Below are 43589 nucleotides of genomic sequence, written 5' to 3' on the forward strand. Positions count from 1 at the left end.
TCTTTTTGGGAGTGGCCGTCGGGATGCTCACCGGCCACCCGCTCTCGTTGACGGCCGGTGCCGGGGGGTTCGCCTCAGCGCTCGTCCTCGCCTATGGGCTGTTCGTCGCCGCACCGACGACACCGCGGTCTGCGGCACCGAAGCGAACCGACGTCCCACTCGATAGTAGGGTCGCACACACCCGCGACGATACCGGTCGAAACCGCCGTCGTGGAAGCGTCTAAACGCGACGTGTGATACGGCGAGTCAGGGGCGATTCCACTCCCAAAACCAGTACGCCGCGCCGAACAGCATCAACCCGGCACCGAAGGTGGACGTCGCCGGTTCGGGGATGAGGAACAACACCAGGCCGACGAGGATGATGGCCGTCGGTCCAATCTCGTCCGCGTAGTCGACAAGAGAAACCATATGACACCTACGGTCCCATCCGTAAAGTGCATTGTTCCCGTTGTAACACGATGAGGACCGGGTCCGTGATTCTCTTTCCCCACGCACCCGAGGGTAGGTTTCGACTGGGGACACAGCCGGTCGCCCGATAGCGTTCGATAGAGTGTGCGCCGTCGTGCAAACGCGACTATTCGGCCGTCGAACCCGAGCACCGTTTACGGTATCCCACCGACCCAAGATATAAAATATCATTGATAGGACATTTAGGCACGGTTGTTACGCATGAATCTTAAGCCGCTCCGAAAACCAGTTCTGCTCTATACCTGTTTCTTCGGCCTTCTCACTGTGGGTATAACATATCACACAACGCACTCGGGAATGTATATGGTCCTGTTGGTGGGGACCGGCCTTCTGCTCGTTGCGGCCGGCGGGGGTGCCGTCGGACAGATGGGTGTCTCCCAAACCGAACACGCAGGTGAAACGGGTGGGAGAGAAGCGGCGCCTTCGACGCCGGGCCTGAAATCGACCCTGAATACGGATACCTCGCTTCGCGTCAGCCTCCTGTTTTACGGGTTCGGCATATTCCTGTGGAGTCTCATCGTGTTGACCACGCTGCGCGACACGCTCGTCTGAGAGGGATATCGGTCCGCTGTCTGGCGTCGGCTCTTTCGGTCTCCCTTTTTCGCAACGCGAAAACAGACAGCACGGAACAGCGCGTGCGAGACAGTGGATAACGACGCGGACGACGTGTAGTACAGCGCGACACGACAGCTCAAACGAGTCGAGACGGCGTGAGATGCGACCGCACGAGGCGGAACGAGCGAAAACGAACTATCTCGGCGGTACCGCGTCTACTTGCGGTGAGAGCGGTTATCGGGCGGCCGGCGTGAGGTCGTCGCCGACCGCGCTCATCACCTGAAACGCGGCGCTGGCGGCGAGTCCGCGGGCGACTTCGTCGCGGTCCTCGTCAGCGAGTCCGGCGTCGAGGTCGTCGGCGTTCGGTGAGAAACCGGCGCTGACGGGGTGGCCGACGGGTGGGTGGACGGCGACGGTGGCCAACGGGCCACTCGACGCAGTCGAGAGTTCGGACCCGACGGCGAACCCTTCGGGGAGATACGACTCGGTTCGGGAGACGATACCTGCGACCGCTCGCCGGAGCGAGTCCATCTGTTCGACGGTCAGTTCGCGGTCTTGCGACGGCTGACCGGCACCAGGTACGCCGGGAGCGCCCGCATATGGGTTGTTCCCGTTCATCAGTCGTCTGCGCTACGGGAAGGACGTGTAAAAAGGCGTCGTCGGTCGGTGCCGGATACATCAGGCCGAAACTCTGAGGCGGCGGGAAGACGGCGGTCGAAGCAGAGAGACGGCGAACCAGTCGCGGGGCGGCGAGAGACGGGGGCTTACGACGAACGCGGAAGCGAGATTGTCACGGCGGTCCCGCTGTGTTCTCCCGTCTCGATAGTGAGCGACCCACCGGAGGCATCGACGATAGCCCGAACCAACCAGAGACCGACACCGCTCGTGTGGTTCAGTTGCGTTTCGGACCCGGAAGCGAGCGCCTCACGCTCGGCTCCGGGCATTCCGGGACCGTCGTCGAGGATGGCGACACGCGCCGTTTCAGGGAGTTCCTGTACGGTCACGGCGATCGAAGTGACATCGTCGCCCGAGTGAACGGCGGCGTTTTCGAGCAGTTCCATGATGCTCCGCGGGAGCGCCGGGTGCGCCTCTACGACGAGTTCCGCCGGTGAATCGACCGAGACGGACACGTCGTCGTGTTCCATCTCGATGTCTTCGACCGCGTCGGCGACTGCGCACGACAGGTTGATTTGGACGGCGGTTCCCTCCGCCAGTTCGACGGACCTGAGCAGTGCAACCTCGTCGCTCACCTCGACCAATCGGTTCGCACGCGCTCGAATCGCGTCCGTCGGGTTGACGCCTTCTGGGGAGTCTGACCGCGGTTCGACGAGTTCCGCGTAGCCTAAAATCGACGTGCAGGCGTTTCTGATGTCGTGTCGGAGGATGCGGTGGAGGACGCTCGTATGCGTGAGCGTCGATTCGAGTTGCTCGGTCGTGCGGTGCAGTTCCGAGCGACTGCGCCCGACGAGCACGTATACGAGACCCGCCGAGAAGGCGACGAAGAACCACCCTTTGAACGTCTGAAGAAGCAGTCGGTTGGGGAGTTGCGCGACCACCCAGTCGCTCGTAGCGACCCACAGAAAGCCGAATGCGGCGTAGATGAGTGCCACTCGTCCGGGCGAGAGGTCGAATCGTGCATCCCCACTCATGCGGAACTGATTCTCATACCACGTGATGAGTACATCGGTAAGTACGTGGTAGTGTTCAGAAAAGAAACAGTACTGGCGAGTGGCGAACGTGGACGTGGATACGAACGCGAGTCCAGCTCAGAAGATAGATTCGCTCTGGCCGTAGGCGGCGACCGTAATCGCGGTCGTGTAACCCTCGCCTTCGTGTTCGGCCGCGGTGAGCGCTACGTGTTCGTCGTCGAACGACCAGTCTCGGAGACCCTTGCCCGCGTCGAGACCGTCTGCGACCGCCGCGTGGACGGCCGACTCGTCGGTGCCGGTGGCCTCGTAGAACAGGCCGGGACCGGTCCCCGTCGCCCAACCGAGTCCGGCGACGACGGTCTCGCCGGGGGTCGAAGTCGTCTGGCGGGCTTGGACGACGGTCAGTCGGTTCCCGGCGGGACCGAGGTCGGGAGCGACATCGACTTCCTTGACGGTTGCGTCGCCGGGGACGACCGAGGAGACGGCGACGAGATTGTAGTTGTGGATGTTCGCCGCGGCGAGAGCGGCGTCGTACGAAGCCATCTCCGTCGGAGCGGTTCCGACCCCGCGGACGACGCGAATCGTGTTCATGTCCAAACTCTCGCGTCGGTGGAAAAGGGGGTTACGGATGCGCGCCCCCGCGGCGGGAGTAAAGCCCCCGTCGTCTCCATACCGGTTGGTGTTAGCAGGGGGATTTTCGTAGCAGTCCGTGTCGTCGGGGCGAATTCGATACTAGTCGGTGTTGACGAAGCAAACTCAATACCGGCCGGTGTTGATGCCCCGGTATCAATAGTGTGTGACTTCAGTACCGTCGGCTCAATAGTGTGTCGAACAGAATCGTGAGACAGTGCGCGTCGCCGTGGGTGTCACCTCCGAACCGAACACGCGGGAAGGCAAAGCATGGCGTCGGCGCGCGGGTAACTCAGTACTGGTAGTCGGTGAATCCGGTGATTGGTCCGGTTCCGGACTCTTCGACGTTGGTGAGTTTCTCGTGGGCGGCGTCGAAGTCGGCACCGGTGACCTCGGTCCGGCCGTCGCGGATGGCGAACATCCCAGCTTCCGTGGTGAGAGACGCGATATCAGCGCCGGAGTAGTCGTCGAGTTCCTCGGCGAGCGCGTCGAGGTCCACGTCGTCTGCGACGTTCATATCGCTGGTGTGGATGTCGAGGATGCGGCGACGGCCCTCGACGGCGGGCTTGGGAACTTCGATGAGGCGGTCGAAGCGACCGGGGCGGAGAATCGCCTCGTCGAGCATGTCGAAGCGGTTCGTAGCCGCGATGATGCGGATGTCGCCGCGGTCGTCGAAGCCGTCCATCTCGGAGAGTAGTTGCATCATGGTCCGCTGGACCTCGGCGTCGCCGGAGGTCTTCGAATCCGTCCGCTTGGATGCCACAGCGTCGATTTCGTCGATGAAGATGACCACCGGTTCGCGCTCGGCGGCGAGTTTGAACAGGTCGCGGACGAGACGCGCGCCCTCACCGATGAACTTCTGGACGAGTTCCGAGCCGGCCATCTTGATGAACGAGGCGTTCGTCTCGTTGGCGACGGCCTTGGCGAGCATCGTCTTGCCGGTTCCCGGCGGGCCGTAGAGGAGCACGCCCGCGGGTGGGTCGATACCGACCTCCGCGAACATCTCGGGGTTTTCGAGCGGTTGTTCGACCGCTTCGCGGACCTCGCGGACCTGCTCATCGATACCGCCGATGTCGTCGTAGGTGACCGTCGGCGACTCCACGACTTCCATCGCCTGCGCACGCGCGTCTGTCTCATCGTCGAGGACGGTCTGGACGGCGAACGAATCGTTGATGGCGACGCGGTCCCCGGGTTCGATTTCGTCGTAGTTGAGGTTCGGTGCGAACTCGGTCAACACCTCCTGGTTGTTGCCGTGCTGTTTGATGATGACGCCGTCGTCGGTCAACTCCTCGACCGTGGCGATGTAGTACGAGGCGGTTTTGAGTGCCTCGTTGCGGGCTTTCATCTGATCGACCTCGCCGACGAGTTCGGCGTGTCGGTCGTCGGCCGTCTGGAGACGCTGGGTGAGTTCGCGGTTGACCTCGACCATGCGCTCGAAGTGTTGGCGGAGTGCAGAGAGACGCTCTGCATCCGACATCTCGGGGTCCAGATCGAGATGAGGGCGTTCTGGGAGAGATGGACTCCGTGACATCAGTGTTGGGCGCACTTAGGTATGCGCGTAAATGTGCCTTTGGGTCAGGGAACATTGGTACGCCGCTCGAAGCGTGTTTATACGAGGGATGCGGGTTCGGCCGTCGGTGAAAAACCATTCGGCCGCGACGGTTCGGGTCGGAACGTCAGCTCACCGGGAAAAATGCCAGTCGGGAGGAAGTTGCGGAGGTATGGTCTGCAGGTCGCCCCTCGCTCGGCCCGGACACTACCCCTCCGCAGGCTAGCAGTACGGTAGCCAATGACTTGAAACGAATTCGCCGTCGCGGAGAACGTCGGCCGAGACAGGATGTTGTGGTGGGCCGAGACGCTCAGGGAGCCGGCTCTGTTCGTTCGCCCTGATAGCTCCCGTCGTAGGTCTCGGTGTGGTTCGCCTTCGTGAGGACGAGTTGGGCGATTCGAGCACCGCGGTCGAGTTCGATGGGGTGGTGTACCTGCAGGAGTCCTTCCCCTTTCCCCTCGTAGCCGGCGTCCCAGACGGCGGTGTTGAGCATACACGAGTTCCGCATCAGCGACGACCGCGGGTAGATGAAGCCGACGTGTGCTTCGGGGATGTGAACCGTCTCGGCGTACTGGACGACGTAGCCGCCGGGTTCGAGGCTGTAGGTCTCGGTGTCGGAGTCGGCACAGTCGAGTTTGCGTCGCTCGCCCACGGTCTTTCCGTCGCGGCCGAGGCGACCGGGTTCGACCTGTTCGAGCACCGATTCGAGCGTCAGGTCCACGCCGTTCGGTTGGACCTGCTCGTCGGTGACCGGCGAGATGTGCTGTGCGACGAATGAGCCAGCGCGGTACATGGTTGGTCAGCGTCAGGGGAGACCAAAAGCGATGCTAAACACGTCGAAAAAGACGACCCTCGGTGACGGTTGACATTGAAGAACCACAAAGGAGTTTAATGGTCCTTAGACGCTAAAAACCCGGAGACGGCGGTATTCTTCACGTTTGAAGATAGGGAAGTACGCGGGATTTATATCCGAGGACCATCGACATTCGGCTGTTATGGGACAGACGCTCACGGAAAAGATTCTCTCGGACCACCTCGTCGAGGGTGACCTCACCCCCGGAGAGGAGATTGGAATCGAAATCGACCAGGTCCTCATGCAGGACACGACTGGGACCATGGTCTGGCTCCAGTTCGAGGCACTCGACCTCGACGAGGCGCAGACGGAACTCGCCGCCCAGTACTGCGACCACCAGACATACCAGTTCGACTTCAAGAACACGGACGACCACCGCTTCCTCCGTTCCGCGGCCGGGACATACGGTGCCCACTTCTCCCGACCCGGAAACGGTATTTGCCACAACGTCCACAAGGAGAACTTCGCCGCACCCGGCAAGACGCTCCTCGGCTCCGACTCGCACACGCCGACTCCCGGTGGTCTCGGCCAGCTCGCAATCGGTGCCGGTGGTCTCGACATCGCAGTCGCCATGGGTGGCGGCGCGTACTACGTCGAGATGCCGGAAGTCGTCAACGTCCGCCTCGAAGGCGAGCTTCCCGAGTGGACCTCGGCGAAGGACGTTATCCTCGAGATGCTCCGACGCGAGACCGTCAAAGGCGGCGTCGGCAAGGTCTTCGAGTACACCGGTCCCGGTGCTGAATCGCTCACCGTGCCCGAGCGAACCACCATCACCAACATGGGTACCGAACTCGGTGCCACCTCGTCCATCTTCGAGACGGACGAAAAGACCAAAGACTACCTCGAACGCCAGGGTCGCGGCGACGAGTACGTCGAACTGACGGCCGACGACGACGCGGAATACGCCGACGAAATCGTCATCGACCTCTCGGACCTCGAACCGCTCATCGCCTGCCCGTCGATGCCCGACAAGGTCGTTCCCGTCCGCGAAGTCGCCGGCAAGAAGGTCGAGCAGGTCCTCGTCGGCTCCTGTACGAACGGTGGCTACGAGGACATCCTCCCGGCCGCGAAGATGTTCGAAGGCCGCGAAGTCGCAAAGCACCTCGAAATGATCATCGCACCCGGTTCGAAGCAGGCCGGCGAGATTCTGGCCCGCGAAGGCTGGACGGCCGAGATGATGGCCGCCGGTGTCAACGTCTCCGAGGCGACCTGTGGTCCGTGTATCGGTATCGGCCACGTGCCCGCTTCCGACTCTATCTCCCTGCGTACCTTCAACCGCAACTTCGAGGGTCGCTCCGGTATCGAAGACGACAACGTCTACCTTTGCTCGCCGCAGGTCGCCGCCGCCGCGGCGCTCGAAGGCGAAATCATCGACCCGCGAGACCTCGCCGACGAACTCGACGACCTCGAATCGCCCGGCATCGAACTCCCCGACGAGTACGACGGTGCCAAGACGGACCTCATCTACGCGGAAGACGCCATCGACGACGACCTCATCAAGGGCCCGAACATCGGCGAAGTCCCACTGCAGGACCCGCTCGGTGCCGACATCTCCGGTGAGGCGCTCCTGAAGATGGAGGACAACATCACGACCGACCACATCATCCCGGCAACGTCCGACATCCTCAAGTTCCGCTCGAACATCGAGCGCCTCTCGGACTTCACGCTCTCGCGTGTCGACGAGACGTTCGCCCAGCGCGCCAAGGAAGCCGGCTCCGGTGTTCTCGTCGCTGGCGAGAACTACGGACAGGGTTCCTCCCGTGAACACGCCGCGATGTGTCCGATGTACCTCGGTATCGAGACCGTTCTCGCGCAGTCGTTCGCTCGCATCCACAAGGCGAACCTGTTCAACTTCGGTATCGTCCCTCTCGCCATCGACGAGGAGACCTACGAGAAGCTCGAACAGGGCGACGACGTCGAAATCGTAGACGACGTGGCCGCAGGCGTCAAATCCGGTCAAGAAGAATTCACCATCCGCGTGAACGACGACTGGGAAGCGACGACGAACCTACACGCCTCCGAGCGTGAGCGCCGTATCCTCACCGCCGGTGGCAAACTGCCTCTCACGAAACAGCAGGCCGAAGGCGGCGCCGCGCCCGCGGACGACTAAGTCCACAACACCAACGTTCTCACGTTTTTCGGCCGGCGAGCGACCGCGACGCGCTGGACGCGCCACCCAACCTGTCGTGAGCGACGTCCCGACATGTTCTTCGACGCGGCCGAAACCGCCCGACACAAAGCCGCGTGTTTTTGCGTGCCCGTCACGTATCGCCGACAGTGAGGGAGTTCGACGACGTACTCGCTGACGGCGTGGTCGTCCGACAGGCCCAACGCGCCGATTTGCTCGACGTGCTCCGCATCGAGCGGACGTGTTTCTCCGAGCCGTGGCCGTACTCGGCGTTCGAACTGTTCGTCGATGAACCCGCATTTCTCGTCGCCGCCCGCGGGAACGACGTGCTCGGCTACGTCGTCGCCGACGTGATGCCGAACCACGGCAACGATATCGGCCACGTCAAGGACCTCGCGGTCCGCGACGACGCCCGCGGCGAGGGACTGGGACGCCAACTGCTCGTCCAGTCGCTCGCGGCGATGGCCATCGACGGCGCGGCCGTCGTCAAACTAGAAGTACGCGTCTCCAACGATCCGGCGCTACAACTCTACCGAAGCGTCGGCTTCGAGCCTGCACGCCGAATCCCCGGCTACTACGGCGACGATGAAGACGCCTACATCATGGTGTTGGACCTCGGAGAGTGGCAATCGAACTGAAGATTCCTGAGACACCGTGGTGATTCTTATCACACCTGCAGTCGTAGCTCAACTGTGCCATCGTCCGCCGCAGTGCTCTGTGTGAGCGACGACGATTTCGTCGCGGCTCTCGAATCGTCGCTCAAATCACGTTCCGACGAGACGAGCGTCCGCCACGTCCGAAGCGGCGACGACGCGTGCGCCGAACTCGACACCGACGCGTCGGCAATCGACTGTCTCGTCGTCGCCTCGTCGCCGGAGCGCGACGACGCGATGTTCGTCCGCAACCTCCGCGAACGCGGCTTCGACGTGCCGGTCGTCGTTGCGGTCACAGACGAACGCGCCGCCCGCGAGTACCTCGACGCGGGAGCGACCGATTACGCCGTGTGCGACGGCGCAGACGCCGCCGCCCGAACCGCCGGCCGCGTCGAACGGGTGCTTTCCGAACGAGGCGACACACGGGTCACACACCCCGACCGCCGGGATTCGCTTTTCGCGGTCGTGGACCGAACCGACGACGCGATAGTCGCACTCGACGCCGACTGGCGTGTTACCTACGCCAATCCGGCCGCTCGGGACAGCCTCGGTATCTCGACTACCGAAGAATCAACACGGCGTATCTGGGACGTCCCGCAGTCGAGCGCGTTCCGCGAGGAGTTCGAGACGGCGATGGAGACGGGGGAACCGACACGCTTCGAGGCGCGATACGACCCGCTCGAATCGTGGTACGCCGTCGAAGCGTATCCCGAGTCGGCCGGTCTCGTCGCCCGCATCGGGGACATCACGGACCGGAAACGACAGCAAGCGACTGCCGAACGAGACAGCCGAATGATAGAGACCGCCGCCGACGCGCTGTACACGCTCGACGCCGAAGGCCAATTTACCGCCGTCAATCCCGCGTTCGAGCGCCTCACCGGACGGGCGGAAACACAGGTCATCGGCTCGCCAGCAGAACATATCCTCGGACCCGACAGCGCGACCGACAGTAACAATGGGGCGACTGGCGGTGACGATGGCGCGGTCGATGCGACGGCGACGCAACTGGTCGAATTCGAACTGAAGACCGCAGACGGTCCCACGGTGCGGGTCGAGAACCACCGGACGCCAATCGTCGAGGACGGCGACGTAATCGGCTCTGTCGGCGTGCTCCGCGACGTCACTCACCGTCACCGCTCCGAACGATTGCTGTCGACCCTCCACGAGCGGACGCGCGAACTGATGAGCGCACCCGACCGCGATACAGTCCTCGCCGTCGCGGTCGATACCTGTGACGAGATATTCGACGGCGCCAGAACCGAGGTGTTCGCCTTCGACGAGGGCAGGCATGCACTCACTCGCCTTGGTGGCGTGGGAGCGGACGCGGGCGAACCATCGACCGAACGGCCCGACAGTGGCGGCGTCTGGGAAGCGTTCGCCAGCGGTGAGGTTCGCGTTATCGACACGGGCGAGGGTGTGGCTGACGACAGTGTTGACGGCGGTCGAGAACGGAGACGGAGTATCGCCGCGCCGTTCGGCCGCCACGGCGTCCTCGTCACCGGCAGTCAAACGGCCGTTTCCCCGACCGATGTCGATATCGAACTCGTGAGCCTACTTTCGGCGACCGTCGAGGATGTATTGGACCGAATCGCCGCCGAATCGGAGGTTCGCAGCAAGAACGGGACCTCGCAGACCGGAACGAAACGATAGCGAAACTCGACCAAGTCAACACGACCATCCGAAATATCGTCAAGTCGCTCATCGACGCGCCGACCCGCGGCGAGGCGCTCACCGCCGTCTCCGAACATCTCGCCGAGACCGACTCGTACGCCATCGTCTGGCACGCTAAAGCCACCGCCGTCGATACCGACTTCCGGCCGCCACCGGACACTGTCCACGGCGCTGACGCCGCCTACGCCGACAGACTCGGCGAAGTGGCCACGAAACCACCGCTTTTCGACCTCCTCACGGACGCCATCGAAACCGGTGAGATACAGACGGTCGTCGACGTGCTCGACGACCCCGATTGGGTGGACCACCGCGGCGACGCTCTCACCTACGGATTCCGGTCCATCGCGGTCGTTCCCGCGGTCGCAGACGATCGGGTCGAGGCGTTGTTCGTCGTCCACGCCAACGAGCGAGACACCGTCTCGAACGAGGACGGACTCCTGACGGAACTCGGTGAGACCGTGGGCTACGTCATCGCCGCGACGAACCGCGCCGACGCGATGCTCACAGAGCGGAAAACACAGCTCCAGCTTCAACTCGGCGGTGACCGCCTATCGCTGACGCGACTCGCAAAACGGGTCGAACGCGAAGTGGGTCTCACGGGAGTCATCCCGCAGTCCGACGGCTCTGTCATCGCGTTCGTCGTCACCGACGCGGCCCCCGAGGAGGTGGTCGCCGCGGGCGAAGACGTTGCGACCCGAGCCAGACCGCTTTCGACGAACGGGACAGACCACATGTTCGAACTCCGCTTGCCACGGGAGTCACTTTTCGAGACGCTGTACGCCTCGGAAGCGACTCTCCGCGCGCTTCACGCGTCGAAAACCCAGACCACGCTCACGGTCGAAGTCCCCGAGCGGATTCATGTCCGGTCGTTCGTCGATGCGCTCGACGCGAACTACCCCGGGTCGAAACTCTTGTCGCGGCGGACGCACACGGACGGCGTTGCGACGCCGGCGACGTTCGACTCCGAGATACGCGACGCGTGGACGGACCGCCAGCACGAGGCGATTCGAGCGGCCCACCTCGCAGGGTTCTACGAGTGGCCGCGCCGCAGTACCGCGGCGAAGTTGGCCGAAACGTTCGATATCAGCCCGCCGACGTTCCAGTACCACCTCCGCGCCGCCGAACGGAAACTCGTCGAATACGTCTTCGAGTGACACGGGTTACCAGTTGTGTCTCAGTTGAGATTCTAGGTGAGTAGAGTGCACGCAGATACCACTACTAGCTGGATAGCAGCGAGGAATTTATCCGCGACTCACATCGGGATAACTGTCGGCGAGGCACCGACACGAACCGAACACCATGGACGAGACTCGCGTACTACAGGGCAACAACGTTGGATGGAACACCGGAACGAACGAAGAAGTCGTCGCTCGACACGACTGGGAGGGCCGAGAGACCCTCGCCGTGACCGTCGTTTCGGCGACCGCCCAACTGACCGAGATGGGTGTTTCCGAGCTTCCACCACTCTCTGAAGCCATCGACCCGGACTCGCTCAACCAACTGTTCGCCCCGCTGGCCCGGGCACCAGCGGCGAGCGAATCGGGCGAACACGGGCCCGGTGGGTCCGCCCGAGGGTACGTCCAGTTTCGGTACGCAACCTGCGATGTGACCGTCTGGGCCGACGGAACGGTCATGGTCAGAGCCGCCTAACAGCACCGCTACTCAGTATCACCATCACCACAGCGCCACACCATCGGAGGCACGCGCCGTGGCACCCCGTCGGCAGTCCGTAGCCACACCACTGCGGACGCCGCGGCCGTCTGCTTCCTTTTGACGACACTGCGACGGGTTTTGGTACGGCCAGCCACTATCGACCGGTATGGGATACGCCTGTCCGGTCTGCGACGCTCCACAACGCGACGAGACGCATCTCGCAAACCACCTCGCGTTGCAAGCAATCGTCCACGGCGACGACCACGAGACGTGGCTGGACGACCATGCGACCGACTGGAACACGATGAACCCCGAGTCGCTCGGTCCCGTCGTCGCCGAGTTCGCCGAGGAACGCGAGTTCGACGAAGTGTTCGAAGATACGGTTGACCGACGGGGAAGCCACGGGCACCAACACGACCACGGCCACGGGTTTGGCCACGACCACGGGACGCCACAACAGTTCAGCGGCCGCGAAGAGTCGCAACCCCTGTCCGGTGATGCGGCACGCATTTTCGAGGAGGCGAGGTCGCTCACCGAGGAGATGCACGACGACGGTGATGCGGACGCGTCCCGAACCGACGACGAGCACGGAGATGACGACGCCGACGAGAAAGAGTCGTAAGCCCGGCCCCCGAATCGACGGGCGATGGAAACCCACGGGACGATTGCGCCGGCATCGCTCGCCGACGCCGAAGCCGCCTTCGACCGCGCCGGACCGACGGCGCAGGTCGTCGTCAGAGAGACGGCCAAAGCGATGGAGTTCGACCGCGACGAGTACCGAGACCGCGTCACCGGCGACGTCATCGAGACCGTCAGAAACGCGCTTTTTGCCGAGTCGCTGGCGGTTCACGTCGGCTCGCGGGCCGAGTTCGACGACTGGTGTTCGGGCCATCCGGAGTACGAGGTTGTCGAACTCGGCAACCCCGACGTAGAGCGCGTCGCGTGGCACGCGGTTCCGTTCGCCGAGACGGTCGTTGCGACGACCTTCCAAAACGAGCGCGACGCCGCGGTGAGTACCCTCCGCCGCAACGCCTTCGGACGGCTCTACCGCGACGCGATTCTGGGCACAGAAGCGACCGAAAGCGAAGCGAGTGCCGACGACACCGACACCGACACCGACCCTGACGACCCTGGTGGCGAAGGAAGCGAGGGTGGCGACCGATGACCGAAGACGAGCAGGAAAGTGGCGGTCGGCCAGCGGACGGCGACCGGCCGGCCGACGACGGTCGCCGACACGAACCGCTTTCGGACCCCGAGTGGCCGGTGCTCGAATCCGAAATCGAGTACGAGACCGGCTGGTTCACTGGCGGGTACGACCTCGTCGAACAGCCGAACGGAACCACGAAACGCTACTACTGGGCCGAACTGGCCTCCGCCGTCGTCGTCGTCGCCGTCGCCGACGACCACGTGGTTTTCGTGGAGCAGTACCGCCCGACAATCCGTCAGACGCAACTCGAACTGCCCGCGGGAATCGTCGAGAAGGGCGAATCGTTCACCGACGCCGGCCTGCGTGAACTCCGCGAGGAGACCGGTTTCGAAGCGGATTCTGCCGCGGTCATCGGCGACGTGTGGTGTTCCACCGGCGTCCTTCGGCACCGACGCGCCTTCGTCTTCGCGGCGGGTCTCACCCCCGTCGAACGCGACTTGGACGACAACGAGTTCCTCTCGGTTCACTCGGTGCCAATCGAGGACGCAGTCGAAAGGGCGCTCGAATCGCCGACGAACGACGCCACCCTCGAAGGCGTCCTGCTCGCGCGACGGGAGGGACTGCTGTAGCGTGCCGGACGACGAAGTCACGCCCGCGGCGGTCGAGTCACTTCTCGACGGCGACGACCCGCCACTCGTCGTGGACGTGAGCACGGACGCGGAGTTCGCACTCGGCCACATCCCCGGCAGTATCAACGTTCCGCTCGTCGATCTCGTGGCAAGCCTCGGGCGCGTGACGGGAGCGGACCACATCGTCACCGTCTGCCCGCGAGGGGAAGCCAGCGTGCAGGCGGTTCGACTGCTCTCGGCCTACGAGGGGACCGAAGGCGCGCGAATCGAGAGCATGGCTGGCGGTCTCGACGCGTGGGACGGCCCGCTCGAAGAAGGGTTCGACGAGGGTGGAGTCGAGAGGGGAGACGAAGACGGACAGGAAGGCGGAGACGGAGACGAGGGCGAACACACACACGAAGAACGGTCGGACAGCTAACCGTCTTGGAGCAGAGAAAGCGACTGTCGAGTGCAGTCGCTCACGACCGGATAGTTCCAAAAATAACTCGACGTCGGGCTAGCTTAGAGGTCGGTCACGCGACGTTGAACCCCTTTTCGCGGAGGAAGTCCTCCACGCGGCCGCGGTGGTTGCCTTGGAGTTCGATGGAATCGTCTTCCACGGTCCCACCGCAAGCGAACTTCGACTTCAGGTCCGACGATAGGCTGTCCATATCGACGTCCTTTGGGTCGAATCCCTCGATGACTGTAACCTCTTTTCCGTAGCGGCGCTCGTCGATGCGGATGACAATCTCCTGAGACTCTTTAGCGACGTCCTCGCAGACGCAGAGCTCTTCAGGGAGCCCGCACGTCGAGCAGACTTCCGACATTACAGTGTGGACGTACAGGATGGGGATATTAAACAGTGTCGGGAGACGGGATAGCGGTCTGCCCGGTCAGGAGTCCAAGTCGCCCGTGGACGACGTTTCCTCGTCGTCGTTGGTCGTCTCGCTCGGTCCGTTTAGAACGCCCGGGTCGGAGGACGTGTCTCCGTCCGCGTCGGTGCTCGAATCTACGCCGTCTGCCGGGGCAGACGGGCCGTTGCGGTCGGCGTCTTTCGCTCTCGCGTCGTCAGCAGACGGTCCCCTCGCGTCGGTCCCGCGGTCGCCGTCGGCGGGATTGGCACCCTCGCCTCGGTTCCCCGGGTTGGCGGCCGAGTCCGTGGCGTCGGCCTCGTTTTCGTCGGTCCCGACGGTCCGGCCCGAACCAGTCACGTTAGTCTCGTTCTCGTCTGTCTCGTTTCGTGCCGACTCTCGTGGTCCGGGAACCGTCTCCGGGCCGACGTCGTCCGGTCGTCGGCTACCGTCTGCGGCCGACTCGTTTTCTTCGTCCTCGTCGTGGCCGCCAGCTTCGTCCGCTCGCCGTTCGAGTCCGCGTCCGGGTCTGTCACCGGCGATACCGCGGGCGATTTCAGCGACCTCCGGGCCGGAGAGTTCGCTCGCGTTCGTGCGGAGTCTATCGAGTTCGTCGGTATCCACGCCGCGGTCCCGCAACGAATCGGCAGGGACAGACGCGGCGGCGGCGGACGTCCGATTCAAAAGCGACGTCGTGCGTTCGATATCGGCGACCGTGCGAGTCAGTTCGACACGGTACCACCCCTCGGAAATCGTCCCGTTATCGCGGCGCGCTTCGAGTCGAGCCTTGCGCTGTCTGAGGTCGCGCAGGCGCTCGCGGACGGTCGCTACTTGGTCGGCGACGACGGCCGCTTTCGAGTCGTTCGAGTTCGCGTTCGACAGTCGCGTCTCGAAGGTCCGCCGGTCGAGTTCGCCGTTCGTCTCGGACCCCTGTACACCGATGACCGCCGCGAGTTGCTGTCCGGGCGAGACCGTACCGGTCGCGTTGGAGTCGCGTTCGGCGGTTTCGGTGCTCTCGTTCGACGACTGCTGTGCGGGCGGTGATGCCGGAGAGCCGTCAGAAACGGCGGCGTCAGCGGCTGTCTGCGGAACACTACCCGGGGCGGCGAGAGCGAGGGGCGCACCCACCATCGCAATCGAAACGAGTGTTGCGACGAGTGCGACAGTTCGTCGGCTCATTACGTCGTGATGGGACCCCCGTATCAATATAAACGTGCGGCAGTGGCCGCGAATCAACGCCAGTCAACCGCAGTTCGGACAGTGGGCCGAACCCGCTCTCGTCTCCCGATTAACGCGACCCAACCACCGTGAACGGTCGTAATCTTTTTATTCGTCTTTGGAATCGGCGTCGTCTTCGGGCAGGCGAAGGACGTTCTCGCGGCCGAGGCGGAAGCCTTCGATAACGCCGTCGTCGCGCATCCCGCGGACGACTTTACTCGTCTTGGCGTCAGTCCAGTCGAGCGCGCCGGCGACCTCCTGCTGTTTGACGCGCCCGCCACGGGATTCGATGAGCCGAAGGACGCGCTCTTCGTTGCTGAGGAGTTCGGACGGCGGCGACGACTCCGATGTCGAATCCGACCCGGTGGCGGCTCCGTCGGCCGGTTCTTCGGCGTCGGTCGCGGGGCCGTCGGCGTCCGAATCGACGACCGTGGCCGATGCGTCGTCGCCCCCCTCGTTCGTGAGAGCCGATTCGGTGCCCCCGGTCGCCAACTCGTCGCTCGGAGGCGACGAGTCGCCGAGTCCGTTCGACCGTAGATACAGCGCGGCACCGCCGACGATGACGACGAGACCGACGACAGCGGCGGCAAGCGTCGTCGCAGGGAACGGGTCGTCAACGGAGGCCGGTGTCTCTTCGGCGGTCTGCGTCGGTGTTCCGGTCTCTGCCGCGCCTCGTTCGAGAACGACGTTCGGCTCGCCCGAGACGAAGTCGGTCTCGGAACCACGCCAGATAGCCGTGTTCTCGCGCGTCTCGCCAGCCGTCGGCTCGACGGTCACCGTGCCGTAGGCGTCGGGCCACGAGACGATGAGTCGGGTGCTACTGTCGAGGAAAAAGCCCTCGATGGCGTCGCCGACGACGAGGCGGTCGCCGTCGGTCGCGGCGAAGTGCCCCCAGTCGAACGAGTACGTGACGACGCCGTAACTATCGGGAAGCGACCGCGTCTCCGCCGCGACGGAGACGTTCGTGACGGTCATCCCGCGGCTGGTCGCGTTCTCCGCGGCGGCGACCGTCGAGTTGATTCTGTCGGCGAAAGCGGCCGTGTAGTCGTCCGGATTCGCCCGCACGTCGTCCTGTAACGACTGGAACGCGTCGGTGGTGTTCTGGCCGTCGAGTCGGGTCAGATACTGAATTTCCCAGCGAGCGTCGCCGCTCGCATCGACATCAACGACGATACGCGTGCTGTCGGGCTGGACGCCCTGCTGGACGAGTGGTTCGACCCCGGGACCCGCCACCGGGCCTTGTGCCGTGACCGGTGCGACGACCGCGAGCACACAGAGGATGGCACAGACCAGCGCGGGGACGGCGTGTCGTGTCGCCATTGAACCTTCGTGCGAGTGCACACAGAAAAAGTACCGCGGTTCACACAGTGAGTCAGTTCGTCAGCCGTCTGACGACCGGCAGACGCGACCTGACGGCGTCGTTCGCAACGGCGACCGCTTCCTCGGCGTCCGCGCGAGTGACACCGTGGCCGTACCGAGCGCGCTCGTAGATGCGACCGACTTGTCGGGTTCGTTCGTCGATGCCGACCCGAGAGAGCGAGTCGAGGTAGTGTCGAACCGTCTCACCGCGTCGGCGCGGCCGATACGTCCGTTCGAGAGCGAGTTCGAGGCGGTCGTACGCCCGGACCACGTCGGCCGCCGGCGAGTCGGTTCGCCGCTGGTAGACCGTGGTCACGAAGCGGAGTTGCATCGGCAACCGCGTCCGTCGAACGCCGGCGGCGAGACCGACGAGCGCGGCGAAGCCGACGAAGAGCGTCTCGCGCGACGGCAACGACGGCATACCGTCGTCGGACTCGTCGCCGTCGGTCGTGTTTCCGGCGACCGGGGTCACGCCGAGGCGCTCGTCGATGCGGGGCACCTGGCCGTCGTCGGGCGTCGCGTTCGTCTCGGTCTCGTTCGTCTCGGTCTCGTTCGGCGTCGGCGTCTCCGTGTCAGTGTCGTTCGCCGCGGCCGCGGTCTCGTTGGTGTCGATGCCGTCGAGACCTTCGCTTCGGGCGCTCTCGATGGTGGTCGATTCGGCGTCTTGGCGGGCACCGGCGGGAGTCGGGTCGAACCGAACCCAGCCGGTGTCTTCGAAGTAGACTTCGACCCACGCGTGCGAGTCGAGACCGCGGACGACGTACCGGTCGTCGCCGACGCGCTCGCCGGTCGTGTAGCCGGTGACGAAGCGCGCGGGAACGCCTTCGGAACGGAGCAAGACGACCATCGTCGAGGCGTAGTACGTGCAGTAGCCTTCGTCCATCTCGAAGAGGAACGAGTCGGCGATATCGCCCTCGGGACGCGACACCCGCAGGGAGTACTCCTTGTTCGCTTCGAGCCATCGCTCGACGGCGACCGCCTTGTCGTAGGGTGTCTCCGCGTCGCTCGTTATCTCGGCGGCGCGCTCGCGGACCCGCGGCGCGGTGCTATCGGGGAGCGCGAGGTAGCGCTCGCGTATCTCGTCGGGGTAGTCGGTTCCGGTCCGCCGAAGCGACGCCGGCGTGTACTGTGGAACCGCGCTCGTCACGTTGTAGGACTCGTCCGTGGCGATGGTTCGAGCGGGGCGGATGTTCCCCTGTTGGGTGAGAAGCGTGTCGGATGCGACATCGCCGCGAACGGCGACCGGTCGCCACGCCGCGGGCATCGAATCGAGCGGCGTCGCAGGCGTGACAGTCTGACGAACCAGCCGAGACGGACCGTCCGGGCCTCGTAATCGACCGCCCGAGTACGGTTCTGTGTCACCGGTTCGAACCCAGCCGTCGCCCGTATAGCGGTCGAACGAGGCGGTCTGCCAGTACGCCGGTGACGAACTCTGGACTTCGAACCGGACCTTCGGCGAGAGGCTGATGCTTCCGACGATGGAGATGCGGTCGCTCGCGCTCACCAGATTCGCCTCGACGGTCGGTTGCTCGGCGACGCCGCCGCTCGGAATGACCGGCGACCCGCCCGCACCGGGAAGGACCGTGACGCTGGCCGAGACGACGACCATCGCCGCGAGGATAATCGTCAACACGTCGAGTTGGCCGCCGTCGCGGCCGTACCTGTCGATGCCGTCGAATCCGAGCGCCGCCATGCCCGCGGTGACGCCGACGAGCGTGAGCGCCCCCGTCGCATCGGTCGTGAGAACGAACAGGCCGAGTCCGAACCCGGCGATGGTGACTGCCGGTGCGATGCGCCCGCGGACCACGAGATACCACGCGAGGAACGTCGGCCCGGGCGTCACCGCGAGCGCCCACACGTCCGCAGAGAGCAGTCGGAGCGCCGACAGGCCGCTCAAGAGCGCGAGCGAGTCGGCGAGGATGCGCTCCGGCGAGAGCAACGCGAGTTGGCTCGGCGGGAGCGCGAGGAAGTACGCGGTGAAGCCCCCACCGGCGATGACCGCCGCGAGCGCGAGTGCGACGCGCAGTCGAATGGTTCGTCCGACGACGGTTGCGAGGACGAGCGTGCCGACGACGAGCAGTGCGAACTGGTTTCGCCGACCGACGACGTCGGTGATGTCGTAGAGAACGGCCAGAAACGCTCCGATGAGGACGACCGACGCGCCCGCGGCCAACAGGTTCGCCGGAACCCCGAAGACCGCGTGTTGGTCCGTCGCGTCCGCGGTCGCCGAGGCAGACCGCCCCCGAGTCGATTCGGTGCTCATCTGTCTGGCCTCCGGTTCGGTCTCATGTCGTCACCCCGCGCCGCCCGGACCGGGCCGTCTCGCGGTCGCCGGGTCGGCCGTCGGCCGCGACGACGGTCTCACCTGAGTCGGCGACTCGAAGGTCGTCGAAGGTTGTCTCGCGGCCGGCGATTCGGACGTGGGTCCGCCCGGCGTCGCCACGGACGACGACTTCGGCGGTCTCGTTCGGGACGGCACCGGTCTGCATCCGCGAGAGGTGTGCGAGCACGCGCCGGTCGTCGCCGGGTGCCGCATCGACGACACCCGCAGGCGTCGTGAGGTGAACCGGGACGCCGACATCGAGAAGCGAACAACAGAGCGTCGCGGCCGCCTCGGCGGCGTCGTCCTCGTGACCGTCAGCCGTCCCGACCGAGATACGCACCGCGTCGGAGGCGGCGCGGTCGTTGTACGTCTTCACCACGAGGTCGCCCGATTTGGCGCTCGACTTCCAGTGGATGTCGCGGAGTGAGTCGCCCGGGACGTACTCACGGAGTCGGTCGAACTCGTCGCGGTCGTCGGTCAGTTGGAGCGTGGCGAGCGCCGACAAGTCCCGACGGGCCGTCGCGGTGAGCATCCGAACGTGAGGAAAGACGAGTAGCTCGGTCGTTTCACCGACCGTGAAGGATTCCGAAAACAGACCGAGGAGGTCGGTTGCGACAATCGTGGTCGGCCCGAGCGTCGCCGGGCCGCGAACGCCGAGTGTCACGTCGTACGAGAGTGTCCCGTCGCCGACGACCGAGTCGATTGTGGCGTCGCCCGAGACGCCGTCCGAGAGCGCGTCCGTCGTCGTCGCCGGAAACGGTCGGTCGGCGTCGATGGCGAGCGAGACAGTTCGGGTTTCGCCGGGGAAGCCGTCTGGAGGCGTGTCGCGGTTCACTCGCGGCCGCGACACTCGGCGGACCTGTATCGCGCCGGCGACGAGCGCGACGACGACCGGGATGACGACGGCGTTGAGCGCCCGCGGCCCGTAGGCGACGGCGTTTCCGACGCCGAGTACGACGACGGCCAGCGCGACCCACCCGCGACGTGTGAGTTTCATTCGACCGGTGTGTATTCGACCGCGCGTTCGACCACCTCGGACCCCGAGTCGCCGCCCGTCGTCCGAATGCGGTGCGCCCAGACGCTCTGAACCTCCCGTTGGATGTCGTCGGGAACGACGTAATCGCGGGCGTCGAGGGCGGCACGGGCCTGTGCGGCGCGGATGAGCGCAATCGACCCGCGCGGACTCACGCCGAGGTGGGCACGCTCTCGGGTATCGGCGGCGAGGCGAGAGACGTAGCGCCGGACGGGTTCGCTCACGGTTACCGCGACAATCGTCTCGCGGGCGTCTCGAACGTCGGCCGCGGTTGCGACCGGTTCCAGCGACTCTATCGGATGGTGGCCCGCGACGCGCCCGAGCAGTTCGGTCTCTTCGGCCTCGTTTGGATAGCCCAAGTGAATCTTCTTCATGAACCGGTCGAGTTCGGCTAACGGGAGGTCGTAAGTGCGGTCGGGTTCGACGTCGTTCTGTGTCGCAATGACGGTAAACGGGTCCGGGACCCGTCTCGTAACGCCGTCAACCGTGACCTGCAACTCCTCCATGACTTCGAGGAGCGCGGCCTGCGTCTTCGGCGGCGCGCGATTGATTTCGTCGCCGAGGACGACGTTGCCGAACACCGGTCCCTCGCGGAATTCGAACTCGCTCGTCTGCTGGTTGAAGACGTTCACGCCGGTCACGTCAGACGGCAAGAGGTCGGGCGTGAACTGAATGCGCTCGAACGACCCCTCGATAGAGGTGGCGATAGCCCGGGCGAGCATCGTCTTGCCGACGCCCGGCACGTCCTCCAAGAGGAGGTGCCCGCGGGCGAACAGCGTCACGATGATATCTTCTATCGCGTCGTGGTGGCCGACGATGACTCGCTCGACGTTCTCGGAGATTCGCGTTGCGAGGTCCGAAACCGTCTCGGCCGACTGCCCGGGGTCGAAGTCGGAGTCTGCATGTACGTCAGTCATTATATTCCGGATACCCCGCCAGCTATACCACAGGGCCGGGCGGGTCTCTGTTCGGTAATATTGTCTCAGCCTACCTAACCTTGCTGGATGTGCGCACACGACACCCAATAGCCGGGGGTTCGACGCCCGTCGGCGTTCGACGCGCCGTTCCCGGGCGTTTTTATCGCTCGGCGACCCGGTACCGGGTATGAACGCGGACGCCCAGCGCGAGGCGGTGTACGGCGCACCGCCGGAGATGCTGGCAGTGCGAGACGACCTGACGCCGATGCTCTCGCAGTACGCCGACCTCTGTGAGACCCACGACGACGCCGTCGTCCTGTTCCAAGTCGGCGACTTCTACGAGGCGTTCTGCGGCGCGGCGGAAGCGGTCGCCCGAACCTGCGAGGTCACGCTCACGAAACGCGAGGATTCAACCGGTACGTGGCCGATGGCCGGGATTCCCATCGACAACGCGGCGGGTTACCTCGAACGACTGCTCGATGCGGGCTACCGCGTCGCGCTCGCCGAACAGGTCGAAGACGCCTCGGAAGCCTCCGGCTTGGTTGACCGCGCCGTCACGCAACTCATCACGCCCGGGACCGTCGTTGACGAAGAGCTACTGGAGGCGGGACGCGCAACCTACCTCGGGGCGGTCGCCCGCGGCGACGGTGACACCGACGCCGCCGACGAGTACGGCATCGCCGTCCTCGACGTTTCGACCGGCGAGTGTCTCGTTACGGGTGCCGACAGGGCGCTGGCGCTCGAAGAACTCGAACGCCTGGCCCCCGCCGAACTCGTCGTCGGTCCGAACTGCGACCTCCCGTCGCTTTCTTTCGACCCGATGCAGACGCCCTTCGAACCGGACGCGTTCGACGTCGAGGCGGCCGAATCGACGCTTTCTTCGTACGCGCCGCGGCCGGACGCCGTCGTCGAATCTGACGCCGAATGCCGAGCGGTCGGCGCGCTTCTCGCCTACGCGGAGTACGCCCAAGGTGACTCGAAACTGGAGTACGTGACTCGCGTTACCCGCTTTGACCCGCGCGAGTTCCTCCAACTCGACGCGACCGCCATCCGGAGCCTCGAACTGTTCGATTCGCGGAGCGCCCGCGCCGGGAGCACGCTCTTTTCGGTCCTCGACGAGACGGCCTGTGCGCTCGGTCGCCGCCGCCTCGAAGCGTGGCTTCGTCGCCCACTCGTAGACCGCGACGCGATCGAAGCGCGACTGGACGCGGTTGACGCCCTCTGCGACGACGCTCTCACCCGCGCGGACCTCAGAGACCACCTCTCGGCCGTCTACGACCTCGAACGGCTGGTCGCGCGTGTGTCGCGCGAACGAGCGAACGCCCGCGACCTCCGGTCGCTGAAGACGACACTCGACCGCGTGCCCGACATCCGCGAGGCGCTCGCCGAAACCGACGCAGACCTCCTCGCCGACTGCCGCGAGTCGCTTCCCGAACTCGATGGCGTCCGCGACCTCGTGGGTCGAGCGCTCGTCTCCGATCCGCCGCAGGAAATCACCGACGGCGGCGTCATCGCGGACGGATTCGACGCCGAACTCGACGACCTGCGCGGCACCGCCGAGGCCGGCCGCGAGTGGGTCTCGAAGCTCGAAGCCGAAGAGCGCGAACGAACCGGAATCGACTCGCTCGAAGTCGGCTACAATCAGGTTCACGGCTACTACATCGAGGTAACGAACCCGAATCTCGACCGCGTGCCAGACGACTACGTGCGCCGCCAGACGCTGAAGAACTCAGAGCGGTTCTACACGCCCGAACTGAAAGAGCGCGAAGACGAGATTCTCCGGGCCGCCGACCGCGCCGACGCCCTCGAATACGACCTCTTTTGCGAGGTTCGGGCCGACGTCGCCGCCGAATCGGAACGCATCCAAGCCGTCGCGGACGTGCTGGCCGACCTCGACGTGTTGCGAACCCTCGCCGACGTCGCCGTCGCCAACGACTACACGCGGCCCGAGTTCCGAACCGAGGGACCCGGAGAGAGCGACCGCACGTCCGACGGCGGCATCGAAATCGATGCCGGACGACATCCCGTCGTCGAACGCGCCCAAGACGAGTTCGTCCCGAATCCAGCGTCGCTTCCGGCAGGGAGCGTGACGCTCATCACCGGGCCGAACATGTCCGGGAAATCGACCTACATGCGCCAGGTGGCGCTCGTTTGCATCCTCGCGCAGATGGGAAGTTTCGTCCCCGCCAACGCCGCACGGGTGCCCGTCATCGACCGCGTGTTCACCCGTATCGGAGCCTCAGACGACATCGCGGGCGGGCAATCGACGTTCATGCGCGAGATGAGCGAGTTGACCGACATCCTCCACAACGCGACCGACGACTCGCTCGTCCTCCTCGACGAGGTCGGCCGCGGAACCTCGACCGCCGACGGTCTCGCTATCGCCCGCGCCGCGACCGAGTTCATCCACGACGAAATCGGCGCGACGACGCTCTTCGCAACCCACTATCACGACCTGACAGACGTCGCCGCCGACCGCGAAACGGTGTTCAACCTCCATTTCACCGCCGCCCAACGCGACGGCGAGGTCACGTTCCTCCACAGCGTCGCCGACGGTCCCTCGTCGTCTTCCTACGGCGTCGAAGTGGCCCACCTCGCGGGCGTTCCCGGCACGGTCGTTGACCGCGCGCGGAGCCTCGTCGAATTCGACGTGTCGAAGACGGCCGAGTCGCACGCGACGGATGCCGCCGCAAACGGCCACTCCGAAACTGTCGGGCGCGCCGAAACAGCCGAGGACGGAACCCTCGCGGCGTACGTCGATGGATTGGAGAACGGACACACCGGGAAGAACGCCCGAGACGTGGAGATGCCGACCGCCGACGCCGGTGCTGGCTCCGGTGCCGGTTCCGATTCCGATTCCGTCTCCGGCGCTACCGCCGGGTCTGACGCCGGTTTTGACCCCGAACTCGAAGCCGTCGCCAACCGTCTCCGCGAGGCCGACCTCGTGGATACGACCCCGCTAGAGGCGTTGAACCTCCTCTCGGAACTCAAACACGAACTCGAATGATTCGCCGACTCGACCCGAAGACGCGCTCGAACATCGCCGCCGGAGAGGTCGTCACCCGTCCCGCGAGCGTCGTGGTCGAACTCGTCGAAAACGCACTCGACGCCGGTGCCGAGACGGTTACAATCGACGTTGACGGCGACGGAACCGACCGAATCCGCGTCGCCGACGACGGCCGTGGGATGTCGAAATCAGACGCCGCACTCGCCGTCGAGCGCCACACGACGAGCAAGTTGACCGGCGCGGCAGACCTCGAAACCGTCGAAACCCTCGGCTTTCGGGGCGAAGCCCTCCCGAGCATCGCGGCCGTCTCCCGCCTCGAACTGACGACTAACGAGGGCGGGCCGCGCGGGACGCGCGTCGTGGTCGAACGCGCCGAGAGCGCCGCAAGCGACGAGCGGGAATCGAGGATCGAGGATGGCCGAGAAAAGACCGTCTCTCCTGCGGGGCGGGCGCGAGGAACGACTGTCGAAGTCACCGATGTCTTCGCCGACCGCCCGGCCCGAAAGAAGGCGCTCGCGTCGGCGAAAGCGGAGTTCGCCCGCATCTCGACGGTCGTCACCCGCTACGCGCTGACCCGCCCGGACGTTCGGTTCGCACTCCGACACGACGACCGCGAAACGCTCACGACACCCGGAACGGGCCGGTTCGCGGACGCGATGCTCGCAGTCTACGGCCGCGACGCCGCGAGTCACGCTTCGACGTTCGACTCGGTACGCGACGTTGCCGACGGCGGTGAGACGGCCACCCTCGAACTCGACGGCGTGCTCTGTCATCCCGACGTGACGCGCTCTCGGCGTGACCACGTTCACGTCTCGGTAAACGGTCGCGCCCTCGCGGAGCCGCGGCTCAGACGGGCGGTCGCAGACGGTTACGGGACGCTCCTGCCCGACGGACGCGAACCGGTTGGCGTGGTCAGACTTCGCCTGCCGCCTGCGTTGGTAGACCACAACGTCCACCCCGCGAAAGACGAGGTCGGCTTCAGAGATGCGGACGCGGTCACCGACGCCGTCGAATCGAGCGTCCGCGACGCGCTTTCGACCGCCGACCTTCGGCGGAGCGGAGAGTTGGCGATGGACCTCGACAGTTCGCTCGAACCGGTCGCGGCCGAGTCGGTCTTCGACGACTGCCGCGTCATCGGCCGCTTCCGCGAGTTATACCTGCTCTGTGAGGCCGACGACGACCTGCTCGTCGTGGACCAACACGCCGCCCACGAGCGCATCAACTACGAACGCCTCCGCGACGCCGTCGAAACCGCCGGTATCGAGTCCGTCGCGGTTGACCCGCCCGCGACCGTCTCGCTTTCTGCGACCGACGCGGCGCTCCTCGAATCGAACCGCGACGCCGTCGAAGCACTCGGCTTCCGCGCCGCGGCGTTCGGCGACGGAGCCTACCGCGTCGAAGCCGTTCCAGCACCGCTCGGGCGGCCGTTTAACCCGGCCGCGCTCGCCGACGCGGTCACAGACGTCGCGGCGGGCGACGCGTCCGACCCGCGCGACGAGTTACTCAAAGACCTCGCGTGCCATTCCTCTATCAAAGCCGGTGACGACCTCACCGACGAGGAGGCGTCGCAGGTGGTCGAACGACTCGGTGCGTGCGAGACGCCCTACACCTGTCCGCACGGCCGGCCGACGATACTCTCTATTGACGAAAAGACGTTCGTCCGGGGGTTCGGACGACGAAGCGGGCGGCAAGGATAAGAGAGATAGCGTCGGGTTTCGAGCGCCCAAGAGCGTCCGCGACGCGCGCTACCAGTCTTTGCACTCGATACAGACGTACTCGTCGCCGTCGAGCCAGCGTTTTTCGACCGTGTCGCCGCACGCCGGACACGTGGTTCCGTCGGGCGTCCAACGGTAGGTTGCGAGCGTGCTCACGTCGCGGTCGTCGTTCGCGTCGGCCGTCGGCGACTCGGCAGTCTCCAGTGTGTCGTCGCCGGTATTGAAATCGTCGAGCGAGCGGTTCGACATGCCCGGCTATGGTCTCGCGCGGCCCTTATCGGTGCCGACACGTGACGTGTTTTCCCCGTGTCGTGGGTCCCGTGCGAAACCCACACAATCAATACTACCGAATCCCGACAGTCGCCCATGGCAACACTGACGGATTTCGTCGTGGCGCTCATCCAGAGTACCCTTGAGTTGGTCGTGAACTTCGCCACCGTAGCGACGAGCGATATCGTCTCACCGGTCATTATCCTCGTCGGGAACCTGTTCATCATCGCGGCGGTCGGCGCGCTCATCTACGTGGTCCTCGGCGCGCTCGTCGCGGAACTCGGTATCGGCACTACGCCCGGCCAGCGCGGTACGCCTCGGCCGCGAGAGTAATCGCTTCTTCGAGGTCGGGACCGATTGGTGACCCGACCACGACGCCATCAGCGTGGGCGAGCACCGCGGCCATCCGGTCGGCCACGTCGGCCGGCGTGCCGGCCATCGAGAAGGCGTCTATCATCGGCGGCGTGACGAGACCGAACGCCTCGGAGAACGCGCCCGCCGAAATCTTCTCGCCGATGTCGCTCGCGCGGTCGGCGTCGATACCGTGTCTATCGAGGACCGGCGGGGCCGCCCCAGCGGTGATGAAGGCGACCGGCGGGCGAGCGGCCTCGCACGCCGCATCTTCGTCGGCCGAGATGGAGACGCTGGCGTAGGCGGCGAGCGTGAATTCGCCGCGCGAAGCAGGGCGGTCGGCGCGGCCGATATCGACCTGTTCGCGTGCCCACGCAAGGTCGTCGGGGTGCGACCCGTTGAACAGCAGGCCGTCGGCGTGTTTGCCGGCCATACGGCACATGTGCGGACCTTCGCCGCCGACGTAGACCGGAATTTCGCCGGGAACGTCGAAGTTGAGTCCGGCGTCGGTCGCTTCGAAGGTGCCGTCGTGGGTGACGCGCTCGCCGCGCCAGAGGTCCTGTGCGACTTTGAACGCCTCTAAGACGGAGCGGAGACCGCGTTCGTCTGCCAGTCCGAGGTTCCGGAGCGTCGATGGGTCCCCCGGCCCGATACCGAGGAGTCCGCGGCCGTCCGAGGATTCGGCGACGGTTGCGACCTTGGCGGCGAGCGTCACGGGATGCATCTCGTAGGGGTTTGCGACGCCGGGTCCGAGGCGAATGTCGTCGGTCTCGGCGGCGAGTCGTGCGAGGACCGCAAACGGGTCGCGGTTGTTGTAATGACACGAGACGAAACACGAGTCGTACCCCTCGCGTTCGGCCTGTACGCCCAGTTCGACGAGGTCAGTTACGGGGTGTTCCGGGGTGAGTTCGAGTCCGAGCATGAGTGTGGAATAGTGTCGAAACGCGGATTGTTAGGGTTCGTAGCTCCAGTCGCGGAGCGCCTGTCGAACGAAGTCGCCGTCGATGTCGCGGAAGTGAGCGTCGCTTTCGCCGTGGTCGCCCCACTCGAAGTCGCGGACGACGACCACGGGCGTTCCGTCGTCGCCTTCGCCCTGTACGAGGTTGGCCGCGGCGGCGAGTTCGTCAACGACGCTTTCGACGGTGACGCCGAGTTCGCGGCCGTCGCGGTCGGTCTCACCGCGCCAATCGCGCGACGGCGCGAGTCCGGCCCAGCCGATAGCGACACCGCGCTGACCGTGTCTGAACGGGCGACCACACGTGTCAGAGACGATGATGCGGTCTGCGGCGAGTTCGTCGCGGATACGCGCCGCCGACTCGCTCGGGCGCTTCGGAAGCAACAGAAGGTCGTGGTCGGGGACGTTCGACCGGTCGATGCCGGCGTTGACGCCGACGTGACCGAATCGCGTCTCGGTCAGGAAGAACGGCTCGTCCATCACGAGGGCAACGCTCTCTTCGAGGACGGCCTGTGCGAACCGCGGGTCCTTCTCGTCGTCGGTCAGTTCGGAGAGTCGTCCGGCGAGTTCCCGCGCTCGCGGACCGGGCGGGAAGTCATCGAGGTCGGCGAACCGTCCTTCGGCCTTCGAAACGACTGTGGACGCGACACACACCACGTCGTCGGGACGGAGAGTGACGCGGTCCGAGATGATGGCCGCGAGGTCGTCGCCCTCGCGGACCTCGGGAACGTCGGGGACGGGAAACAGCTCCATAGGAAACGGGAGGGTGACGGCCGTGAAAAACAACGGGATGCTGGCGAACCGGGCCGGTATCGCAGTGGGCGTCCGATGCCGCGGTACGGTTAAGATATTGTGAACAAATACCAAGGCATGGACGACCGACCGATCGACCCGATGGGACGGCACACCGTCGAGGAGTACCTCGAATACGTGGGCCGGGTCCCGGAGTCGATTCGCAACCGGGTTGACAGGGACGTCCACCCGTTGACCGGCGAGCGGCGCTCGTTCCGACTCGACAACCACGTGCTCTTCGCGGAGCTATATCTGCTCACCGAAAAGATGGGTACCAGTCCGGAGTCAGTCGATATGACGCGGTTCGGCGCGTTTCACGTCTCGTTTTACCGGGACCGATTCGGCGCGTTCACCTGCGGAGTGGAGTTCGCCGGTCTCGAACCGAACTTTCACTCGCCCGAAGAGCGCCTTCGCTACGAGGAGTACGACGTCCACGAATTCTACACGGAACCCGCGTCCGAGGACTAACGGCCGTACGAGCGCCACCTCGCCTCACCCGTCCCATCCAACCCCACCGCTAGCGCCGCGGACGACTTCGACTGACAGCGACCCGCCGGCGACGGAGCCAACCATCATCGTCGCGTCGTCGTCGGCGTTCGCCGCCGTCGCAGTACCCGGATTCAGGATTCGGATACCATCGGCGACCTCGTCAATCACTTCGTGGATGTGGCCGGCGATACCGATAGCCCCCGTTCCGGCGGCGTCTTTGACAACCTGTGCGACGCGAGTCGTATAGCCCGTTCGGGTTCCCGTGCCGTGTGTGACGACGAAGGTGAGACCACCGACTTCGACGACATTGACGATGGGAAGGTCAACCTCCGGCGGGTCGATATTTCCGCAGACGCCGACGAAGTTCGACGACAGAGAACGGAGGCGGTCGAGCGTCTCCACCGAGTCGAAATCGCCCGCGTGAATCACGAGGTCGGCCGCCCGAACGCGGTCTTCGACCCACGTCGGAATCCCGTCCGCCCGACCCGGAACGTGCGTGTCGCTCAACATGGCGAGTCGCATAGTCTCACAAGGACACCATCGTGAATAGTCGTTTTGTCAGTTGCTAACGTAGTCCAATCCATGACACACGTCGTCACCGCGTTCCTTCGGCACGGCGGGCGCGTGCTTCTCACCCGCCGGAGCGACCGCGTCGGCACGTATCGCGGCCGTTGGGCCGGCGTCTCCGGATACGTCGAAAGCGACCCCGACGACGCCGAATGCGACGCTCGCAGGGAACTCGAAGAAGAAGTTGGCGTCACCGACGCGACACTCGTCCGTGCGGGCCGGCCGATGACCATCATCGACGAGGGTCGTGAGTGGACCGTCCACCCGTTTCTGTTCGACGTGGCCGACCGCGCAGTCGAACCCAACCAGGAACTCGCCGACGTGGAGTGGGTCCACGCCCCAGTCATCTGCGAGCGCGGCACCGTCCCCGAGTTGTGGCCGACGTACCGTCGGGTCGCGCCGACGCTCGAAACCGTCCAGACAGACGACACTCACGGCTCGGCGTGGGTGTCGATTCGGGCGCTCGAAGTCCTTCGGGACGCCGCCGCGGACGCCGAATCCCGGGCAGTGTTGGTCTCGGTCGCTCGCGCACTCCGCGACGCCCGCCCCAGCATGACCGCCGTCGGAACCCGCATCAATCGCGTCATGGCCGAATCCGGTCGGAGTCCAGATGCACTCCGCCGCCGCGCCGAAGCCGAAATCGACAGCGCGGTCGTCGCCGACGAAACCGCGGCGGCGACGGCGGCGACGCTCGTCCGGGACCGCGGCTTCGACCGCGTTGCGACGCTTTCGCGGTCCGGAACGGTCGTGGCGGCGCTCGAAGACGCGCGACCGAGTGTCCTCGTCGCCGAATCACGACCGGGTTTAGAAGGCGTCACCGTCGCCGAATCGCTGGCCAAAAAGGGGTTCAAAATCACGCTGACGACCGACGCCGCGCTTCCCGGTCTCGTCGCGGACGGGGCTGTCGATGCCGTCCTCGTCGGTGCCGACACCGTTCTCTCGTCCGGAGACGTGGTGAACAAGGTCGGAAGCTACCCCGTCGCGCTGGCGGCCGCCCGCGCCGGCGTTCCGTATGTTGCCGTCTGCGCCCGCGACAAGATACGCGACGACGACGAGTTCGTCGGCGAAGACGGCGGTTCGTTGTACGACGGCGAGGCGTCGGTGACGACTGCGAACCCGCGTTTCGAGGTCGTTCCAGCGGCGTTCGTGACGGGCGTCGTCACCGAGGACGGCGTGCTCGACGCCGACGCGGTTTCGGAGGTCGCGGCGGAGCACGCCGAACTCGAAGCGTGGGACGACGATGACGCGGGAGCGACCGACCGATGAAAACTGTGAAATGAGGCACCGACCTACCTTCTTTCGGGCGGCGGTGACGAAGGTTACCCCCACCGAGCCCCTTGTGACGACGCTCAACAACACCCGAGCCGCCCTTCTGACGACGATTGCCCACCGAGACACATCTTCTTTCCACTCCCCGTGCGACACCGACACACAACCCCGGTGCGGTTTCACCTACTGCACCCCCAGCTACCGTATGGACCGACGGGTGTTTCTCGGCCTCCTGACGGGAGCGACCGCCAGCCTCGCCGGCTGTACCGCCGGGAATATCCGGCCGCCGATAGCGGGCTTTCCCGCGCCCGAAAACCCCGACCCGGTGGTTCAACACGGCTTTCCCGGGACCGTCTGCGGCGACCCGCCGAACCCGTTTGTCGGTATCGAGGCGATTCTCGAACCGGCGGTTGCTCGGGATTGGGAGGGTCGGACCGTCGCCGAGAAGTACCGGTTCGGCTACGAGGTCGGACCGGGACTCGCCGACGACGGCTACGTGATTGGCGTCGAACGCGGCGGCGACGCCCGCGCCTACGCGCTGTCCATCCTGTGGTGGCACGAAGTCGTCAACGACACGCTCGGCGACGACCCGGTGCTCGTGACCTACTGTCCCATCTGTCAGTCCGGCATGGTCGCTGAACGGCGCGTCGATGGCGAGACGGCGAAATTCCGAGTCTCCGGGCACCTCTGGCAACCCCCCGAAATCTACGGCTTCGCCAGCGTACAGGAGGGCCGAGCGTTCGGCGCGTCCGCCACGTCCGGCGAGGCCGACGTTCGAAACTCGGGAAACCTCGTCCTCTACGACGACGCGACCGGAAGCTACTGGAGTCAACTCTTGGCGAAAGCCATCTGCGGACCGCAGTCGGGCGAACGAATGCGCATTCTGCCATCGACGGTAACGACGTGGGGAAACTGGCGCGCGGCCCACCCAGAGACGGATGCGATACTCCCGCCGCCGTGGTCGGAGACCGCATAGCCCCGGACGCGGGTGACGACTGCTCGCTCCGGCGGCGAAAAACCGGCCACCGACGCCGACGGCGCAACTCCCTTTGGACGGCAGTGTGACCTGTGCCCATGCATATCGAACGTCTCGCGGTGGACGAGTCCGTTGGTCGTGCGATGCCGCCACGGCGATTTATCGACGCGCTGTCCGACCTCGGCGTCCCCGTCGAGTTGGTCGGCGAGGGAGAAACGTTCGGACCGGGTGACGCGGTCGCCTCGTTCGACCACAGAGACACCTTTCTCGACGCGGACTGGGTCCACTGCATCCGCGCCGGCTACGACGAGTTCCCCGTCGGCGTCTACGAGGAAGCCGGGACGTACTTCACCAACAGCACGGGCGTCCACGGTACGACGGTCGGCGAGACGGCTACGGCGTACATGCTGACGCTCGCCCGCCGCCTTCACGCCTACCGCGACGCCCAACACGACCACGCGTGGGACCTGCCGCGCTACGAAGAGCCGTTCACTGTCGCGGGCGAGCGCGTCTGTATCGTTGGTCTCGGGACGCTCGGGTGCGGCGTCGCCGACCGCGCGGCCGCACTCGGGATGGACGTCGTCGGAGTCCGACGCTCGGGCGACCCGGTGCGTAACGTCGCCGCGGTCTACACGCCCGACCAGTTACACGAAGCCATCGGAGACGCTCGGTTCGTCGTCTTGGCGACGCCGCTGAACGACGAAACCGAAGGGATGGTCGCCGAACCGGAGTTCGAGACGATGCGCGACGACGCCTATCTCGTGAACGTCGCGCGCGGTCCCGTCGTCGATGAGTCGGCGCTCGTATCGGCTCTCGATGCGGGCGATATCGCGGGCGCGGCGCTCGATGTGTTCGAAACAGAGCCGCTTCCGGACGCGTCGCCGCTGTGGGACTTCGAGGACGTGCTCGTCACACCGCACGTCAGCGCCGCGACGAGCGCGTATCACGAGGACATCGCGGCGCTCGTCCGCGAGAACCTGAAAAAACTGGCCGTCGGCGACGACCTCACGAATCGCGTGGTGTGAGCACCGAGCGGCTGAAATGAAGGTAGGCCGAGGTCAGAGGAACGTAAACAGGTCGTCGCGGGCCTGCTCGTGGAGGTGCGACCGAAGTGCTTCTTCGAGAGCCGAAATATCGCCGCGCTTGGCCGTGATGGGGGCGATGACGTTCCGCCACTGCTTCCACGGCGGGAAGAGACCGAGTCGGTCACAGAGGTCGTTCAGGCGCTCGTCGCGGTCGTCAACCTTGTCCATCTTGTTGACGGCGACGACGGTCGGAACGTCGAGTTCGTCGAGGAAGAAAAACATCTCCACGTCGTGCGGAATCGACTCGTCGGTGGTGTGGCGGTCGATGATATCGATGACACTCTTGCCGTCAACGACGAGGACGGCCGCGAGAATGTCGTCGGCGTTCTCCTCGATATACCGGACGATATCGGTCTTGATGGCCTCACGGGTGTCGGCGTTGACGCCCGACATGAACCCGAATCCGGGGAGGTCGGTGAACATGAACCCCTCCGAGGACCAGTCAAAGTGGTTGGGCTTGCGCGTGACGCCGGGTTTCTTGCCCGTCGTGAACTTGTCGTGACCCGTCAGTTCGCGCATGAGCGTCGATTTCCCCACGTTCGACCGCCCGACGAGGACGATTTCGTCGCGGTTCGGTCGGTCTTCGAACATACCCATCGTTCGCCACCGCGACAGATAAGCGAGGCGGATGCGGCCCGGCGAACGACGCTCAGATTCGCCTGACGAGTCTGACCGACTCCGCCGGAATCTCGTCGTGCGGCGTCGAGTCGGCCACCTCGAACCCGCGAGATTGGTAGAATGAGAGCGTGTGTTCGTCGCCGTCGAGACAGGACGCCCACTGTTCGCGCGCGCCGCTGACGACGTGTTGCGCCGTCATCGTCCGGAGGAGCGCCGTTCCGGCACCAGACCCGCGGACGTCGGGGTGGGCGTGGAGTGAAAACACCTCGCCGCGGCGTTCGCCCGTCATACCGCCACCGCCCGCCGCGACGACTTCGCCGTCCTCGACGGCGACGACCCAGCCGTGCATGTCGTCGGCCGTCTGCACCTCTCGGCGGAGTCGTGACTCGGCGAATCGGGTTTCGACGGCCGAGTCAACCTCGTCGGCCGGGGCGATATCGCCCGCCGCGTCGCGCCACCCCTCGGCGCAGATGTGAGCGATGCTCGATACGTCCGCCGCTCTCGCAGTTCGGACGAACATACCGTTACATTCGGACAGCGGTTGCAAAATCGTTTCGCGTAGCTGAGCGTCGCTTCCGGTCGCCAACGCGAGTTCCACCCCCTCCGTTCCGGTCGGGCGTGCACCGACGGACAAACGCTACTATATTCAGTTCGACCGCGATAGCCGAAGACAATGGACAAAGCAACACTCCGCGACACGGTCTGGGACGAACTCGAATCGTCGGGCGAAGCCCGGTTTCCCTTCCCGCCGCACGGTCGCATCCCGAACTTCGCCGACGCGCGGGCGGCCGCCGACGCCCTCGCCGAAACGTCCGAGTGGGCCGATGCGGACACAATCAAAGCGAATCCCGACGCCCCGCAACTTCCGGCCAGACGCCGCGCCCTGCGCGAGGGGAAGACCGTCTACATGGCCGTTCCACGACTCCGCGACGAGCGATGCTTCTACGAACTCGACCCCGCCCGCATCGACGACGACGCCCTCGACAGCGCGCCGACCGTCTCGCACGTCGAAAGCCACGCCGAACAGGTCGGCCCGGACGAACTGCCGCGAATCGACCTCGTGATTTCGGGGTCTGTCGTCGTCTCCGAACAGGGCGCGCGCATCGGGAAGGGAGAGGGATTCAGCGACCTCGAATATGCGGTGCTACAGGGTCTCGACGCGGTCGATGACGGGACGACGGTCGCAACGACAGTCCACGAGTTGCAAGTCCGCGACGACCTGCCAGAACCCGACTCTCACGACGTTCCCATGGACTTCGTCGTCACGCCCGAGCGAACGGTTCGGACCGCGACGCCGTACCCGCGACCGCCGGGACTCGACTGGTCGGCGCTGTCGGCCGAGCGAATCGCGGAGATGCCGGTGCTCGAACGACTTCGAGACGAGCGGGACGCCGAATAGGCCCCTGCTTATTTGGCCGCCCGGAGCGACGTGAGGTCGTGCGACTCGTACAGGTGTTGGTGCCGACCGGTAAGCGAAAAGCGGTCCTTCGGGCGCTCGACGACGAGGGCGTCGATTACGCCGTCTCCGAGGAGACATCCGGCCGCGACTTCGTTGCCGTCGTCACCTTCCCGGTTCCGAAAGAAGCGGTCGAGCCGGTGTTGGCGCGTCTTCGGGAGGCCGGCGTCGAACGCGACGCCTACACCGTCGTCGTGGCCGCGGAGACCGTCGCGTCGAAGCGATTCGACCAGTTACAAGCGGCGTACGAAGCAGACGAGGAAAACGGCGACAGAATCGCCAGAGAAGAGTTGGCGTCGAAAGCCGCCGACCTCGCCCCGTCGGTGCCGACGTTCATCATCATGACGGTCATCTCCGCCGTCGTCGCCACCGCTGGATTGCTTCTCGATTCGCCCGCAGTGGTCGTCGGGTCGATGGTTATTGCTCCGCTCGTCGGCCCGGCGATGTCGGCGAGCGTCGGCACCGTCGTAGACGACGACGAGATGTTCAGCCGCGGCGTGCGACTGCAAGCGTTCGGTGGCGTCCTCGCCGTCGGTGCGGCCGCCGTCTTCGCGTTCCTGCTCAAGCAGACGGGAGCGGTACCGCTTTCGACGGGTGAAGTGCTCTCGACTCCCGAAATCGACGAACGACTTGCACCGGACGTGCTCTCGTTGGTGGTCGCGCTCGGGGCCGGTGCCGCGGGCGCGGTTTCGCTGTCGTCGGGCGTTTCGACGGCGCTCGTCGGCGTCATGATTGCCGCCGCGTTGATTCCGCCGACGGCCGTCGTGGGAATCGGCATCGCGTGGGGTGCGCCCGAGGCCGTCGTCGGCTCTGCGATTCTTGTCCTCGTGAACATCCTCTCCGTCAACTTCGTTGCCATCGGCGTGCTCTGGCAACAGGGGTACAGACCCGACCGCTGGTTCCGGCGCGACGAGGCGCGTCGGGCCGCCTTGTACCGCATCGCAGTCATCGGCGTGGGACTGCTCGTCCTCTCGTCGTTCCTCGGGACGGTCACGTACACGACCTATCGAAACTCTGGATTCCAAAGCGACGCGCAGGACGCCATCGAAAGCTCGCTTTCCGACACCGACGCTCGACTGCTGTCGATGGACATTCAGTACGACAGCGGGCCGCTACAGGAACCCGCCGCCGTCGTCGTCACGGTCGGGTACGACCCGTGGTCCGACCCGCCGAAAGTGGACGCCGAACTCACGCGACAGGTGAACTCGGTCGCACCCGACCCGCTGTCGCCGTGGGGAACAGATCAGATTTCGGTCGAAGTGCGCTACGTCGCAGTCTCAGAACCCACACAAAAACCGGTGAGCACGCAGTCGGAAACAAGCGCACAGTCGTTCGAATCCGTGGCGTTGAGAGTTTAGTCCGGAATTTCGGTTCCGAACTGAACGCCGCTTCGGAAGGCTACAGTCGCTCTTTGTCTCTAGCGCGAGTTGAATAGCTCCGCTGTCGTTTCGGTGTGTATGCAACGACGCATCATCGCCCCACTGTTCATCGTGGGACTCGTACTTCTCGCAGGCTGTCTCTCCGCACCCATGCAGACGACGGCCGACGGGACCGAAGCGGGCACGAACGCGACGACAATCTCCGCGACCGGCACCGGCGAAGTCACCGCCGAAGCCGACCTTGCCGTCGTCAACATCGCCGTGACCAGCACCGCCGACTCCGCCGACGAAGCCCGCGGCACGGTCGCTGACGACGTGGCCGCCGTTCGCACCGCGCTGACCGACGCCGGCATCGACGAAGACGCGATTCAGACGACCGGCTTCAGCGTCGACCCCGAATACGACCACGGCGAAGAACGCGAACTGGTCGGCTACCGCGCCGCCCACACGCTGAGCGTCGAAGTCGAACCTGACCGCGCCGGCGAAGTCATCGACCTCGCAGTCGGTGCCGGTGCCAGCGAGATTCGCGGCGTCCACTTCACGCTCACCGACGAGACCCGCTCGGAACTCCGTAGCGAGGCGCTGACCAACGCCGTCGATTCGGCGAAAGCTGACGCCGAGACGGTCGCAGACGCATCCGACCTGCGCATCACGGGCGTCCAGACTGCCGCCGTCGGCGGGAGCGCTCCCGATCCGTACCCGGTCGCCTACGCCGAAGATGCTCGGACGACAGCCGGCTCCTCGACCGAACTCTCGCCCGGCCCCGTGACCGTGAGAGCGACGGTTCAGATGGTCTACATGGCCGAGTGAAACGGCAAGCACAGACCCGACCGACAGAGACAGACGAACCGACAAGCACAGACCCGACCGACAAACACAACCCGACTCACAGACACGAACCAGCCCCCAACCTGGACTACCACACGAACCAGCCCAAACACCCGCTGACGAATCTCTCCAGTCACACTCGGCCCTCCACACCGATACCAGACGGACACGTCGTCTCCCGAGACACACCGCTCACGTGTTATTCAGTTGCTTTTGAACTCTATTTGAGACCCGTCTCTCGCCACGTCGCGGCAGTTGCCGAACAAAAAATAGAACTCGCCCAGAAGGACGATTACTCGTTTCGGGACGGTGGAATATCGGGTTCGAAACCGACGGCGTCGGCCGCGGCGTCGAGGACCGCATCGACGTTGTCGCCCGTCTCGACGCTCATGAACAGGTCTGCTTCCATGTCGGTCGAGCGGTCGCTCTTGTTACAGACGGTGAGGACCGGAATGTCTCGCTCTTCGAACCGGGTCCGGACGGCGTCGCGGAGTTCGAGTTGCGAGTCGAGTGGGTAGCCGCACTCCTCGCTGGCGTCGGCGACGAAGATGACCGCATCCGCGAGGTGTTCGAGCGCGCTGACGGCCTGTCGCTCGATGTCGTTTCGGTCGTCTTCGGGGCGGTCGAGCAGGCCCGGCGTGTCGATAATCTGATACCGGATTCGGTCGCGGTCGAAGTGTCCGATTTGGACGCCCTTCGTGGTAAAGGGGTAGCGCGCGATTTCGTTCGACGCGCGCGTGACGCCGTTGACGAAGGAGGATTTCCCGACGTTCGGATAGCCGGCGACGACGATTGCCGGTTCGTCCGGGCGGATGTCGGGGAGGTTCTTCAGGGCGTCGCGGGCCTCACCGATTCGGAGGAGGTCGTCTTCGACTTCCTCGGTGACGCTCGCCATGCGCGCGAACGCCTGCTTTCGGTGTTTGCGAGCGAGGTCGGCGTCGGTTTTACGGAGTTTCGGCTGGTATTCACGGGCGATGTTGTCGATCTGCCGCGAGGCCCACATAACCTCCGAGAGGCTCTTTCGAATCTCGTCAACGTCTACGATTGCGTCGGCGAGTTCGTAGTAAAACGGGTCAACCGTCTCGAAGTCGGGCCACTCGACGACGACGTTTTCGAGGTTGTCAGAGAGAATGTTCGACGCCGTCTGGAGCATCGACTGCTGAGCCTCCAACTTGTTCTGCTTCGCTCGCCCCGTGCGCGCGGCCCGCGAGAAGGCCTTGTCGATGAGTTCGTCCGACCGGGGCGTGGTCGGGAGAGACTCGAAAATCATTGCAACCGGCTACGCGGTCGAGGCGTAAAAGCGCGTTCGTTTGGGTCTCGACGCCTCGAACGCTGAATCTGGCGTGGCTGAGACTCGCAGGGCGCGCCACGAAGTTCTTACCCGGACGCGACGTACGCTCGCACATGACGGACTGGAAAGCAGTCGCCGTCGGCTTCGTCGTCATCCTCGTCATCGGGACCGGCGGGCTGTCGATTCCGATTCTCGGACAAATCGGGGCGGGACTCATCGGCGGCTTCGCGGCGGGGTATCTCGTCGGCGGGACGCTCGGGAACGGCGCGTGGAACGGACTCGTCGCCGGGTCGCTTTCGGGTATCGCGGTCACCCTGCTTGCGGCCGTCCTCGGCGGACTCGTTGGACTCGCCGGCGGCCCACTCGGGAGTCTCCTCGGGGGCGTCGGCGTCTTCGCCGTCGGTATCGTCCTGACGCTCATCTTCGCCATCGACAGTGCCATCGCCGGAGCTGTCGGCGCGTGGGTGAAAGGATAAACACGTCCGGAGTCGGCTAGTCGCCGCGTTCGAGATACGCCCGTTGAATCTCGACGACCTCGGTCGAATCCTCGCACTTCGAATACCGCCGCAGTGGTTCTTCGTTGAGTTCGAGGAAGGTGTGCCCCCAGTTGAATTTCGAGAGAATGTCCTCGGCGTGCGGCTTCTCACCGAAGATGACGAGCGCCGCCGCCAGCGCCTCGACCGTCGTCAGTTGCATCGGCCGACCGAAGTTCACGGGGTTGGCGGCGACGAGATACGGGAGCGCGCGGTGCTCGCCGGGAAGCGAGAACATCGCTTCCTCGGCGGACTCCCACGAGCAGTCGAGCGCGACGAGCGCGCCCGTATCCGCGTCGGCGGGCGACAACGCCTTCTCGGCGTGGGGGTTGAGCACGACGCCGTAAGGCGTCGCCCGGTCCGTGCCGTGAAGCGACGCCATCTCGAACCGTTCGAGCTTCTTCGCCGTGCACTTTTTCGGGTCGTCGTCACCCTCGTATCGAACGTGCAGGTCCACACCGGCGGTACGCGACTCCCGGAGAAAAGCGTCTCGAACGAGGCGGTAGGTCGGTGGAGTGTCTCCCGAGCGTGCCGACGTTGCGGACGGCGGATTCTTCCGCCCGGCCGACGAAGTAGGGCTGTGTATCCCGACGCGACGTATCTGGCTCGACAGTACTACACCGCAATCGACCACGACGGATACGACATGCTTCGGAACCTCCTCGACCCCGATTTCGTCCAACAGCGCGAGGATATGCGACTCGACGGACGCGAAGAATTCGTTTCGTTCATGCGCGACGACCGACCGCAAAAAGACACGAGGCACGTCATCGACCGGTACATCCAGTCGAAATCCGACGACGAAATCGTCGTCCGCGGTCACCTCGAAGACAGTAACGGGGGAGCGATATTCGTCTTCCTCGACCGGTTTCGGGCGCGAGACGGAAAGTTAGCCGAACTGAAGACGTTCACACGCGCGCCGAATTGAAAATAGAAATAGAGACCGCCGCGTTTCTCTTTGAAACCCCGGAACCGACGCGTTACTCTTTTTTACCCGCGCCGACGGCCGCTTCGCCGACCGGCTCGTGGCCTTCGATGACTTCGCGGCCGCCCATGTAGGGCTGGAGGACTTCGGGCACATCGACCGTGCCGTCTTCGTTCTGGTAGTATTCGAGCAAAGCGACCATGATACGGCCGACGGCCGTCCCCGACGCGTTGAGCGTGTGGAGGTACTCGGCCGATTCGTGGCGCTCGGGGCGGTAGCGAAGACCGGCGCGGCGAGCCTGGAAGTCCTCGAAGTTCGAGGCCGACGAGACTTCGAGCCAGCGACCGCCGTAGCCGTCGGGGCTGTCGTCCGACTCAGTGCCGGGTGCCCAGACTTCGAGGTCGTAGGTCTTCGCCGACGCGAAGGTCAGGTCGCCGGTACAAAGCGAGAGCACGCGGTACGGGAGACCGAGTCGTTCGAGCACCTCGGCCGCCTCATTGAGGAGGGCTTCGAGTCGGTCGTACGACTCCTCGGGTTCGACGAAGTTGACGAGTTCGACCTTGTTGAACTGGTGGACGCGGACGATACCGCGAGTCTCGGTGCCGTGTTCGCCCGCCTCGCGGCGGAAGTTCGGCGTGTACGCCTGATGCTTCAGCGGCAGGTCGTCCTTCAGCAGAATCTCGTCGCGGTACATGTTCGTAACCGGGACTTCAGCGGTCGGACAAAGCCAGAGGTCGTCGTCCTCGTAGTCTTCGGTCTCCGACCCGCCGATTCGGTAGGCGTCCTCGGCGAACTTCGGCAGTTGGCCGGTGCCGACCATCGAGGTGGTCTTGACCGGAACCGGCGGGAAGAGGTCCACGTAGTCCTGTTCGCGGTGGACATCGAGCATGAACTGGATGAGCGCGTGTTCGAGCATCGCGCCCTCGCCTTTCAGGAAGTAAAAGCCCGAACCGGTCGTCTTCGCCGCGCGCGCCTCGTCGATGATGTCGAGTTCTTCGCCGAGGTCGTAGTGGGGCGTCACCTCGTCGGGCAGGTCGCGCAGGTCGTCGAAACCGACGCGTCGAACTTCATCGTTGTCGTCTTCGTCCGCGCCGACAGGAACCGACTCGTGCGGGAGGTTCGGGAGTTCGAGAAGCGCCTTGTCGAGTTCCGATTCGAGGTCGTCCGCGCGGGCTTCAAGCTCCTGGAGTTCCTCTTTGAGTTCGCTCGACCGCTCGATAGCCGCCTGTGCTTCTTCGTCTTTGCCCTCCTGTTTGAGCGTGCCAATCTTCTGGCTGACCTCGTTTCGCTCGTGTCGCAGGTCGTCGCCTTCGGCTTTCAGCGACCGCCACTCGTCGTACACGTCGATGATGTGGTCGACATCCACGCCCTCCATGTTTCGGGCCGCGAGCGCGTCGCGGACTCGCTCCGGTTCGTCACGGAGCAGTTGCCTGTCAATCATTGGTCAGTGATTTCCGGGCGGGCGGGAAAATCGTATCGCATCACTGGGGGGCGAGACAGTACATCGGGAAACGAAACTCGGAGGGTGCCGCCAACCGTGAACGCGAGTTTTTGAGCGACTACAGGTCCACCCGCTCGAATCGGCGATAGCCGAGGTACAGCGGGAGCGTCGTCGCTATTAGAACGACGACCGCGCTAAAGACGAAAAGCGGGACAGACCCTGGAACGGAGTCACCAGGAATCTGTAGACGAAACAGCATTCATCCGAGCGTTGTGTGCGCCCGGAGCGGGCTCAGGTGCTTGATGAATTGGGCCGGTGGTATTGGCATACCAACAGAAAGGCCCCTAGTATCAGTACCAGTGAGAGCTTCGATTACTGGTCTTACCACACTCGACCAAAACAGCGAAAAAAACAGAAACGTCGTAGCAGTGCCCGCAATCGAACGGTATGGTGACGAGGTAGCCGCCGAAAACCCAAGTGAGATTGTAGTCCAAAGAAGCGTGTGCGTGGTAACACTCCCGACAACGGTGAGGAATAACACCGGGTAGCCATGGCCGAATCGGACAAGCAAGAGTATTTCAGCGAAAACGAACAGCGGAAGCAAAGCAAGAACCGCCGTGGTCAATCGGGAGACGGCTTTGGTGACGAAAACGTCCCGACGAGTCGCTGAATTCCCAAGAACGACACGGAGCGTTTTCTCCGCCCGCTCGCCGACGATGGCTCGATAACCAAATAACGTTCCCAGCACCAGCGGGGCAAAAGAGAAGCTACCAGAGATATCAGACACCTGTTCTCTTGGGCCGAACACAGAGGACGGGTCTATCGCCTGTGAGATACCAGGGAGTACAAACAACGCCGACACGGCGATACCACCGAGTACCAACCGGTTCCGGGACAGTTGTCGAACGTCCTGAACCAAAAGTACCCACAAGCGCGAGTCGCTCCACCGAGTGGGTCGTAGCAGTTGTCTCGTTGGCTTCGTCACGCGCTCAACGTATCGACGGAGACGCGTCTGCCCCGACGACGAGTCGTCACCGAGGTCTCTTCGAGTGAGGCGACGATAACCGAACAAGAGCGGGACTGCGCCGAATCCGAGAAACATGAGTGTCCCGAAGGCGTTCAACGCGAGGGTTTCACCGAACTCACCCGAAGGCGTTCCGGGACCGACCACGCGAACCGACCAACTCGTGGCCTCCCAAAAGGCCAGTAGCGGGTTGAACCGCTCGGTGACGCGGTACCAAAGCGGGATTTCGGCGACTGTGTCATACGAGATCGGAGACGCCGAACCGGTGAAGATAAACGTGAACGCGGGACGGAACGTGGACCCCCACACGGAGTAATCGGGCGAGAAAAGAAAGAAGGACCCGGCGATTGCGAGCAACGTCTGATACGCCGAATCGAAGGCGGCTGAATAGCCGACGGAGACCGCAGTCCAGACGACGACGTACAGGAGCATCCACGCGCCAATCGTCCAGTACGGGAGCAGATACGGCCGCCCGTACCCTTGGGCGAGGAAGTAATTCCCGATTACGAGTATCGTCGCGGTCGCTACGAGAGAGATTGCGACCCGCGACAGCACTTTTGCGAGAAGCAGGTCACGACGCGTACTGGGCAGACCGAAGATGAGCTTCATCGTTTTGGCAGTTCGCTCACCGACGACGGAATTGTAGCCGACTGCCACGACGAGGACTAACGTGAACGTCTGCAACTCGAAGGGGATTTGGATGATGTACTCGGCAAGCGAATAGTGATCGCTCGCCGCGAGAGAGCCTGCAGTCGGCAAGTACATCAGTCCGAGCAGAATCACCGCACCCCAGACCAGTCGGTCTCGGAGCGCGTGACCGAAGTCGTGCCGTGCGAGCAAGAGAACCCGCTTCATGCGCGCGGAACCTCGACCGCAGTCTCCATGAAGACCTGTTCTAACGACGGTTCACCGGTTCTGACGTCGAGTATCGCCGCTTCGGTGTCGTCGAGGTGTGTGATAACGTCGGCTTTCGCGCTCGCGTCGGCGCATCCGACACGCAGGACGCCGTCACTCGTGGAGACCGCTTCGACGCCGTCGAGACACAGCAAGTCGTCCTGTATTCGGTCCGGAATCATATCGAGCGTGACCGATAGCTCGAACGGGACCTCCGGCGTCGTTCGGAGTGCCTCAACGGTATCGACCGCGACGAGGCGGCCGAAAAGCGAGAGTTTACCCTCCATATCCAATGAATTCCAGTATCTAGATACTCATTGTATTCTGATAATGTGGGGGTGAGGATTATATTCACTACTTTTGAGTACAGATATCACCGAGCTAATGTTAGAATAGAAATGTTTAATAGATAAGTGTAGGATTGATATACTGTAATGTCTGATGACATTATCGGACGTC

At 64.6% G+C, this 43589-nt stretch carries 46 protein-coding genes (1 of these 46 cut by a window edge); 23 read left to right on the top strand and 23 right to left on the bottom strand.

Annotation, left to right across the window (positions count from 1 at the left end):
• Positions 1-224: the 3' portion of a hypothetical protein gene (locus C440_RS05025; RefSeq protein WP_008318875.1), read on the top strand. The gene continues 82 nt to the left of window position 1, outside the view; the window shows 224 of its 306 coding nt (coding positions 83-306); its start codon lies beyond the left edge, outside the window; the stop codon is at positions 222-224.
• Positions 225-246: 22 nt separating this feature from the next.
• On the opposite strand, the gene C440_RS17660 is transcribed toward C440_RS05025, so the two are convergent.
• Positions 247-408: a hypothetical protein gene (locus C440_RS17660; protein ID WP_008318877.1), complete on the bottom strand. Its 162-nt coding sequence runs from the start codon at positions 406-408 to the stop codon at positions 247-249.
• A gap of 363 nt (positions 409-771) precedes the next feature.
• On the opposite strand from C440_RS17660, the gene C440_RS05030 reads away from it, so the two are divergent.
• The gene (locus tag C440_RS05030; RefSeq protein ID WP_241431993.1) at positions 772-1020 is read left to right on the top strand and encodes a hypothetical protein; all 249 of its coding nucleotides are present in this window, start codon (positions 772-774) and stop codon (positions 1018-1020) included.
• Positions 1021-1257: 237 nt separating this feature from the next.
• Here the strand turns inward: C440_RS05030 and C440_RS05035 are convergent, their stop codons facing one another.
• The 5 genes from C440_RS05035 to C440_RS05055 form a co-directional block, all read right to left on the bottom strand.
• Positions 1258-1641 carry a DUF5811 family protein gene (locus tag C440_RS05035; RefSeq protein WP_008318881.1) on the bottom strand — a complete coding sequence of 128 codons (384 nt, stop codon included), beginning with the start codon at positions 1639-1641 and terminating at the stop codon, positions 1258-1260.
• A gap of 146 nt (positions 1642-1787) precedes the next feature.
• Positions 1788-2633 carry a sensor histidine kinase gene (locus tag C440_RS05040; RefSeq protein ID WP_008318883.1) on the bottom strand — a complete coding sequence of 282 codons (846 nt, stop codon included), beginning with the start codon at positions 2631-2633 and terminating at the stop codon, positions 1788-1790.
• Between the two features lie 156 nt (positions 2634-2789).
• Positions 2790-3263: a pyruvoyl-dependent arginine decarboxylase gene (locus tag C440_RS05045; protein WP_008318885.1), complete on the bottom strand. Its 474-nt coding sequence runs from the start codon at positions 3261-3263 to the stop codon at positions 2790-2792.
• Positions 3264-3594: 331 nt separating this feature from the next.
• Positions 3595-4833: a proteasome-activating nucleotidase Pan2 gene (gene pan2 / locus C440_RS05050; protein WP_008318887.1), complete on the bottom strand. Its 1239-nt coding sequence runs from the start codon at positions 4831-4833 to the stop codon at positions 3595-3597.
• A 328-nt stretch (positions 4834-5161) separates the two neighbouring features.
• Positions 5162-5644: a deoxyuridine 5'-triphosphate nucleotidohydrolase gene (locus tag C440_RS05055; protein ID WP_008318889.1), complete on the bottom strand. Its 483-nt coding sequence runs from the start codon at positions 5642-5644 to the stop codon at positions 5162-5164.
• Between the two features lie 202 nt (positions 5645-5846).
• Here C440_RS05055 and C440_RS05060 point away from each other — a divergent pair, with 202 nt between their 5' ends.
• From C440_RS05060 to C440_RS05095, 9 genes are all read left to right on the top strand, one after another.
• Positions 5847-7814, top strand: a complete 1968-nt coding sequence (locus tag C440_RS05060) for an aconitate hydratase (RefSeq protein ID WP_008318891.1) — start codon at positions 5847-5849, stop codon at positions 7812-7814.
• Positions 7815-7981: 167 nt separating this feature from the next.
• Positions 7982-8470: a ribosomal protein S18-alanine N-acetyltransferase gene (gene rimI / locus C440_RS05065; RefSeq protein WP_008318893.1), complete on the top strand. Its 489-nt coding sequence runs from the start codon at positions 7982-7984 to the stop codon at positions 8468-8470.
• 81 nt (positions 8471-8551) lie between these two features.
• Positions 8552-10135, top strand: coding sequence for a PAS domain S-box protein (locus C440_RS18175; RefSeq protein WP_338035385.1), 1584 nt, complete (start codon positions 8552-8554; stop codon positions 10133-10135).
• A 122-nt stretch (positions 10136-10257) separates the two neighbouring features.
• Entirely contained in the window at positions 10258-11310 is a 1053-nt protein-coding gene (locus tag C440_RS18180; RefSeq protein ID WP_338035386.1) for a bacterio-opsin activator domain-containing protein, read from the top strand.
• A 145-nt stretch (positions 11311-11455) separates the two neighbouring features.
• Positions 11456-11806: a HalOD1 output domain-containing protein gene (locus C440_RS05075; RefSeq protein ID WP_008318898.1), complete on the top strand. Its 351-nt coding sequence runs from the start codon at positions 11456-11458 to the stop codon at positions 11804-11806.
• A 169-nt stretch (positions 11807-11975) separates the two neighbouring features.
• On the top strand, positions 11976-12431 hold the full coding sequence (locus C440_RS05080; protein WP_008318900.1) for a DUF5810 domain-containing protein: 456 nt from the start codon (positions 11976-11978) through the stop codon (positions 12429-12431).
• A gap of 24 nt (positions 12432-12455) precedes the next feature.
• Positions 12456-12974 carry a DUF5809 family protein gene (locus C440_RS05085; RefSeq protein ID WP_008318903.1) on the top strand — a complete coding sequence of 173 codons (519 nt, stop codon included), beginning with the start codon at positions 12456-12458 and terminating at the stop codon, positions 12972-12974.
• On the top strand, positions 12971-13585 hold the full coding sequence (locus C440_RS05090; RefSeq protein WP_008318905.1) for an NUDIX hydrolase: 615 nt from the start codon (positions 12971-12973) through the stop codon (positions 13583-13585). The genes C440_RS05085 and C440_RS05090 overlap by 4 nt, the downstream gene beginning before the upstream one ends.
• Position 13586: 1 nt before the next feature.
• Entirely contained in the window at positions 13587-14003 is a 417-nt protein-coding gene (locus C440_RS05095) for a rhodanese-like domain-containing protein (protein WP_008318907.1), read from the top strand.
• A gap of 94 nt (positions 14004-14097) precedes the next feature.
• On the opposite strand, the gene yciH is transcribed toward C440_RS05095, so the two are convergent.
• The 6 genes from yciH to C440_RS05125 form a co-directional block, all read right to left on the bottom strand.
• Positions 14098-14391 (bottom strand): stress response translation initiation inhibitor YciH, encoded by a 294-nt coding sequence (yciH, locus tag C440_RS05100; protein ID WP_004976316.1) that lies wholly within the window; start codon positions 14389-14391, stop codon positions 14098-14100.
• A gap of 66 nt (positions 14392-14457) precedes the next feature.
• Positions 14458-15594, bottom strand: a complete 1137-nt coding sequence (locus tag C440_RS05105) for a DUF7096 domain-containing protein (RefSeq protein ID WP_008318909.1) — start codon at positions 15592-15594, stop codon at positions 14458-14460.
• A gap of 147 nt (positions 15595-15741) precedes the next feature.
• Complete coding sequence (locus tag C440_RS05110) at positions 15742-16953, bottom strand: helix-turn-helix transcriptional regulator (protein ID WP_008318911.1); 1212 nt, start codon at positions 16951-16953, stop codon at positions 15742-15744.
• 52 nt (positions 16954-17005) lie between these two features.
• A complete protein-coding gene (locus C440_RS05115) occupies positions 17006-19255 on the bottom strand; it encodes a transglutaminase TgpA family protein (protein WP_008318913.1) in 2250 nt (749 codons plus the stop codon).
• Positions 19256-19277: 22 nt separating this feature from the next.
• The gene (locus C440_RS05120) at positions 19278-20312 is read right to left on the bottom strand and encodes a DUF58 domain-containing protein (protein ID WP_008318914.1); all 1035 of its coding nucleotides are present in this window, start codon (positions 20310-20312) and stop codon (positions 19278-19280) included.
• A complete protein-coding gene (locus C440_RS05125) occupies positions 20309-21265 on the bottom strand; it encodes an AAA family ATPase (protein WP_008318915.1) in 957 nt (318 codons plus the stop codon). The genes C440_RS05120 and C440_RS05125 overlap by 4 nt, the downstream gene beginning before the upstream one ends.
• 187 nt (positions 21266-21452) lie before the next feature.
• On the opposite strand from C440_RS05125, the gene mutS reads away from it, so the two are divergent.
• Together mutS and mutL are read left to right on the top strand one after the other, a co-directional pair.
• Positions 21453-24272 (top strand): DNA mismatch repair protein MutS, encoded by a 2820-nt coding sequence (gene mutS, locus C440_RS05130; protein ID WP_008318916.1) that lies wholly within the window; start codon positions 21453-21455, stop codon positions 24270-24272.
• A complete protein-coding gene (gene mutL, locus C440_RS05135) occupies positions 24269-25969 on the top strand; it encodes a DNA mismatch repair endonuclease MutL (protein ID WP_008318917.1) in 1701 nt (566 codons plus the stop codon). The genes mutS and mutL overlap by 4 nt, the downstream gene beginning before the upstream one ends.
• Positions 25970-26017: 48 nt before the next feature.
• Here the strand turns inward: mutL and C440_RS05140 are convergent, their stop codons facing one another.
• Positions 26018-26236: a DUF7573 domain-containing protein gene (locus C440_RS05140; RefSeq protein WP_008318918.1), complete on the bottom strand. Its 219-nt coding sequence runs from the start codon at positions 26234-26236 to the stop codon at positions 26018-26020.
• Positions 26237-26353: 117 nt separating this feature from the next.
• Between C440_RS05140 and C440_RS05145 the strand changes: the two genes are divergently transcribed.
• Positions 26354-26590, top strand: coding sequence for a hypothetical protein (locus tag C440_RS05145; RefSeq protein WP_008318919.1), 237 nt, complete (start codon positions 26354-26356; stop codon positions 26588-26590).
• Here C440_RS05145 and C440_RS05150 read toward each other — a convergent pair.
• Complete coding sequence (locus C440_RS05150) at positions 26550-27530, bottom strand: 5,10-methylenetetrahydromethanopterin reductase (protein WP_008318920.1); 981 nt, start codon at positions 27528-27530, stop codon at positions 26550-26552. The two genes, C440_RS05145 and C440_RS05150, sit on opposite strands and share 41 nt — an antisense overlap.
• A 30-nt stretch (positions 27531-27560) precedes the next feature.
• The gene (locus C440_RS05155; RefSeq protein WP_008318921.1) at positions 27561-28316 is read right to left on the bottom strand and encodes a coenzyme F420-0:L-glutamate ligase; all 756 of its coding nucleotides are present in this window, start codon (positions 28314-28316) and stop codon (positions 27561-27563) included.
• A 117-nt stretch (positions 28317-28433) separates the two neighbouring features.
• Between C440_RS05155 and C440_RS05160 the strand changes: the two genes are divergently transcribed.
• Positions 28434-28823: a homing endonuclease associated repeat-containing protein gene (locus C440_RS05160; RefSeq protein WP_008318922.1), complete on the top strand. Its 390-nt coding sequence runs from the start codon at positions 28434-28436 to the stop codon at positions 28821-28823.
• Between the two features lie 24 nt (positions 28824-28847).
• On the opposite strand, the gene C440_RS05165 is transcribed toward C440_RS05160, so the two are convergent.
• Positions 28848-29366: a metallophosphoesterase family protein gene (locus tag C440_RS05165; protein ID WP_008318923.1), complete on the bottom strand. Its 519-nt coding sequence runs from the start codon at positions 29364-29366 to the stop codon at positions 28848-28850.
• A 60-nt stretch (positions 29367-29426) separates the two neighbouring features.
• Between C440_RS05165 and C440_RS05170 the strand changes: the two genes are divergently transcribed.
• The 3 genes from C440_RS05170 to ddh all read left to right on the top strand — a co-directional run bounded on the left by C440_RS05170 (position 29427) and on the right by ddh (position 32681).
• Positions 29427-30677: an NUDIX domain-containing protein gene (locus C440_RS05170; RefSeq protein ID WP_008318925.1), complete on the top strand. Its 1251-nt coding sequence runs from the start codon at positions 29427-29429 to the stop codon at positions 30675-30677.
• 208 nt (positions 30678-30885) lie between these two features.
• Positions 30886-31656 (top strand): DUF3179 domain-containing (seleno)protein, encoded by a 771-nt coding sequence (locus C440_RS05175; RefSeq protein WP_008318926.1) that lies wholly within the window; start codon positions 30886-30888, stop codon positions 31654-31656.
• Between the two features lie 98 nt (positions 31657-31754).
• Positions 31755-32681, top strand: coding sequence for a D-2-hydroxyacid dehydrogenase (gene ddh / locus C440_RS05180; protein ID WP_008318928.1), 927 nt, complete (start codon positions 31755-31757; stop codon positions 32679-32681).
• A gap of 33 nt (positions 32682-32714) precedes the next feature.
• Here ddh and engB read toward each other — a convergent pair whose 3' ends face one another.
• Positions 32715-33332 (bottom strand): GTP-binding protein EngB, encoded by a 618-nt coding sequence (gene engB / locus C440_RS05185; protein ID WP_008318930.1) that lies wholly within the window; start codon positions 33330-33332, stop codon positions 32715-32717.
• Between the two features lie 58 nt (positions 33333-33390).
• A complete protein-coding gene (locus tag C440_RS05190) occupies positions 33391-33879 on the bottom strand; it encodes a GNAT family N-acetyltransferase (protein WP_049915367.1) in 489 nt (162 codons plus the stop codon).
• Positions 33880-34032: 153 nt separating this feature from the next.
• Here C440_RS05190 and C440_RS05195 point away from each other — a divergent pair, with 153 nt between their 5' ends.
• The 3 genes from C440_RS05195 to C440_RS05205 all read left to right on the top strand — a co-directional run bounded on the left by C440_RS05195 (position 34033) and on the right by C440_RS05205 (position 37004).
• The gene (locus C440_RS05195) at positions 34033-34758 is read left to right on the top strand and encodes a 5-formyltetrahydrofolate cyclo-ligase (protein ID WP_008318934.1); all 726 of its coding nucleotides are present in this window, start codon (positions 34033-34035) and stop codon (positions 34756-34758) included.
• A 38-nt stretch (positions 34759-34796) separates the two neighbouring features.
• The gene (locus C440_RS05200) at positions 34797-36173 is read left to right on the top strand and encodes a TIGR00341 family protein (RefSeq protein WP_008318936.1); all 1377 of its coding nucleotides are present in this window, start codon (positions 34797-34799) and stop codon (positions 36171-36173) included.
• Positions 36174-36272: 99 nt separating this feature from the next.
• Complete coding sequence (locus C440_RS05205; RefSeq protein WP_008318938.1) at positions 36273-37004, top strand: SIMPL domain-containing protein; 732 nt, start codon at positions 36273-36275, stop codon at positions 37002-37004.
• A gap of 310 nt (positions 37005-37314) precedes the next feature.
• On the opposite strand, the gene C440_RS05210 is transcribed toward C440_RS05205, so the two are convergent.
• Positions 37315-38292 (bottom strand): NOG1 family protein, encoded by a 978-nt coding sequence (locus tag C440_RS05210; RefSeq protein WP_008318941.1) that lies wholly within the window; start codon positions 38290-38292, stop codon positions 37315-37317.
• Between the two features lie 134 nt (positions 38293-38426).
• Between C440_RS05210 and C440_RS05215 the strand changes: the two genes are divergently transcribed.
• The gene (locus tag C440_RS05215; protein ID WP_008318943.1) at positions 38427-38789 is read left to right on the top strand and encodes a DUF5518 domain-containing protein; all 363 of its coding nucleotides are present in this window, start codon (positions 38427-38429) and stop codon (positions 38787-38789) included.
• 16 nt (positions 38790-38805) lie between these two features.
• On the opposite strand, the gene C440_RS05220 is transcribed toward C440_RS05215, so the two are convergent.
• Entirely contained in the window at positions 38806-39303 is a 498-nt protein-coding gene (locus C440_RS05220) for a DUF367 family protein (RefSeq protein ID WP_008318945.1), read from the bottom strand.
• A gap of 123 nt (positions 39304-39426) precedes the next feature.
• Here C440_RS05220 and C440_RS05225 point away from each other — a divergent pair, with 123 nt between their 5' ends.
• The gene (locus tag C440_RS05225) at positions 39427-39774 is read left to right on the top strand and encodes a nuclear transport factor 2 family protein (RefSeq protein WP_008318947.1); all 348 of its coding nucleotides are present in this window, start codon (positions 39427-39429) and stop codon (positions 39772-39774) included.
• 52 nt (positions 39775-39826) lie between these two features.
• Here the strand turns inward: C440_RS05225 and serS are convergent, their stop codons facing one another.
• The 3 genes from serS to C440_RS05240 all read right to left on the bottom strand — a co-directional run bounded on the left by serS (position 39827) and on the right by C440_RS05240 (position 43417).
• Positions 39827-41212 (bottom strand): serine--tRNA ligase, encoded by a 1386-nt coding sequence (gene serS, locus C440_RS05230; RefSeq protein WP_008318948.1) that lies wholly within the window; start codon positions 41210-41212, stop codon positions 39827-39829.
• A gap of 259 nt (positions 41213-41471) precedes the next feature.
• Positions 41472-43091 (bottom strand): ABC transporter permease subunit, encoded by a 1620-nt coding sequence (locus C440_RS05235; RefSeq protein WP_008318954.1) that lies wholly within the window; start codon positions 43089-43091, stop codon positions 41472-41474.
• Positions 43088-43417 (bottom strand): DUF4162 domain-containing protein, encoded by a 330-nt coding sequence (locus tag C440_RS05240; RefSeq protein WP_008318955.1) that lies wholly within the window; start codon positions 43415-43417, stop codon positions 43088-43090. The genes C440_RS05235 and C440_RS05240 overlap by 4 nt, the downstream gene beginning before the upstream one ends.
• Between the last annotated feature and the right edge of the window lie 172 nt (positions 43418-43589).

The sequence above is a fragment of the Haloferax mucosum ATCC BAA-1512 genome (assembly GCF_000337815.1).
In the GTDB taxonomy this organism is placed as follows: Archaea; Halobacteriota; Halobacteria; order Halobacteriales; family Haloferacaceae; genus Haloferax; species Haloferax mucosum.

What these genes read in the sequence shown, in the direction of transcription:
- C440_RS17660 (WP_008318877.1), bottom strand. Translation starts at nt 408, where the DNA reads ATGGTTTCTCTTGTCGACTACGCGGACGAGATTGGACCGACGGCCATC.
- C440_RS05030 (WP_241431993.1), top strand. Translation starts at nt 772, where the DNA reads ATGGTCCTGTTGGTGGGGACCGGCCTTCTGCTCGTTGCGGCCGGCGGG.
- C440_RS05035 (WP_008318881.1), bottom strand. Translation starts at nt 1,641, where the DNA reads ATGAACGGGAACAACCCATATGCGGGCGCTCCCGGCGTACCTGGTGCC.
- C440_RS05045 (WP_008318885.1), bottom strand. Translation starts at nt 3,263, where the DNA reads ATGAACACGATTCGCGTCGTCCGCGGGGTCGGAACCGCTCCGACGGAG.
- pan2 (WP_008318887.1), bottom strand. Translation starts at nt 4,833, where the DNA reads ATGTCACGGAGTCCATCTCTCCCAGAACGCCCTCATCTCGATCTGGAC.
- C440_RS05055 (WP_008318889.1), bottom strand. Translation starts at nt 5,644, where the DNA reads ATGTACCGCGCTGGCTCATTCGTCGCACAGCACATCTCGCCGGTCACC.
- C440_RS05060 (WP_008318891.1), top strand. Translation starts at nt 5,847, where the DNA reads ATGGGACAGACGCTCACGGAAAAGATTCTCTCGGACCACCTCGTCGAG.
- C440_RS05075 (WP_008318898.1), top strand. Translation starts at nt 11,456, where the DNA reads ATGGACGAGACTCGCGTACTACAGGGCAACAACGTTGGATGGAACACC.
- C440_RS05080 (WP_008318900.1), top strand. Translation starts at nt 11,976, where the DNA reads ATGGGATACGCCTGTCCGGTCTGCGACGCTCCACAACGCGACGAGACG.
- C440_RS05085 (WP_008318903.1), top strand. Translation starts at nt 12,456, where the DNA reads ATGGAAACCCACGGGACGATTGCGCCGGCATCGCTCGCCGACGCCGAA.
- C440_RS05090 (WP_008318905.1), top strand. Translation starts at nt 12,971, where the DNA reads ATGACCGAAGACGAGCAGGAAAGTGGCGGTCGGCCAGCGGACGGCGAC.
- yciH (WP_004976316.1), bottom strand. Translation starts at nt 14,391, where the DNA reads ATGTCGGAAGTCTGCTCGACGTGCGGGCTCCCTGAAGAGCTCTGCGTC.
- C440_RS05105 (WP_008318909.1), bottom strand. Translation starts at nt 15,594, where the DNA reads ATGAGCCGACGAACTGTCGCACTCGTCGCAACACTCGTTTCGATTGCG.
- C440_RS05110 (WP_008318911.1), bottom strand. Translation starts at nt 16,953, where the DNA reads ATGGCGACACGACACGCCGTCCCCGCGCTGGTCTGTGCCATCCTCTGT.
- C440_RS05115 (WP_008318913.1), bottom strand. Translation starts at nt 19,255, where the DNA reads ATGAGCACCGAATCGACTCGGGGGCGGTCTGCCTCGGCGACCGCGGAC.
- C440_RS05120 (WP_008318914.1), bottom strand. Translation starts at nt 20,312, where the DNA reads ATGAAACTCACACGTCGCGGGTGGGTCGCGCTGGCCGTCGTCGTACTC.
- C440_RS05125 (WP_008318915.1), bottom strand. Translation starts at nt 21,265, where the DNA reads ATGACTGACGTACATGCAGACTCCGACTTCGACCCCGGGCAGTCGGCC.
- mutS (WP_008318916.1), top strand. Translation starts at nt 21,453, where the DNA reads ATGAACGCGGACGCCCAGCGCGAGGCGGTGTACGGCGCACCGCCGGAG.
- mutL (WP_008318917.1), top strand. Translation starts at nt 24,269, where the DNA reads ATGATTCGCCGACTCGACCCGAAGACGCGCTCGAACATCGCCGCCGGA.
- C440_RS05140 (WP_008318918.1), bottom strand. Translation starts at nt 26,236, where the DNA reads ATGTCGAACCGCTCGCTCGACGATTTCAATACCGGCGACGACACACTG.
- C440_RS05145 (WP_008318919.1), top strand. Translation starts at nt 26,354, where the DNA reads ATGGCAACACTGACGGATTTCGTCGTGGCGCTCATCCAGAGTACCCTT.
- C440_RS05150 (WP_008318920.1), bottom strand. Translation starts at nt 27,530, where the DNA reads ATGCTCGGACTCGAACTCACCCCGGAACACCCCGTAACTGACCTCGTC.
- C440_RS05155 (WP_008318921.1), bottom strand. Translation starts at nt 28,316, where the DNA reads ATGGAGCTGTTTCCCGTCCCCGACGTTCCCGAGGTCCGCGAGGGCGAC.
- C440_RS05160 (WP_008318922.1), top strand. Translation starts at nt 28,434, where the DNA reads ATGGACGACCGACCGATCGACCCGATGGGACGGCACACCGTCGAGGAG.
- C440_RS05165 (WP_008318923.1), bottom strand. Translation starts at nt 29,366, where the DNA reads ATGCGACTCGCCATGTTGAGCGACACGCACGTTCCGGGTCGGGCGGAC.
- C440_RS05170 (WP_008318925.1), top strand. Translation starts at nt 29,427, where the DNA reads ATGACACACGTCGTCACCGCGTTCCTTCGGCACGGCGGGCGCGTGCTT.
- C440_RS05175 (WP_008318926.1), top strand. Translation starts at nt 30,886, where the DNA reads ATGGACCGACGGGTGTTTCTCGGCCTCCTGACGGGAGCGACCGCCAGC.
- ddh (WP_008318928.1), top strand. Translation starts at nt 31,755, where the DNA reads ATGCATATCGAACGTCTCGCGGTGGACGAGTCCGTTGGTCGTGCGATG.
- engB (WP_008318930.1), bottom strand. Translation starts at nt 33,332, where the DNA reads ATGTTCGAAGACCGACCGAACCGCGACGAAATCGTCCTCGTCGGGCGG.
- C440_RS05190 (WP_049915367.1), bottom strand. Translation starts at nt 33,879, where the DNA reads ATGTTCGTCCGAACTGCGAGAGCGGCGGACGTATCGAGCATCGCTCAC.
- C440_RS05195 (WP_008318934.1), top strand. Translation starts at nt 34,033, where the DNA reads ATGGACAAAGCAACACTCCGCGACACGGTCTGGGACGAACTCGAATCG.
- C440_RS05205 (WP_008318938.1), top strand. Translation starts at nt 36,273, where the DNA reads ATGCAACGACGCATCATCGCCCCACTGTTCATCGTGGGACTCGTACTT.
- C440_RS05210 (WP_008318941.1), bottom strand. Translation starts at nt 38,292, where the DNA reads ATGATTTTCGAGTCTCTCCCGACCACGCCCCGGTCGGACGAACTCATC.
- C440_RS05215 (WP_008318943.1), top strand. Translation starts at nt 38,427, where the DNA reads ATGACGGACTGGAAAGCAGTCGCCGTCGGCTTCGTCGTCATCCTCGTC.
- serS (WP_008318948.1), bottom strand. Translation starts at nt 41,212, where the DNA reads ATGATTGACAGGCAACTGCTCCGTGACGAACCGGAGCGAGTCCGCGAC.
- C440_RS05235 (WP_008318954.1), bottom strand. Translation starts at nt 43,091, where the DNA reads ATGAAGCGGGTTCTCTTGCTCGCACGGCACGACTTCGGTCACGCGCTC.
- C440_RS05240 (WP_008318955.1), bottom strand. Translation starts at nt 43,417, where the DNA reads ATGGAGGGTAAACTCTCGCTTTTCGGCCGCCTCGTCGCGGTCGATACC.